Below are 49,231 nucleotides of genomic sequence, written 5' to 3' on the forward strand. Positions count from 1 at the left end.
AGGGAGGCCATCCATAGCAAACTGGCTTCATCTGTACCAACCAAATATTCCTTATGCTCGCCCTCCCCGTTGGTGTAAGGGAAAGTTTTGGCCCAATCGGGGGCTTTATCTTTTACATCTTTTTGATAAAAACTGGGTCCATGAATGCCCCCGGGAAAACGGTTGAGCGACATCGGCCTGTCTTTCAAATAAGGCAAAATATATTCAGCAACCTGGTAATAATAATTAAACATATCGCGCTTGGTTACCTTATCCTCGGGCCAGTAAATTTTACTCAGGTTGGTAAACTTCAAATCGTGACCACAGATCTTGCGTACCTGCGTTTCGTCGGTAGGGTTTAGCAAAGTTTTTCTTTCTTTCACTTTTGGAGGTTTTATGGCCGACGCATGCGTATCTTCCTGCTTTTCTTCTGCTGCCTCAACTGCAGTTTCCGTATGTTCGGCTATTTCGCGTACTACATCTTTTGCTTTTTTATCCTCACGCATACCCTGGAATGATGGGTGGCGAAAAACACCGTCGCTGGTCACTTCGCTAAAAGCTACCTCGCAAACCAGATCCGGCTTCAACCATGTTGCCTTTGCTTTAGGTGGGTTTGGCCTGAAACGTGATGGTTTGTTTACATCCGGTATAGTATTAAACGGACTTTTATCGGTGATGAGCGGCTTAAACTGCGCCATCATTTCCTTTTGTACCTTATCCGAAAAGCCGGTACCCACTTTACCCACATACTGCAGACTTTCACCCTCATAAACCCCCAACAGCAAAGAGCTGAAATGTTTTGAGGTATCCTCGTTTTTGGTAAAGCCGGCAATTACCACTTCCTGCCGTTTGCTAACCTTGATCTTAAGCCATTCTTTCGACCGTAGATCTGCCGAGTAGGTACTGCTTGCTTTTTTGGCGATAATCCCCTCCAGGCCCATCCTTTCGGCTGCTTTAAAAAAGTCGGTACCACTGGCATTAAATACTTTGCTTACGCGGATGCGGTCATCATCGGCAGGTAAAACGGCCATTAATATTGCCTGGCGCCGGGTAAGGGGTAGGTCCATAAGGTTTTTACCATCGTACCAAAGAATATCGAACACGTAGTAAACCAATTCGCCATCGGCCTCGCTGCGCCAGTTTTGCAGGTTGCCGAAATTGGAGATTCCCTTATCATTCAAAACCAATATTTCTCCATCAAGCACCACATTAATCTCCCAGCCCTGCAACAGTTTACGGATGGGGTAAAATTTTTCGTTAAAGGTTTTGTTATTACGCGATAGCAATTCCACCTCGCCTTTATTGATAAAAGCAAGGGCGCGGTAGCCGTCCCATTTTACCTCGTAAACCCAATCAGGATCATCAAAAGGCTCATCAACCAAAGTTGCCAGCATGGGTTTTATTCCCGTTGGGGTTTTGGCTTTGGGCGCTTTTTTTAATATAGCAGTGGTATCAATATGCTCCGGCCCGGCCACACTTTCTTTAGGCTCGGTTGCTTCAATCAATTTTTTTACTGATGCCGGCTTCTTTGGCTTTTCTATATCCTCTGCATGACCATGCTGCCAAACCTTGTCGCCGGTTTTCTCCATGGCCGCAATGGTTTTACCAGAGAGCACCGATTTATCTTCTTTAGTAATATCCTTGTTTGAGGCAAAATCATCATCGTGTTTAATCAGCAGCCAGGCATTATCGCCCATGCCATGGGTTTTAACCAGGGCAAATTCGCCTTCCAGTTTTTTGCCGTGCAGCTTTATTTTGAGCGAACCGGATTTTAGTTGTTTAAGCAGTGCCTTTTCCTGTTGCTTTTTATCTTTTATATCTTCAATGGGCTCGTAGGTCCCCTCGTCCCATACAATCACTGTACCGCCGCCATATTCGCCCTGCGGAATGATGCCCTCAAAATTTCGGTAATCATAGGGATGATCCTCCACCATCATAGCCAGCCGCTTGGTTTTAGGGTCGGTGGATGGACCTTTGGGTACAGCCCAGCTTTTGAGCACACCATCCATCTCCAGCCTGAAATCATAGTGCAGGCGCGAAGCATCGTGTTTTTGAATAACAAAGGTCAGGCTATCCTTATCCCGGCTTTTTCCGGCTTTGGGCTCGGCGGTTTTGGTAAAATCCCGCTTTTCGGCATATTTTTCCAGGCTCATGGTAAAAGATGTTTTTTAGGATAACATCATACGGCGAGAGAAAGTTTGGGCGTAATTAAATCCCGAAGTTTACATCAGCGTTAAAGCCCTCTCCCGAGAAGAGGGCAAAGTAAGATCGTTATTTTTTATTAGCTATTTTACGATCATTATCCCGATTAGAGGTTTGGTCGCTGCGCTGGCCACCGCCATTAGTGATACCAGTTTGTTTTTTTGCCGCTTTTTGATCTGTAAAAGCCCTGTCGGATGTTGAATTACCCTGCATATTTCCACTGCGATTTAAATCCTGTTGATTTTTCATGATCTGATAATTTAAGTAAACAATAGCGAATTGACACAAGAAGTGTGCCGGGAGGGAAACATACTTGTTTCAAAATATTTTTTAAAACCCCTTGTCCAATATTTGTTGTTTCATTTGATATAGGTGTATAGGTCAAATTTTAAAACATCTAAAAATCAAACCTCATGAGAAAGTTAACAGCATTTAATTTTGTAACCTTAAATGGTTTTTATAAGGATGCCAGTGGCACAACCGCCTGGCATGAACATGACGACGAAGGCAGCAGGTTTGCCGGGGATAATATGCAGGCCGGCAACATATTGCTTTTTGGGCGCTTAACCTATGAAATGATGGCCGGTTTCTGGCCTTCGCCTATGGCCCTGGAAAGCATGCCCGAAGTTGCCAAAGGCATGAACAACGCCCAAAAGATTGTTTTCTCAAAAACATTAAAAAAGGCAGACTGGCAAAATACCACAATCGTGAGCGACATGATAGCCGAAGTTAAAAAGCTAAAGCAAACACCCGGCCATGACCTTACGATATTGGGCAGCGGCAATATCATTAGCCAACTGGCCGACGAGGGCTTGTTAGATAGCATTGAGCTTATGATTGACCCGATAGCCTTAGGCAATGGTACACCGATATTCAGCGGCATAAACAAACAAGTTAACCTGGAATTAACGGATACCAAAATATTTAAAAGCGGGGCTGTGTTGCTTTCCTATCAATTATTATAAATTGTAAATTGGCAGGAGTTAAACCAATACCAAAAAAACCAGTCGTACCACCACAAAAAACATAAACTATGAAAAAGTTATTATTGATGATAGCGCTTATAGCCGGTATAGGCCTGTTTGCTAGTGCACAAGACAAAGCCCCTGTAACACCGGCATTAAAAGCAGCCAAACAAACCAAGGCATTAACCCAACAGTTAAACCTTAACAATAGCCAGATCAGTAAGGTGAACACCGTGTTGCTGGAGCAGGCTAAAAGCCTGGATAGCTTAAAAGCGCTTAAAACAACCAATGACAAAAAAGAGCAGAAATATGCGCATAAACTGATCCGTGACCAGGCTGATGCGAAATTAAAGGCGATACTTACTACTGAGCAAAAAACTAAATATGTTGCTTTATTAGCGGCGAAAAAAGAAAAAAAGGAAGCTAAGAAAAAAGCTGATACCGCACCCGCCGCACAGAATTAATGCTGCAATATTATTTTATCGATTTAACCCTTAAAAGCCGCCATAGGTACCGCGGCTTTTAAATTTATTACTTATTGTTTTACTACTTATTGTTGGCTAACCCTATTACTACAAAAAGAAAATAATTACTGTAAATCATACAATAATTCATAAAAAATAACGTATTTATTTTCAATACGCGAAATCGAATTCTGTAAACTTTGTTATATTTTTTATAAAGTTTGCTACTTTTTAAAATTCGAGGTCATATTGATATCATTGATGGTTAAAATAAACATATTGATATACAGGCGATAACGTGTTAAAACAACAGTTATTTTATTATCAATATTGCACAGTAAATGGTTAATTTTTATCAAATTGTTAATAATTAATATTTTTACTTAAAACATTTGCAAAATAAAAGATGTGTTGTATATTTGCAGTGTAACAAATGTAAGGCGCTGAACGGCAGCAACAGATGGTTCGAGACCTCCCTTACAGCTCTTCTCATAATTTAGGTTTATAATTGGTTAGAACGCGCCCCTGCCCATCAGAGGGCGCTTCTTGTTTCTATATATTTTTATAATTAAATGGATCAAGTGTAATTCTTGCGGCGAATAAATAACCAAAAACAAAGTTCCATTCCGCATTGTATTATATTGTATCATCTATAAAAATCATACAGCTATGAAAAATCCGGTTTATGTAGATTTAAAGCACGCTGATGGCAGTTCGAGAAGCATCATCATTGAACCGGTATTGAAGCACAACCTGGCAAATACCGGGGTATACAACATATACAAAACATCGGTTGACAATGAATCGCGGCTATTTACCGAAGAAATGGAGATAGATGAGGCCAGCCCTTCTTTAGCTAATAAAGACAACCCGGACTATTTAGGGACAATTACTTTCCCCCAAACAGGCCCCTGGCATTATGATGGCGACCTGCTAAGCAATCGCGAGCAACAACAAATTATTTCCATATTGCAGCAAAAAGCTTAATCCACTCCTTTTACCTTCATTTTAAAGGTATATACCGCTTTGGATGCGGTTATAAATAGCATGTCCTTATTTTTACCGCCAAAGCAGATATTGGCAGTCCAGGGTTCATCTATATCTATATGTGCTATCTTTTCGCCTTTGGGGTTAAAAATGGTAACACCTTTGCCGGTAAGGTAGATGTCTCCATTTTCATCAATCGTCATCCCATCGGATCCCTGTGCGGTAAAAAGGGTCCGGTTGCTTAATGAGCCATCTTTATTGATTTCGTAACGATAGGTTTTACTATCGCCAATATCGGCCACGTACAAATATTTACCATCTGGCGTACCTATAATGCCGTTGGGCCTTACAAATTTATCGTCGACTATTATAGCTTCATGCCCGCCTTTTGGCAGGTAATAGAGCTTTTGTCCGTCAAGGTCGGTTTTTTTCCGGGTCCAGTAATTGCGTTGGTAGTATGGGTCGGTTATGTACAAGCCACCATCCGGGCGTACCCAAACATCATTGGGGCCGTTAAATAATAGCCCCTTATAATTGGCAAGCAGCACCTTAACCTTACCTTTAGGGCTGATAGACCATAACTGATTTTTTTCATCGGCGCAACTGATAAGGTTTCCTTTTTTATCAAAATACATCCCGTTACTACGGCCCGCGCTATCCAAAAAGATGGATAGCTTGCCATCGGTATCATACTTCCAGATCTTATCATTAGGCTGATCGGTAAAAAATACATTACCTTTTTTATCAACAGCCGGCCCTTCGGTGAATGAAAATTGTTTAGCAACCAACACAGCTTTGGTACCGGCATCATATAAACTTGTACTATCCTGGCTAAATACTTTGCAGGTGACAGCTATAAGGCATAATAATATCAGAGGTAGTTTTTTCATTTACGGATGGTAATTGGTTAGCTAATATAGGTTGTTTAAAGGAAAAAAAAAGAAGCCCCTCTAAATCTCTGCCAAAAAGCCCCACCTAAATCCTCCCGGTAGGGAGGACTTAAAAATAAAAGTCTCCCCTACCGGGGGAGATTTAGAGGAGGCTTCTTCAATCTCATTAAAAACGCTATTTTTGCACCTTTATTAAAATACCGTTCAAAACATGAGTATTGCACTATCCGAACAGGAAATTATTCGCCGCGAATCTTTACAACAATTAAGGGCACTGGGCATTAACCCATACCCTGCCGAAGCTTTTGATGTTAACGCCTGGGCACAGGATATTACCGATAATTTTGCAAATAAACCCGAAGCCTACCAAAATGTAGTTATCGCGGGCCGTATCATGACCCGCCGCATCATGGGCAGTGCATCTTTTGCCGAGATCCAGGATTCAACCGGGCGGATCCAGATCTACCTGAAACGTGACGATATTTGCCCTGATGAGGATAAAACATTATACAATACCGTATTTAAAAAACTACTGGACCTTGGCGATTACGTAGGTGTAAAAGGCTATGTATTTTTAACCCAAACCGGCGAAATTTCTGTTCACGTACGTGAGCTGATTGTACTTTCCAAGTCGTTAAAACCACTGCCGGTAGTAAGGCGGGATGACGAGGGCAATATATACGATGCATTTACCGATCCGGAGCTGCGTTACCGCCAGCGTTATGTGGATTTAACTGTAAACCCGGCTTATAAACAAATTTTTGTTAACCGCTCCAAAGTTATCAGCAGCATGCGCAACTATTTTAACGCGCAGGGCTGGATGGAAGTGGAAACCCCAATATTGCAGCCGGTACACGGTGGTGCAGCGGCGCGTCCGTTTACTACACACCACAACACGCTGGATATGCCCCTGTTTTTACGCATAGCCAATGAGCTTTATCTGAAACGCCTAATTGTTGCCGGTTTTGATGGTGTTTATGAGTTTGGCAAAATGTTCCGTAACGAGGGTATGGACCGCACCCACAACCCGGAATTTACCGCCATGGAAATTTATGTGGCCTATAAAGACTATATCTGGATGATGGCCATGGTTGAGGAATGTCTTGAAACCGTTGCCAAAGCCGTTCATGGCATCCCCGTGGTACATGTGGGCAGTAACGAGATCAACTTTGCCGGTCCGTATGAAAAATTGTCGATGTATGATTCTATCCTGAAATATACAGGCATTGATGTATCCGCTATGGACGAGGCTGCCTTACGCGAGACCTGTGCCGAGCTTAAGATAGAGGTTAACCCAACCATGGGTAAAGGCAAACTGATTGATGAGATTTTTAGCGCCAAAGTGGAGCATAACCTTATTCAGCCTACCTACATCACCGATTACCCTATCGAGATGACCCCGCTTGCCAAAAAACACCGCACAAAAGAGGGCCTGGTAGAGCGCTTTGAGCTGTTTGTGAATGGCAAGGAGATAGCAAATGCTTACTCCGAGTTAAATGATCCTATAGATCAGCGTGAGCGTTTAGAGGAGCAGCTGATTTTGGCGGGCCGCGGCGATGATGAAGCCATGGCGATGGACGATGACTTTTTACGGGCTCTGGAATATGGTATGCCGCCAACATCGGGCCTGGGTATTGGTATCGATCGTTTGGTGATGCTGATGACTAACCAGAGTACCATACAGGAAGTATTGTTTTTCCCGCAGATGCGCCCCGAGAAAAAAGCTAAGGTTGCTACCGCAGATGATTTCATAAACGTGGGCGTACCCGCCGAGTGGGTACCTGTATTAAATAAGATGGGCTTTAATACCGTTGAAGAACTAAAAGCCGGCAACCCCAATAAAGTGTTTAACGACCTGGGCGGGATGCGTAAAAAACTAAAACTTGAAATTACCATGCCTGCAAAGGAAGTGGTGATGAGTTGGTTTGAGTAAGATTTATTCGATTTTCAATAATTTAAGAGACGCACCAAATGCGTCTTTTTTATTTTATATCAAAATTTTAATATCGCACTATATAATTTTTAATTAAAATAGTATAAAAATCTATTTTTCTTTAATATATTTACGCTAACACATATATTTGTGTTACAAGTAATACCTTATCACAATATTATATATGCGTTTAAATAGTTGCACCGTTAATAGTACCGGGCATATTACAAAGCTAAAGCGCGATTATAGCGGCAGCCAATATTATGCTATATCCTGCTCAGAAAACATAGGCGATAATAATGATATCTCTATTATTAATATTATGGAAAATCTTTCTTCTGAGTCGGGTTGCACTTTTTGTAAAAATGATTATGGTTATTCGCTAACTGTAAAGCAAATACGCTATATATCAACCGTAACAATTTGTTAATGAAAGCTTAAAGCAAATACGACTTTTGGTTTAATAATGATGATTATACTTGCAATAAACAATAAATACAAATATCATGACTAATTCAATTCTGGAAATTACCGAAAATGAATACCTGATAAAACTGAACCGAAGCAATTTCAACCTGTCGTTCATCAGGAGTTTATTAAAAATGGTTGAAGTGTCGAACCCAACCGAAGAAAGCGATTACACCTATAGCGACCATGTTGTGGTACATCCCTACCAAAATCATTCGGCCACAGCCGATTATTTTAGCGCTATTGACGAAAAATAAAAGGGACCCATTTTGGGGTCCCCTTTATTTTTTTATTCTTTTTTTGCTTGCTGTTTGATTTGCCTATCCTTTATCCTGATTAAAACTGACGATATCCCCCTCTTACTACCTGCTTATCCATTTGGGCCAATTGGCCTTTCATCATCTTTATCTGGTCGGTAAGTAATTTATTCTTATCATCTTTTGATGCTTCAGACAGGTACATTTGCGCTTCGCGCTTATTACGTTTTGCCATAGAAATACCCGCCAGGCTCAATTTAGCCAAAGCTATATTGTGCGACATTTTCATGCCCAGCTGTAAAGATTTTTTGAAGTATTTCTCAGATTTCATCGGCGCTTTGCGCGATTCGATCAAACCGATCAACAGGTTATAGTAACCATGCTGATTTTTGTGTAATTGCTTTTCATAATCGGTTATCTTCATTAACCATTCCTCGGCTTTGGCCGAATTCTCTTTACGCAGGAAATATTGCGAGATGATCATGTTCTCGTTAAAAAAGAAACTGAGCAACACGATACCACCAAAAAACAATACTAAAATACCCCAGCCCCAAAAGCCAAAAGCACAAAGCGCAACAGCTGCGCCAAAGAATACACACGCTACAATTAAACGAACTATATTTGACATGATTTGTGATACTTATATTAACTGCAAATATCCGTTTATTTGTACGCTAAACCAACATCTATATAAATATTTTATGTCGAATGCATTACACCCATCATGGCTTGCAGTATTAGAAGACGAATTTGGCAAGGCATACATGGTAAAACTGAAACAATTTTTATTAAAAGAGAAAGAAACCGGACAGATAGTATACCCCAAAAACACCGAAATTTTCAATGCTTTTAACACCACGCATTTTGACGATGTTAAAGTGGTGATATTGGGGCAGGATCCTTACCCGGGCGCTCACCAGGCACACGGACTCTCATTTTCGGTACAAAAGGGTATTGCAATACCACGGTCGCTTAAAAACATTTACAAGGAGCTGGAAGCCGATATCCTGGGCTTTAAAACCCCAACACATGGCAACCTGGAAGAATGGGCCAAACAAGGCGTATTGCTTCTAAACGCTACCCTCACCGTAAGGGCCGGAGATTCGGCCTCCCATCAAAAAAAAGGCTGGGAAGAATTTACCGACGAGGTGATCAAAACCATATCTGATAAAAAAGAAGGCATCATATTCATCCTTTGGGGAGCATTCGCACAATCAAAAGCAGCATTGATTGACGAAAAAAAGCATTTCATCATCCGGTCGGCCCACCCCTCACCCTTCTCGGCAGAGCGTGGCTTTTTCGGCAGTAAACCTTTTTCAAAAACTAATGAAATTTTAAAAAGAGAAGGGAAAGCGGAGATAGATTGGCAAATTCATTGAGGATGATTTGAAGATGTGTTGATTTGAAAATTTGAAAATTACATAAGTCGAAGACTACTTTCAAATTATCACATTTTCAAATTTTTCAAATAACTTCTAATATTCCAACGGCACAATCGGCTCCTTTTTACTTGTCGACATGATCATCATGGTTTGGAAGGTTTTTACTACCGTGATGCGGCTTATCTTTTCCATGATCAGTTGCTCGTAAGATTTAATATCGCGCACATAAACCTTTAATAAAAAATCGCACTGGCCGGTTACGTGATGGCACTCGGTAACTTCTTTGATAGTTTTTATCTCATCCAAAAAAGTTTGAATGGTATTCTTCTGATGAAAATCAAGCGAGATCTGGATAAAAGTTTTGATGCCCAGGCCAAGTTTTTCTTCATCTACCAGCGCATGATAGCTTTTTATATATGCAGCGTTCTCCAGTTTACGCACGCGCTCAAGCGTTGGAGCCGGCGAAAGCCCTATTTCGTTTGATAACTGGAGGTTGGTTATCCTTCCATTTTCCTGTAAAATCTTGAGTATCTGTAGGTCTATTTTGTCTAATTCAGCAGCCATAGTACTTGCAAATATAATATTTTCCGCATTTCACAAAATTAAATTTCACTTAAAACGAGTAAAACAAAAATATATTTCCTAAGTCTTCATATTTTAGATTAGTCTAAATTTTTTATTAGTTTTGTATAAATGAACACATTAGCCGAGGAGAACTATTTAAAGTGCATTTATCACCTGGCAATAGATGCCGGCATAGTGAGCACAAATCAAATTGCGGCATCCTTAAATACCAAAGCATCATCGGTTACAGATATGCTGAAAAAGCTGGCTGATAAGGCCTTAATCAATTATACCCGTTATCAGGGGGTGAGCCTCACGGATGCAGGAGAGAAGATAGCCATAGGCATTGTACGTAAACACCGCCTTTGGGAATATTTTTTAGTAGAAAAGCTCAATTTTAAATGGGACCAGGTTCACGACATGGCCGAAGAAATGGAACACATATCGTCTGAAGAATTGATAGACAGGCTTGACGAATTTATGGGCCACCCCAAACACGACCCACATGGCGACCCGATACCTGATTGCAACGGCAAATTTAAGTCAATGGAGTTAAAACCCGTTTCGACATTAACAGTTAACCAGTGCGGGATAATTTCGGGCGTGCGCGATCATACATCATCGTTTTTACAATATCTCGAAAAACAGCAGCTTACCATTGGTAAAAAAGTAACTATAACCGATATTATTGAATACGATCATTCTGTGGCTTTAAAAACCGAAACAGACAAAGAAATATACATCAGCCGCGAGGTTGCCAACAATTTACTGATATCCTTATGAATAAACACGAACATAACCCCTCATTAGGTAACGTACACAGCTCAGTTCACCCCGAAAATAAAATCGGCTGGCGCCGGATCATGGCCTTTTTGGGTCCGGCATACCTGGTTAGTGTAGGCTACATGGATCCCGGTAACTGGGCTACAGATATTGCCGGCGGCAGCGCTTTTGGTTACAAGCTTATCTGGGTGCTGTTTATATCAAACCTTATTGCCCTGTTACTGCAGTCATTAGCTGCAAGACTGGGCATTGTACGCGGGCTCGATCTGGCACAGGCTTCCAAACGCGCTTACCCGCGTTTTGCAAACTTTTGCCTGTATGTATTGGCCCAGATAGCCATCATAGCCTGTGATCTTGCCGAGATCATCGGTATGGCCATCGGCTTAAAACTGCTTTTCAACCTGCCGCTCATATGGGGCGTATCGCTTACCATAACCGATACTGTGCTGATGCTTTACCTGATGAACAAGGGTATGCGCAAGCTTGAGGGTTTTATAATATCCATGATATTCATCATAGGTATGTCCTTTTTGATAGAGATGTTTATTGTATCGCCCGATGTAGTGGACATTGCGAAAGGTTTTATTCCGGCCAACCTGTTTAAAAACGATGCAGTTAGCCGGCAAATGCTATACATAGCGATTGGTATAATTGGAGCTACTGTAATGCCGCATAACCTTTACCTGCATTCGTCGCTGGTACAAACCCGAAAGATCACCCGTACAGATGAGGGGATGAAAGGGGCCATCCGGTTTAACCTTTTTGATACTGTGATTGCGCTTAACCTTGCTTTTTTTGTAAACGCGGCCATACTCATCCTCGCCGCGACCGCCTTTTTCAAAAATGGCTATTTCCAGGTCGCCGAAATACAGGATGCTTATAAGCTACTGGAACACATCTTTGGGAGAATAGCTCCTGTATTGTTCGCCATAGCGCTGATAGCATCGGGGCAAAGCTCCACTATAACAGGCACGCTCGCCGGGCAGATCATTATGGAAGGCCACATTAACCTGCGCATTGAGCCATGGCTACGGCGTTTGCTTACCCGCGTGCTGGCCATTGTACCGGCGGTGTTTACTATACTTTATTTTGGCGAGCAGGCATTAGGCAACTTGATCATACTAAGCCAGGTGGTGTTAAGCCTTCAATTGGGTTTCGCTGTAATTCCCCTTATTCACTTTACCTCAGATAAGAAAAGAATGGGGAATTTTGCCATCAGCCTTAAAGTAAAAATACTGGCCTGGGCAAGTGCTATACTGATAGTTGGACTTAATGCGAAATTAGTGGTTGATCAAATTGGCGATTGGTTAAAGGAGAACCCGCAATCGGATATGTACATCTATATTTTTGTTGTGCCCTTAGTAATTGGGGTTTTTTTATTACTTATATACGTTTTTCTAAGACCATTGCTTTATAAACATACCACCCAGGTTGCGTATGTTGTTCCACATGGCATTGCAACCGCTATTAATGAGCTTGACGCCATTACTTATAAGCACTTAGCCATTACCATTGATTTTTCAAAGAACGACAAAGATTGCCTTCGCCATGCCATTATGCAGGGCGGCAAACATGCCCACTACACACTAATCCACATTGTGGAAACCGCCGGCGCGCGCTATTACGGCGGCCAGGTAATGGATAACGAAACAAAAAGCGACGTTGATAATTTAGATAAATACGTTGAGGTAATGAAAAGGCTTGGTTACAAAGCCAAGGCCGAGATTGGTTATGGTAACCCCGCCAGGGCCATTGCCGACATTGTAAATACAAACGGGATAGACTTTATAGTAATGGGATCGCACGGGCACAAAGCTTTAAAAGACCTTATTTTTGGCACAACGGTTAATTCGGTAAGGCACAAGGTAAATGTACCTGTGTTGATTGTAAAACCGCAATAGGGTACCACAACAAAGAGCAAATAAAATTTTATGTAAGTTTGCAGCTTTAGCAGCAGGATATAATGGCCGAGGATAAAATATATATAAAGAACAAAAAAGCTTATTTTGAATACCACGTACTAGATAAATACGTAGCCGGCATTAAATTGCTGGGCACCGAAATTAAATCTATCCGCGAGGGCAAAGCAAATATTAATGATGCTTTTTGCACTTTTATTAATAACCAGCTATTTGTACGAAACCTGCACATATCAGAGTATTCTTACGGATCGTTTTACAACCATGAAGCCAAACGCGACCGTGTACTGCTCCTCAACAAAAAAGAGCTCAAAAAACTGCTAACCCGGGGCGAAGAAAAAGGATTGACCATTATCCCGCTTGCCCTTTTCATCAGCGAACGCGGTTTTGCCAAACTGGAGATAGGCCTTGCCCAGGGTAAAAAAACCTTTGATAAACGCGATACCATGAAAGAGCGCGATACCAAAATAGAGATGGACAGGGCGATGAAACGTTGATTTGGGATTTCGGATGTTCGATTTCGGATTTATTTAGATGGACATTTGGAATGTCTTATCTCAGTTATCATTAGAAAAAATAACTTATCAATTCGAAAATCAAAATTACGAAATCGAACATCCGAAATCCAAAATCCGCCTCTACCACGCTTTATCCCCTACCAAAGGCACAAACCTAAAGGTATCTAATGCTATCTTTTCGTAATCATGCTCGCCTACTTTGAGAACGGTAACCATTTTCTGGGTTTCTTCATCACCAACAGGTATTACTAATATACCGCCTATTTTCAATTGTTTTAGTAATACATCTGGTACTGTGGGAGCACCTGCAGTTACAATTATTTTATCGTAAGGCGCATATTTCGCTATGCCAATAGAGCCGTCGCCGCAAAAGAAGTGGGGTTTGTAGCCCATTTTTTCGGGCAGTACGTATTTAGTTCGTTCATAAAGCTTTTCCTGGCGCTCAATGGTATAAACATCAGCGCCAAGTTCCATCAAAATACAGGTTTGATAACCCGAACCTGTGCCAATCTCCAGCACCTTATCGCCTTTGCGAATGTGCAGCAGTTGGGTTTGATAGGCAACCGTATACGGTTGCGAAATGGTTTGCCCCTCACCTATCGGGAAAGCAATATCCCTGTAAGCCTGGTTCCAGAAAGTTTCGGCAAAAAAGTAATGGCGCGGTACTTTCCCTATAGCTTTTAGCACTTCCCCATCCTGAATACCTTTTTTTTCCAGGATATCCACCAATCGCTTACGGGCACCTTTTTCGCGATAATTATCAATATATTTCTGAGCCATTACACAGTAAAGTTAACATGATTTTGGGGATTTCGGGAGACATATTTTGCCTCGAACGGATAATCCATTAACTGTTAGCACAAAAAAAGTTTAGCCATTATAATCTCTAATTAATAAAGGCCCCGTCATTGTGAGACACGAAGATAACCGACCGTAGGGAGCTCATTAATACCTATAAAAATCAAATCAAAATATTAATAATCCCCGACTTACGAGCCGATAAAAAAGTGTAACCTTGCATAAAGAACCTCCCTATTGGAGATCGCTGTGTACCTCATTGACCGTTCTGAGGCCAATATCAATAGGGGTCCACATCGGGCTGTACAATGCTCCCTTTGCTAAGCTTAGTAGTTTGAAACTGTACAATAACATCTTTCAAAATAGCTTTGGCTTTCACTATCGAGATCCCATCCTTTTCAAATTTAAGCATGATAGATTTGATGTAGAAGTTACGGATCCTGCTGATCAACGGTGCTTCCGGGCCAATCACGCGTTCGCCGAAATGTTTGCGGAGCTCATTGGCCAGGTATATGGCCTGGTTATACAACACCTCGGGGTTCTTGTGCTTGATATCAAGGTTGATGATTCGGTAAAAAGGCGGGTATTTGAAGCTTTTACGCTCGGCCATTTCAGTAAAATACAGATCGTTATAATCATTGGTTATCACCTGTTTTATCACGCGGTGAAATGGATCATAGGTTTGAATCACTACCTTGCCCTGCTTACCCCTGCGGCCGGCCCGGCCGCTTACCTGGGCCAGCATTTGGAAACTGCGTTCGTTGGCCCTATAATCCGGGAATTTAAGCAGGCTATCAGCATTGATGATCCCGATGAGGGTAACATCGCTAAAATCCAAACCTTTGGCTACCATTTGGGTACCCACCAATATATCTATCTTTTTTTCTTCCAGGTTATTCAATATGGTTTGCAATGAATTACGCGAGCGGGTGGTATCCAGATCCATACGGGCGATACGGGCCTCGGGAAGCAGTAGGCTTAGTTCATCCTCTATTTTTTCGGTGCCAAAGCCCTTATATTCCAAATGAGTTGAGCCACACGCCGGGCAAATGGAAGGCGAATCTTCCTTATAACCACAATAGTGGCAATGCAGCTTACCACTGCTTTTATGATAAGTAAGGCTTACGTCACAATTAATACATTTAGGAGTATAAGCACAGATCTTGCACATCAGCACAGGCGCGTACCCACGACGATTCTGGAACAGGATCACCTGTTCCTTGTTTGCAAGCGCTTCGTTTATACCAGTCATCAGTACACTGGTAAAATGCGATTGTATGGTTTTCTGCTTTGTTTCTGTTGCTATGCTCACTACCTCAACATCGGGTAGCTGTACCCCGCCGAATCGCTCAGTTAGTTCGGCAAAGCCGTATTTATCGGTTTTGGCATTATGATAGCTTTCAAATGATGGTGTGGCCGAACCTAATAACACCTTCCCCTGGTGTGAGCTGGCCAAAAAGACAGCAGCATCGCGGGCGTTGTAGCGCGGTGCCGGATCAAATTGTTTGTAGGAAGTTTCATGTTCTTCATCCACTATGACCAACCCCAGATCATTAAATGGCAGGAACAGCGAAGAACGGGCACCCAGGATAACTTTATAATCGTTATTTAATACCTTTTGCCAAACCTCAACCCTTTCATTATCATTAAAACGGGAATGATAAACACCGATATCGGCACCAAAATAAATCCGCAGCCTTTCTATAATATGAGTAGTTAACGCTATCTCTGGCAGCAGGTAAAGTACCTGGCGGCCGTCACGCATCATTTCTTCAATAAGCCTTATATAGATCAGGGTTTTCCCGGATGAGGTTACACCATGCAGCAATGTTACGTCCTTCTCAGCAAACTGCGTACGGATGCTTTGCAGCGCCTCTGTTTGCTGTTCGCTCAGCTCAAAATTGGTAATAGCATCCGCATCCTGCTCAAAATGCAGCCTGCTAACATTCTTCTCCTCAGCAAACAGGATATCTTTCTCAATCAGCGCTTTAATGCTCGATTCCCCTGCCCCGCTTTCCTCAATCAGTTCGTTTTTTGTAATCGCCTTTTGATGACGGGATAGCTTAATATAGGCCAATAGTGCATCAGCCTGTTTAGGAGCCCGCTTTTCCAATATCGGAAAAAGTTCGCGCAGGTTTTCGGAATTATTATAAACAGGGTTAAGCGTAACAAAAGTGCGCTTACGGGGTTTGTAACGTTCGCTCACTTCCTCGCTGATATGGATAATATTTTTCTCAAACATCAGCTTCAAAATAGGCATTACTATTTTTTGGCCCAGCAGTTTGGCAATATCACTTATAGTAAGTTCGGATTGAATATCCAGTGCCTCAACAATCAAAAACTCCTTATCATGAAGAGACGACCGATCTATATCAAATTCTTTATTAAGTTCAATGCGGGTTTCACTGGCCAGTTTAAGAGCAGCGGGGAGGGCAGCATTCATTACCTCGCCAATGTTGCACATATAATAGTCGGCAATCCATTGCCAAAAATAAAGTTGATGGGGAGTAACCACTGGTTGATCATCCAGCACCTCAATAATATATTTGGCCTCATATTTTTCTGGGGCCAGTGTTGTTATCTCCTTCACTATTGCCGTGTACAGTTTACTTTTACCAAACTGTACTACCACCCTTTTGCCTATGGCCACAACATCGTTCTGCTCAAAAGGTACGCGGTAAGTATAATTTTTTGAAATAGCCAGGGGCAAAATCACTTCAACAAAGAGTGTTTTACGATCGGTATATTCAATTTCGGCAAACTCTAACATGAAATGTTTTTAAAGTAATGGACTGTATTAGTCCTTTGTCTGATGGTCCTTTATCTTTTGTCCAAAACCCGAAAAGCGGCAACAGCCAACAACAGCCAGCCTAAAATAAACAACACGCCGCCCATCGGGGTTATTGGCCCCATATAAATAAGCCAGTGCCAGCCAATAATACTCCGGCAACTTAACAGGTAAAGTGATCCCGAGAAAAATACGATCCCAAAGGTGAACATGTAATAACAGGCTCTGATCAGCTTATTTTTTGCATCATCCTTAAAAGTTGAAAGGAACAATAAAGCAAATACATGATAAAAGTTATACTGTACAGCCGTATGCCATACTTCAAGTTGACTGGCCGGCAAAACCGCTTTTAAACCATGTGCGCCAAATGCACCGGTTACAACCGCCAGCATACCAAAAACAGAAGCAGTAATGATAATTTGTTTGTTCATGCAGATATAAAAAGCTAAGTTAACCAATTGAAAGTATTACTTTAATGCCGCAGGGTAAAATTCTATCTTTGCAAAGCAAACTGCGATGAAACAACTGATAGTTACCACCATAATTTTACTGGCTGCTGCTGTATCCATTACGGTTATCTATTTTAAAAATTTAAGTCCACCGGGGGCACGCAACACCCAGGTAATGCAAACCATCCCCGATAACGCCGTTGCGGTATTTGAGTTCAATAACGAGAAGGGATTTTACGATATTTTTAATGGCAATCAGCTATTAAGCGCTGTTGTTGGCAAATCAAAACTAACCGACCTGGATACACTGCGCAAATTATTATTATCATCTCCGCTGGCTAACGGGTTCTTCTCGGGGCAAAATGTTTTTATATCAATCCACCCTACCGATGCGGATGATGTTGGCCTCCTGGTAACTACCACAGCAGCTTCAGGTTTTGAACCCGATGCCTTTGCCAAAATAAGTACAAAATCAAAAGGTGGCTTAACTTTAACCTCACATCATAACGCAATAGGTTTGGAGTATGATGTATTTATAAAAGCTATCAACAAACATTTTTACATCATCAAAAAAGAGGATAATATTTTCATCGGCAGTTTTTCAAAAGCCCTTATCGATCAAAGTATATTGTATCGCAGCGATAAAGGCAAAAACATATTTGTGCCTCTCCCAGATCAGCAGAACTCCAATTCGCTGGCAAATTTGTACATTAATTACAGGCAGTTATCGCCCATATTCGATCAGTTTTTCAGGAATAATAACACCGACATTTTCAAAAGTTTCCGGCTGTTGCCGGCCGTTGCTGCACTTAGCTTAAACTACAAAAGCGATGCGCTGATGTTTAATGGCATTACCAGTTTCAATAGCCATACTTTTAGTTATTTAAACCTGTTTGCCAACCAGCAGCCGGTTATCAATCGTTTAAAAGATATTTTCCCGGCTACTACTGCTTACAGTATTAATTTCGCGGTCTCTGATCCGCAAAAGTTTGCCACCGATCTTTCTCAATGGCACGTTAAGGCCGGCGTGAACGCCGAAAAGGATAAACTATTTGGCAAAATAAGGCAAGAAACAGGCATGTTTTTAAAACCCGAATTTGAACATTTGCTAAGCAATGAGTTTGCTGTGGTAACTACACGCTACCAGGAAAAGTATGCTATAGTTTCTGTTAAAGATGGTTCAAAACTATTGCCGTTAATGACCAACATCAGTACCATGGCCACTGATAATGTTGGGCAATTTAATTATGAAAAGCTGCCGTTTTTTTTATTGGGCGATGCCTTCAGCATTTTCAGGAAACCCTACTTTATGATCATAGATAACTACCTGGTACTGGCAACTACTCCGTCGGAGTTGCTAAGCTATACCGATACTTATATCAACCGTAAATTCATCAGCAAAAACGAACAATATAACCAGTTTGATAACCTGCAGGCCGAAAGAAGCAATGTAGCATACTTTGTCAACTTTAAAAACGCCCAACCCATATTAAAACGCGACCTTAAAGAATCGCTTTACAACAACTTTGAAAACAACCAACCCGGCTGGAAGAGTTTTTATGGGGCAGCCTATCAGTTTACATCATCAGACAATAACTTTTATACTAATTTCTGTATGCAGTTAAACAATATTGATACCGCAATGTTAAAGAAGTAATTATTTAGTCAATTACACAACCCCCTTACACTTAAATACGTTAAAATACTGATTAATTTATTCTTTTTTATTGATATTCAATTTTGAATTTTATCTTTAAAAAATCATAGAAGACTAAGGCAAGGTGAGATATTATATATGAATAAGATTTTAATTATTTTTTTCTTTACACTCTTTTCCTTCTCGGTTTCTGCCCAGCAATTTTCACAGTACAATACAGGCACCCTTTATGATTCTTTTGAAAACCCCTCTGTAAGGTCATTCATACCAGATTCAAGCAGGCAATATGCATTCAATTTTTTTATACCAAACTTTGATGCTAACGCCTATGTAACCGGCAATATACAGCAAAGTGTAAAAAGCAGGCTATTTTCTGCTTACCCTTCGTATGGTTCGGGCAGGTTAACCGTGGGTGAGAGTAAAACAAACCATTTCAACGTTAATGTAAATGCGTACGCCATAATGCTTAAAGCATTTACCAGTCTTAACGGGGATGTTGAGATGGGTTTTTCATACCAGACAAAATTAGAATCCCGGGGGACTGTCAGTGATGAAACCATTGCCTTGCTTGACGGCGGTTCAAAATTTGTAAATGGTGCCGTATACAATAATATTTTCAACGATCATTTTTTGATGCAGTCCTACAACCAGTTAGGGTTTTCGTACCGGGAACGCATCAATAAACAGTTGGCGTTGGGTTTTAAAATAAGTGGCTTATTGGGTATTAAGTATTCAAAGTTTGATATTGATGGTTCGCGGGCTCAATTTAATCAGCTTACCAGCCAAGCAATTGTTACTATGCGTGGCCGTTATTATTCAAGCTATATACCAGGAGCCCCCTCTGCGCGTGATTATTTACCTACGTTTCGCAGCCCGGGAGCTGCCATATCATTAGGAGCATCGTATCTCACAGAGGATAAAATAACCATACAGGCTAATATTAAAGACCTCGGCTTTATTCACTGGAGCAGCCGGTCCGAAATATCTGATTTTAATAATACCGAAACTTATGGAGGCCTTACATCAGATCATCGTGAGGATAGTATTTATAATCATACTATGAATATATTAAATAGCTCCCCAATTAAAAAGTCGTTCACTACAAAAATAAATGCCAAAGCCGAGTTGAGTGCATCAAAAACTTATTGGATAGATTACGATAATAACTTTAAATACACACCAACACTTGTGGGCTCAAAGGAAGTATGGTTTACTGGTTTTACGGGGGCCCTTGTTAATCACCTGCAGTATCATAATTATACCGGCACGCTTACAGCCAGTTATGATGATATGAAGCTATTTAATATTGGGCTACAGTTTATGTATAAAAACCCTAATAGTGAATTTTACATAGGCAGCGAAAGACTGTTGAATACCGCCAGCTTTGCAATGGCAGCTTTAGGTAGCCAGACGCAAATAAGCCATAACGGCCCCTATTCGGGCATGGATCTGTATATAGGATTCTCGATGAAATTTGGGGCGGTAATTGAGCATCCCATGAATGCAAGCTATATCCCGATGGGCGAAAAGGGTTTTTTGGGCAGATTATGGGGCCGGATATTCAAAACGAATAAATAGCGTTTTATAGATGTGAGATATGAGATTTTAGACAAGTACTTTTCTCATATCTCACATCTATAAAACTTTCTTGCCGGCAATAAAATCTTTCAGATAATAGGGTTCAAAATACGCCACATCTTCAAAATCATTATTGCGGAACTTTTCGGCGGCCTTTTGGGTAAGGTAAGTTGCCGAATTTTCAAAACTACTTATAAACAGCGCATTAGGATTTGATCCTAAAACACGCTCACATTTATCGGCCCCATCACCAAAAAACAAAATCTGATGCCCCCTCAGCAGTTCGCTGAAACTATTTTCGTCAATAATATCAGCAGCAGTTGCTTTTAGCTTTTCACCGTAAGCGTTAAACACGGCACAATAAACTTCCATGCGGCGGGCATCTATCATGGGGCACAAAAGGGTGCCTTCGCTAATTACAATACCAGGATAATTATTAATAATACCGTAAGCCATAGCCTCTAGCGTTTCAATGGCTATAAGGGGTTTATCCAATGCAAAACAAAGTCCTTTGGCTGTTGATACCCCTATGCGCAAGCCTGTGTATGAACCGGGGCCGCAGCTTACCGCAATGGCATCCAAATCACGATAGCTATAACCGTTACCGGTTATCAGTTCTTCAGTAAATAAAGTAATTACTTCGGCGTGTTTGTTGCGCTCATTTACCTGCTTAAAAGCTAACACCTTTCCACCGGCAGCCAGGGCTACCGAGCAGGATGTTGTTGCAGTTTCAATTTGTAAAATGAGGCCCATGAGTTAAGTTTTGAATTCGGGATCTTGAGTTCTGAGATTTGAGTAACCACAAAATTAATTATCGCTTAAAATCTTGAACTGAATTATGGTACAGGGTCATGACCATGCCCACCCCAGGGGTTGCAGCTGGCAATCCTTTTTATGGTTAGCCATCCGCCTTTAAAGGCACCATATTTTTTTATAGCTTCTACACCATACTGCGAGCAGGTTGGTGTATACCTGCATGATGCACCTGTTAATGGCGAGATAAAATACTGGTATATTTTTATCAGCAGTATAAAAACACCTCCTATCAGCATTTTAATCAACCTCACCAGCGCCATCATACTATTGCATTGTTGGTAGCCACTAATTGTTCTGCAAGCTGGATTAACAGCTTTTGCATTTTTTTTTCGATCACGCTGTACGGGGCAATTTCTTTACCGATATAACCTACCGATAGCACTATAGTTTTATCGGCCGATTGCAACAAATTGTAAAGGCTTTGTTGCTTGTGCAGCCTGTACGATTCGCGCATACAGCGTTTTATTAAGTTACGGTCAACCGCACGCTTATAACGCCTTTTGGGTACCGAAAATAATACCTGTACGGGATATTGCTGTGGTTCGGTATGATACAACCACGAGGCTTTAAATGGGTAACACAAAAAAGAAGAGCCGCTATGAAAAAGCTTATCGATAAGCCTTTTATTACATAACCGTTCTTCTTTTTTAAAAGTATACATAGTTGCCTTATTGGAACCGGGATTTAAGCAGTTAATCGGTATCCATTGGTTTGCCTACCGGCAAACCAGCGCAACCGGTTTATGCTTTGTGACTACCCTCGTCAGAAACAGATAATCTTTTTCTGCCTTTAGCTCTTCTGGCTGCTAATATTCTCCTGCCGTTAGCAGTCGACATGCGTTCACGGAATCCGTGTTTATTTCTTCTTTTTCTTTGAGAAGGCTGAAACGTTCTTTTCATGGCTATTTTATTCTATTCGTCGTTTTAAAAACAAGAGCGCAAATGTAGTAATATTTTGAAACTTTTCAAACACTATTTTTCTTATTTGTCATTCCGTTTTAGTTAGTGTAAATTAAAGGTTTTAAAACCATAATATGAAATCAGCCGGCATCCTGTTACTAATGTATTTACCTTTTATAACCCTGGGCCAGGAAATAGCCGTTTCTCACTATAAAATATACAATACAGCTACCCAAAAAACGGCAACAATTGCCGATATTATCAGCAGTATGAACAAAGCCGATGTACTATTTTTTGGCGAAGAGCATAATGATTCTACCGGACATATACTGGAGTTTGAACTATTTAAAGAACTGGAACAACACTATCCGCATAAAACCGCCTTATCTATGGAAATGTTTAGCACCGATTGCCAACTGGTGCTCAACGAATACCTTGGCGGTCTCATTCGCGAGAAAAACTTAATCAGCGATGCCCGCACCTGGCCCAATTATAAAGATTACAGGCCACTGGTTGAACTTGCCAAACAAAGTCAGGTGCCTGTAATTGCTGCCAACGCGCCATCCCGGTACACCAATATGGTTACACGCGGTGGTTTGGGCAGTTTACAACAACTGGATGCACAGGCAAAAACTTACCTTGCTCCCCTGCCTATTGATACAGCTACCGGCGTGTACTATGATAAATTTGTAAAAATCATGGGCGGGCATAGTGCAATGGCCGGTATGCAAATCTATCAATCGCAAAACCTTTGGGATGCTACCATGGGATGGTCAATAGCTAAATTTTATAAAAGCCACTCCGGTTTTAAAATATTGCAGCTTAACGGAGGTTTCCACAGCGAAGAAAAATTAGGCGCAGCAGCCCAACTTAAAAAATATGCCCCCAATGTAAGGTTACTCACCGTGGCAGCCTATACCGATGACAATTTCGACAATCCTGATTGGACCAAATTTAAACAACTGGCAGACTACATTATTTTAACCGACCCAAAGCTCCCGCGAAGCTTTTAGGTAAAGTTTCGGGAAGTGGATTGCGCGGTACGGTTGCCTTAAATAAGCACATTTAAAATCTCGTCTCATGCAACACGAACCCCGCAACTGTTTATTTCTTCGCCGCTAACAAATCACGGATCTCGGTAAGTAAAATTTCTTCTTTTGTGGGTACCGGTGGTTCTTCCGGAGCGGCTTCCTCTTTCTTTTTAAGGGTGTTTATCCCCTTTACGATAAGAAATATACAGAAAGCTACGATCATAAAATCGATCACGTTGTTGATAAACAAACCGTAATTGATAGCTGTTTCAGGCACTTTATCTACTGCTGGTTTAAGCACATACTTAAGATTTTTAAAATCAATACCACCGGTAGCCAAACCAATTGGCGGCATAATGATATCAGCTACTAATGATGTAACAATTTTACCAAAAGCAACGCCAATGATAACACCCACTGCAAGGTCAACAACGTTGCCGCGCATGGCGAATTCTTTAAATTCTTTTACGATAGCCATAAGATTTATATTTAGTTATCTAAAGTAACGAATAAATTTTTATCGTATCCAAACAAATTATTTCATTTTGCATTTATCGTCATTACTCCAATTACTTATAAGTTATTTTAAAGTTAATGGTAATTGATGTATTTTTGAACACTACGTTAATTATGCTTAAACAGAATCTTCAACAAAAACTTTTACAAAAGCTCTCGCCGCAACAAATACAATTTATAAAATTGCTGCAGGTGCCTACCGTTTCGCTTGATACCCGCATCAAAGAGGAACTGGAAGAAAATCCTGCGCTTGAAGATCTGAGTTTAACTAATCTAAACGAGCCAGTTGAGGAATACCCCGACCGCGACCCTGATGAAGACACCTTTAACGGCGATGAAGAAAAGGGGGAAATGGATGAGTTCAACATTGATGACTACCTGCAGGATGATAGCGTGAATGATTACGGATCGCGCTATGACCAAAATGGCGATGATGAAGATGAGCGTAAAGAAATCCCTATCGCGGTTCAGAGCTCGTTTTTTGAGAGCCTGCAGTTACAGCTCGATTTGCTTCCCTTAAGTGATAAAGACTTCAGGATAGGCAAACAGATTATAGGAAGCCTGGATGACGATGGTTACCTGCGCAGGCCCATCATGTCGCTTACTGATGACCTCGCCTTCTCGCAAAATATAATGGCTGAGGACGAAGAGGTTGAGGACATGCTGAAGGTGATACAGGGCTTTGACCCGGCTGGTGTAGGCGCACGAAGCCTGCAGGAATGCCTGCTGATCCAACTCCGCAAAAAGGATCCTAACGACCCCATCATCAAAAAAGCCATTATTGTTGTTGAACAGTATCTTGATGAATTTACCCGCAAGCATTATGATAAGCTGGAAAAATCGCTAAACATGGACTCTGACGAGTTACGCGGTGTTATCAACGAAATTTTAAAGCTAAACCCAAAACCAGGCGATTCAAACGAGGTGAACACCAAGCAAATGCAGGTGATACCCGATTTTCATATCATCAATAATGATAGTGTATTAATACTTACACTAAACTCCAAAAATGCTCCCGAACTGCGCGTAAGCAGATCATACCAGGAGATGTTTCAGCATTATGATAAAGCTGCACAAAAGGATAAAAAACTAAAGGAGGCAGTGCAGTTTGTAAAGCAAAAGCTCGATTCGGCAAAATGGTTTATTGATGCCATTAAACAGCGTCAGCAAACTTTACTAAAAACAATGAACGCCATTATGCAGTACCAGTACGAATTTTTCCTGACAGGCGACGATAAAAATTTAAAACCCATGATCCTGAAGGATATTGCCGACAGGATAAATATGGATATCTCTACCGTATCGCGGGTGGCCAACTCAAAATACGTACAAACCGAGTTTGGTACTTTCCTGCTAAAATCCTTCTTCTCGGAAGCAATTCAAACCGAAAGCGGCGAGGAAGTTTCAAACAAAGAAGTTAAAAAGATACTGGAAGAACACATTGGCAACGAGGACAAACGCCACCCGCTGGCTGATGAAAAACTTACCGATATACTAAAAGATGCAGGTTACAACATAGCCCGCCGTACAGTAGCCAAATACCGCGAACAAATGAACATCCCGGTTGCAAGATTAAGAAGAGAGCTGTAGATGTGCAGATTTCAAATTACAGATGTGCAGATTTGAAAATAACAAATAGACACAGATGGAAATAATGTGATTTACCATTTTAAATTATATGCACATTTAAAATCTGCATATCTGCACATCCGAAGCTCAATCATCTGCACATTTGAAATCTGCATATCTGCACATCCGAAGCTCAATCATCTCCATATTTGATCTCTGCATATCTGCGCATCAAGAGCCCCTTCAGGGGGTTGGGGGACTAAAACGTATGTTGTGGGCAGGTAACTTTATACCGGTTATTCAGCAGTATCCCTATTACAATTTCATGTGAGCCGTTACTTACTGTATTAAGCGCCGACGTGGTAAAATCATAGGAGTAACCCACATTTACAAATGAGCTGAGGTTGAAGCCTACCAAGGCCGCAAACGAATCGTTACGACGGTAAGAGCCTCCTATCCAGAATTTATCCTGGAAAGACATTTTCAGATTCAAATCAAACGTTGTAGGTACCGGCTGAATCACCTTTACCAGTACCGACGGGATAAGTGTTACATCATCTGATAAAAAGAGCTTGGTGCCTGCCGTGAAGAAGTAATGGGGTACAGTTTTATTTTTTGTTGCACTGGTTGAAGTAGTTACATATAAGTTTTGAGGTAATACCTGTTGTACCGATACACCAAAAAAGTAATCAGATGCATAAGCCCATACCCCTATTCCCAAATCAGGTTTCCATTGATTATTATTGATGTTGTTCAATATGGGGTCCGTTTCGTCGGCAAAGTGAACCTGCGAAAGGTTTAGCACATTGTGGCTCACGCCAGCAGATACACCAACTGCCAGGTTGAGCCTATCGGTAATACCAAGATGATAAGCGTAGGTAGCATTAATATTGGTTTGTGTGATAGGACCCGTTTTGTCTGATACCAGAGTAAGCCCGATACCATGGTGCGGCTCGGCAGCCTGGTATTGCTGTGTGTACGATCTGCTCGACGGATTAAGCCCTCCGCCTGCCGGGAAAGCCGTTGCGTCTCCCTGTAAAAACTTATTCCCAATGGGTGCATTTACAGTTAAATAGCCTGTTACCGGGGCGCCTTCAAGCCCTGTCCACTGGCTCCGGTAACCAGCTTTCACATCAGTATAATTTTCAATACCGGTTAAAGCTGGGTTCAAAAGGTAGTTGTTAAAAATATATTGGGTGTACTGCGGTTTTTGCTGTGCATCAACAAATTGTATACCGGCTACAAAAAAAACAATTGTGTATAAAATTCTTTTCATTATTTGTCTAATGATGGTTACATATCCCGGAACAACCTTACGTCCGTTTTTAGTGTTTATTATATAATATCCGGTTCCGGATGGAAAATTATTTCCATTATTTCTACTATTACGGGGTATGCTGTAACCAATTGACGAATATAAACCTTTCTCCGTATCTGTTGTATACATCTACCGTATAAATCAAACAATTTTCTAAATTTTCGCTCTTCCCGTAATCATTTTACCGTACCTACAGAAAGGAAAGAGTGCTATCGAAAAAAACTATTAAATCTGCGCTTTCGTTAAGGTTGGTTACCTGATGATAGTTATGCTGCCAGAAACAGCCTTACGCCCGTTTTTTGGGTTAATGATATAATAATACGTTCCGGTTGAAAGATAACTGCCCTTGTACCTGCCATCCCATGGAATTGTATAACCCATTGAAGAATATATTTTTTCGCCATACCTGTTAAACACATCAACGGTATTATTAGGGTAGTCACCCAGGTATTTAATTTCCCACAGGTCATTTTTGCCATCGCCATTAGGTGTAAAAGCATTGGGTATAACAAGGTACTTTAATACTTTAACCGTAACACTGGCCGTACTTGAGCAACCTTCCTCCGAGGTTACCATCAGGCTGTAGTCTGTAGTTTCGGTTAAGGTTACCGTTGGGTTTAATACGTCATCATGATTTAAACCTGTTGATGGATACCATTTATAGCTTAAATTATGACCGCTTGCCTGAGCCTTCAAAATAACCTGGCTTCCTTCAAGCACGATAACAGGCCCATCTGCCGATACCGTTGGTGAAGGATAAACCAATATCTGCTGTTTCACTGTATCGGGGCAGCTGTTTTGGGTTGAATAAATATAACTTATCTCGGCCGTACCCGTACCGGCTATCGAAGGATCAAACAAACCACCGGGATTTATTCCTTTACCCGAAAACACGCCTTTGCCCATTGGTCCTACGATATTTAAAGGTGCAAGCTGCACAGGCTTATCCTCGGGGCAAACAGCGGGCGCCTGGGCAAATGTTATTATATGTGCCGCTTTTACAACAACGTTAAAATCCTGGATACTGGTACACACCCCGCCAGAATAGGCAGCCACGTGCACACTGAAGGTGTGGTCGCCATCGGTAAACATGGGGTAAGTATAACGTAGTTGCTGGCGATAAACCGGGTGTTCATAAACCCTCAATGATGTGGCATCAGCTGTGTTAAAAGTAACCTCAAGCCGGGTAATACTGCCGAAATTTACAGTTGACCTATTTTCAAAAAACACCTCTTTGTTGCTACACAAAGCAGCAGGATCAGGCACAACAACATTCGCCTTAGGAATATCGCCGTTAACAACAAATGTTTGTGTTTTGGTATACGTACACCCGTATTTTGTGGTAACCTTTAAGGTTACCTGGTAATCATTTCGTGCTTCGGTATAATGATGCCTTGGATTTTTTTCTGTCGATGTATTATCTGCGGCACTGGCATGCATGTCTCCAAAATTCCATTGGTAAGTAAAACCGGATTCGGTATGATCGCCAATCATACTGTTATCTTTAAACTCAACCAGATCGGCAACACAAGCATCGGGTAAAATAAAATCAACCACTGCAATATCACTTATTTCTATTGCTTTTACTTTTGGCAAGCCCATACAACCGCCTGCGTTAACCACCGTTAATTTCACGGTATAAGTTCCGGCTGCTTTGTAAACGTGGGTAAATGGGGTATTATCAGCTTTTTCGACTACCGCGGTACTATCGCCAAAATCCCATAACCATTTTGAAATAGTACCATCACTGCTTGTGGAATGATCTGTAAAGGTTATATCCCGGGCGGGGCAATACGGAGCCAAAAAGTCAAAATTGGCAACGGGTAAATTAGTAATGTTAACCAGTGTTTGATCTGATACATCGCCACAGCCATTTTCGTTGATAACAGTTAGCCTTACATTGTAAGTACCGGTATGCTCATAAACATGCGACGGATTTTGTACAACATCGGTATGTCCATCGCCAAAATCCCATAACCGTGTTTTGGTTTCGCGGCCATAGGTTTGTGATGTATCCCTAAAAAAAGTAGTATCGCCTAAACATGAACCTGCAAAACTAAGCCTTGCCACCGGTGGAAGAGCCATATTAAAATCAAGTTCAACGTCTTCGGCCGAGCCACATTCATCGGCTATGGGGTTAAATACGGTTGCCACCACGCTGTAATTTCCGGTTGTGTATATTTTATCATCCCGGTATTCATACAAATAGAGTGTTTGATCGCCCCTAACGGTAGTTGATTTAACAAGTGGATTACTATCAAGGTAGGTAGTACCGTTTTTAAAATCCCATTTAATGCTGGTTGTTTTAAAAGGCAGGGTTAACTGGAGCCTGTAGGTTGCACCTGTACACCCATTTAGTTGCGAGGTACTGCTTTGCGGATCTTTCAGGGCTATAAACTCGGTAAGGTTTTTAAGGTTGGCGCCGGCCGCGTACCCATATGATTCGGCGTTGCCAAAACCATAGGCTATGGCGTTAAAACCATCAGAGGCGCTAATGTGGTGCACGCCATTATTAACTGCAATTTGTGCATATGAATAAACGGGGTTGCCGGCAACAGGTACAAATTTTGTATACGGACTGCCATCAAGTGCAAAAGTGGGTACTGCGCTTGTTTTAATAACTATATTAATAAAATTATTAATGATTCTGAAATTACCGGTCGAATTTAAGGTTACATGATCAAGCGTTTGCTCAAACGGATTAAGATATATCATTTCAGGATCCCCGGTATCCTGATTTGCATCAACACAGTTAATAGTTTTAAATTGTGTTACAGCATATTGAACAACCTGTACCTGTTTATTGGCACTAATAATGTTGGGGGCGTCTGAATTAAATTCGTAATAAAGCCCCCCAGTAAAATCCGATGGCAGAAGGTTACGTCCATTTAAATTTACAATAGTATTAGGATCGCTCAATATGATCCTGAAAACATCGTAATTCCGGCTTTTTAAAGGCGCTGTGATATAGTTTTTTCCCCAGGAGGCAGTTGGATATACCTGCTGAAAAAGATTATCAGATGTGTTATTTACCGTATTGCAACCTATAAGTATTTTTGAACTGCCAGAAAACACAGCTACTTTTTTACAAGAACCAGCCTGTGTACTTATTGTACGGATGCGTGTGCCGGTAAGGTCATTATCTGCAAGGCCCTGGTATACCTGGCCTTTGTTTAAAATTATAGTAAACGGTTTTCCCGGGGGCTCGCCGTTAAGCAAATATGTTTTGGGTGTTATTTCAACGGTGGTATTATCTTCGGTGCCAATAACCGCAAATGTTGAATAGGACGCTTTTTTTTCGGTTATGAGCGAATTGGATAATTGGGTGTAATTAATAGATACATAATCCTTACCAAGCACATTTACCGGCAGTAAAAGGGTTGCCCCCGAAACGCTTTGCGCAAAAATGTGGGCGTAAACGGCTATAGGCTTTTGTGAAGTGATATGAATCCCTTTAGTAGAAAAACCTTGCTGATTTAAAAAAGCGCTTGCCGGTATTGAAACTGTCAGAATGCCCCTGGCAACTACATCATAGCTTTCAGAAAATGAACCATCGGCAATAACCACGTTTACCGTCGTATTAACATCGGCTGTAATATAAAGGTTCATCTTGCTCACATTACCCCTGGGATCTGTGGTTGTTGGGGAAGTAATATGATCCATGTACACCGTCCAAAATTCGGTTCCCTGGTTTGAAAAACCACCCTGTGCATGGGCACCTAAACTACAGCACAGTAAAATAAAGACCGAAACTATCGCCCGTAAAAATTTCACCCTGGTATAAATGTTTAATTGGCCTTTATTTATCTAAATGGTTAAATATAAAACTACTTTTTTAAAAAACGTAATGTTATAGCTGTTATACCAGGGATATAAGGTGAGAGATGTAGAACGTGGGATTTTAAATTGCAGTCATAGCTATCATTCCGGCAAATCCCTGCCAGTACCTCACGACTTGCCAGCCTTAATAAGTGCTTCAAGTTCAAAGTTGGCTATTTTCAGTTTATTGATAAGCTCTTTATTTTCTTTCCGTAATTCATATATTTCAATGGCATTTTGAATGTAAATTTTAAGCTCGTTGTTCTGCCATGGTTTTACAAGATATTTGTATACCTGCCCCCTGTTAATAGCATCCATTACGGCATTAACATCCGAAAAACCTGTTAAAAGTATCCGGATAGTATCGGGGTATATAGGTAAAATTGATTCTAAAAATTCAATACCTGTGGTATCAGGCATACGCTGATCAGTAATTATCACGCCAATTTCCTGGGCGAGCAGCACCTGGCGACCTTCGGCAGCCGACTGGGCTGTGTAAATATTAAAATTTCTCCTGAATGCCGCCTTAAAACTATTCAGATTATTTATCTCATCGTCAACATACAACACTCCTACGGACATAGTAATAATTTAGGTTAAATAGGCTTTTAATAATTGGTTATAAAGTCAAATGTATTGAAAGTTTTATTTTCTTCGCATTTTTATTATAATTATGCTTGATTATGTGCAAAACCCCGATAGTAAATATGAAGAAAATATTAATAGCCGCGTATTTACTATTATTAAATACTATAACTTTTGCCTATAATACAGATACGTTGGTTGTTTATGAAAACACATCGCAACTGCTAAACAACCATTATTTTTATGAACTTGATGATCCAGGTGCACACCTATCAATAAACCAGGTTTTAAAAAGCCCTGGTTTTCATCCAAGCAGCAACTCCCTGCCTATTTTAAAACATTACAAATCAGCAACGTGGATAAAGTTCAATCTTAAAAACAACGACACAAAACCTTTTATAATCATTAGTATCGATCCAAGTATTATTGATGAATTTGATCTTTATTATTCTGACAAGAAAGACTTTAAAACACATCACTTTGCAGCAGAAGACCAGCAGAATGAGCTTGAATCCCGAAATATTAACTATATAAGATGTCCTATAGCACAGGGAGCGTCAAATACTATTTATTTACGTATTAAAAGTAATCTCCCCGCGGTAATACCTGTAAAAGTTTACAGCGAAGTAACCTTTATTAAAAGCAGGAATATTGAAAACATAATATATGGTGCATTTATAGGCATATTGCTTCTCAGTGCATTCTACAACTTACTGCTGCTTTTCATAGTTGGCGACATGAGCTACCTATATTATATATTTTACATTATTTTTCTTGGCGCTTCGCAAACACTGCTGCGTGGTTATGGAAATTATTTTACCGATAATAAAATTTTTATAAACAATTATATCACACCATTGGTAAGAATGTGCTTTGGTTTATCGGTATTACTTTTTACCGGGGAATTTTTACAGCTAAAACAAAATTTAAATAAGGGCTACAAAATTCATTTACTGTTATATGCATTGTTCGCCATAGTTTTTGTTGTCATTTTAGGTGGCTTTGTAGCTTTTGCCTATAGTTTAGTTAACTGGGGTTTGGTACTTACTGCAATGTACCTGCTTTTTATTGGTTCACAACTTTACTTAAAGGGATTTAAACCGGCAAAACTGTTTATGCTGGCCTGGAGTTTATTTTTAATAAGCCTGCTACTTTCCTTTGCACGCAATAAAGATCTTATACCTTACAATGCATTTACTGCCAATATTATACCCCTGGGTTTGGTAATTGAACTCATTTTATTTTCGGCGGCATTGGCCGATAAAATCAATTTTTACAGAAATGAAAAAATTGACATTCAAAATTTTGCAATAGCAGTAGCCAAGGAAAATGAACGTTTAACAATACAGCAGAATATCCTGTTGGAAAATAAAGTAAAAGAACGTACGAATGAGCTCATCAGCGCCAATAAAGATCTTTCCAGCACCATTGATAATCTTAAAAACACACGACATCATTTGGTTGATACCGAAAAAATGGCATCATTAGGCAGACTTACCGCTGGCGTTGCCCATGAAATTAATAACCCCATAAATTTTGTAAGTTCAAATGTAAAACCCCTCAGGCTCGATTTTGATGAACTGTTTTTATTATTGAATAAATATGAAGAGCTTCTAAAAAAAACAGGTGATAAAGAACTTGTTCAGATAGCCAATACCCACAGGCAAAGCATTAATCCTGATTTCATAAAAAACGAAATAGCCATTTTACTTAACGGTATTGAAGAAGGGGCAAAACGCACTGCCGAAATTGTAAAAAGCCTATTCACTTTTAGCAATACAGATGGGCAGGTGTTAAAAAGACTCGATATAAATAAAGCCATACACGCCAACCTGCTTATTTTAAAGAGTACCATCCCATATTATATCGAAATTAAAACAGTTTTAAATACCCTGGAGCCCTTAAACTGCTACCCCGGCAACATCAACCAAATATTTATTAACCTGATAACCAACAGCGTTTATTCTATAACAGCAAAAGAACAACACCAAGACGATAAAATAACAATAATTACCCGGGACGTTATCGGCTATATTTCTATTGAAATAAAAGATACAGGTATTGGCATGAGCGATGAAACAAAAGAACGCATATTTGAGCCTTTTTTTACTACTAAGAACATTGGCGAGGGTATCGGCCTGGGTTTATTTATAGTATTTGGTATTATTGAAAAGCACCACGGCAGTATTGATGTAATATCATCGCCCGGCGAAGGCACAACATTTATTATAAAGATCCCTAAAAATTTAACCTGATATTTTTCTTCCTAAAAAAACTTCTCGGGATTTGGCACCAGGTTCAGGAACGATTCAAAGTTTTGGGCGTAGTTTGATTGATCAAGCTTATAATAAAATGCCCCTTTTTTTGATGATAGCTTATCTTTTTCGGGCTGTTTCACCAGCAAGCCTGTTGACAATAACTTGCGGCTGAAGTTCCTGTCGTCAAATTTGGTTTGATACACCCCTTCATACAATGCCTGTAATTGCGGAATGGTAAATTTTTCGGGCAGCAACTGGAACAATATAGGGTGAAGTGCAGCTTTGTAACGCAATTGTCTTAACGCCAGTCTTACCATTTCGGCATGGTCGAATATCAGGTCGGGCATTTCATCCAGTAAAAACCATTCGGGATGAAACTCTTCACTTAGCTGTTTTTCGTATTTATGAATATCAATAAGTGCGAAATACGCGATAGACAAGGTACGTTCAACCGGGTCACGCTCCGGGCGGCCAAATACCTGGAACTGCTCCATATAAACATTTTTAAGCCCGGTACGTAATTCCAGTACGCGGTTGGCAGCGTCACCCGGCGACTCCGAAGGCTGTATAAATCCCCCCATCAGGCTCCATTTGTGTTTTTCAGGTTCAAGGCCACGCTGTACAACTAATAGCTTAATGTTCCAACCATCAAACCCAAATATGATACAATCGGTTGCCACCAACATGCGTTTCTGGCCGCTATACTTCTGCATAATTTAGTTTAGTTTAGAGTTTATTTACAAGTGTAAAAATAATTATGCAATTTTTTATTGTAAAACGGACAACTATTTTTTGAGAAAAGAAAAACCGTATTACCCATGCCGGCGACACCTTGCTTAAAACCTGGCAGCGCTGAAAAAACTCCCGAAAAACTGCGTTTTTTTATCGTTTAAAATGACACTTTTTGTATACCTTTCATACACCTGCCAATCACTTACCAGAATCGGCCAAACCTCTTTTGATTACCCTTATAACCCGCGGTCACAATCATGTTTCTCAGAAGCTGTCTAAAAATAAAAAAACAGACCGTCATTGCGAGGTACGAAGCAATCCCCGACTACGCAGATCGGAATTGCAGAGCTACCCTGTATGGCGGGGATTGCTTCGTACCTCGCAATGACGCGTGAATATACGCTTCATTAGAAGTATAAAAACATTAATAAAATCAAATTTAGACAGCTTCTTAGCTTTAATCTACTTGTCACTATCCGCTAACTCACTCTTTTCCCCTTCAGCAGCATAGCCATAGCATCATCCAGCGATCCCGCGCGAATCACCTCGCCCGAGTTAACAAAATATATCTCATCGGCATTTTCAATAGTGTTAAGGCGATGGGCAATAATTACCCGTGTTGTGGTTTCGGGCAGTTTATCAAGAATGTCACTCAACAATTTTTCGGTAATGGTATCAATATTGGCGGTGGCCTCATCTAATATCAGGATCTGCGGATTACGCAGTACAGCCCGCATAAAGGCTATCAGCTGCTTTTGACCAAGGCTGATACTGTCTCCGCTTGATAATACCGGGGTTTCCAGTCCGTTCTCAAAAATAGCCAGCAGGCTGCCCAGGCTGGCGTCTTTTATAACCTGCTCCAGTTGTTGGTTAGTATAGTCCTTGTACAGCTCATTACTGTATAAAATATTGTCTTTAACGGTACCGCTAAACAGGAAAGGCTCCTGCAAAATAAAGCCTATCCTAAGGCTGCGCTCTTCGGCAGTATAGGTCCTGATATCTTTTCCATCAAGCAGGATCAATCCTTTCGATGGATCATATAAACGGGCTATCAATGATGCTGTAGTGGTTTTACCGCCGCCTGTAGGCCCAACCAGGGCATATGTTTTACCCTGCTCCAGTTTAAAGCTTACATGGTGCAATATCTCCTTGCTTTCGTCATAGCTAAAATACACATCTCTAAATTCCAGTAAAGCGGCGTTTGAGTCTGTTAGGCCTGCTTCCATCCGGGGCAGGTCGCTTTCGAGCGCCAAAATCTGCGATATCCTGTCCCAACCTGCCATTGCCAGTTGAAAGTTTGACCATAAGGCCGCCAGTTGCCTTAACGGGTTATAAAAAAGCGTGGTGTACGATAAATAACTTACCAGCAGACCAATAGAAAACTGCCCGTGGCTAATAAGATAAATACCAAAAGTAAGTACTATCAATTGTGCTATGCTGGCAAATAAGCCATAAACAGGCACAAAAACGTTATTAGCCAAACCAGCGCTAATGGCTGTTTTATAATTTTGCTTATTAACCATATCAAAGCGTTTCCTGAAATAATCGCGCCGGTTAAAAGCAATGATCACCTTAAAATTACTAAGGCTTTCCTGGATCTCGCCGCTTAAGCCCCCGGTACTTTTAAGGTTAGCCGCGTTTTTACTTTTTATCCATGGCGATAGTATCAGCGTTAAAAAAAGGATAATCAATACCGGCGATAAAGCCGCTGCGCCAAGCTCGGGATGTATCAGCAGTAAAAATATACCCGCACCTATCATGGTAGATATATTGCCAATAAACTGCATCAGCGATTGCGAGAAAAACTGGTTTAGCTTATCGGTATCATTATTTACCCTCGATATCAGGTCGCCCGCTTTGTTCTGGTTAAAAAAGCCAACCGGCAATTGCTGTAGTTTGTTAAATATAGAGTTACGCAGCGTAAACAACATCCGCTGCCCTACCCCACCCATCAGCGTAGTTTGTTTGTAACTGGTAAACAGGGCGACAGTGTACATGCACAGCAACAAAATAGCATTATGAATAACACCGTTAAAATTTTTATGCAGCACATAACTATCAAGGGTATGCCCAATAATAAGCGGCCCCAACAGGTTTAGCGTCGAATTGATAAGTATGGCAATAACCGCTATAATAAGCGTTCGCTTTTCGTGCGATATAAGTTGAATCAGCTTTTTAAGCCCGGCAAAGGTTGATGTTTTTTGCGCTGTTTTACTAAGCTGGTTAAGATCGTAGTTCATTGTATTTTAATATTTTTCAGGTAGTAACTTTGGTAGTTAATGAGCAACGCCAGTTTCGTAATTGCTGGTACTTTGCTGCGAGTTGAAGATCTGCACATAATCGGGACTGGTTTTCATCAGATCCCTGTGCACGCCGCGGGCCACAATTTCGCCTTCTGTAAGCAGGATGATCTGGTCGTAATGCTCAACAGAGGCTATTTTTTGTGTTACAGATATCAGCGTTAAACCCGGATAGTTTTTTTGAATATTGGCCAGTATCTTCTTCTCGGTATTGCCATCCACCCGCGCTGTAAAATCATCAAGCAATAAAACCCTGGGATTTACAGCCAGCGCACGGGCCAGCATGATCCGCTGTTTTTGACCGCCCGATAAACTCGATCCACGTTCGGATACTATGGTATTTAAGTGTTCGGGTAAACTGCCAATAAAGTCTTCCAATTCTGCGGTATTAATAGCTTTCTGTAACGATTCATCGGTTACCGTATCGCTAAATGCAATATTCTCGCGAATGCTCATATTAAATATGATACTATCCTGGAAAACAAAACCCACCTGGCTATGAAATGATTCACTATTGTATACAGCAATGCTTTTGCCATCAAACAATACTTCGCCCTCGCTGGCATTTATAAGCCCGGTGAGTAAATAAAGTAATTGCGATTTGCCGGCTGAGGTTGGGCCAATGATAGCAATTTTTGAACCTGCCGCTACTTTTAATGATATGTTTTTTAACGCGAACTTTTGCCCGTAAAGTACCGATACATTTTTGAGCTCCACATCTCCCTTAAGCGTTTCTTTCAGCGAGCCGCCTTCAGCAACATCGGGCGCATCCAAAACAACGCTGATACGTGTAAACGATGCGGTGGCCTGTGCTATCAGGTTGCTCATAAAACCTAAAATAAATATCGGGAATATAAACAGCGATAAATAACTGTTAAAAGCGGCAAAATTACCAAGGCTCATACTGCCGGCTATTACAAAATGCCCGCCCATTACCAAAATGGTTAAGGCCGCCAAATTGGCTGTAAAGGTTACTATAGGTATTAACCCTGCAAAAAAACCTAATATTCTTAAACCATAATCTTTAGCTTCGGTATTGGCACTCAAAAACTTATTATATTCCAGTTGCTGCGAGTTAATAACCCTGATGAGCGCTGCCCCCAGGATACTTTCGTTTATCACCTTATTAAGCTGATCAATAACGCCGCGGCTTTTTATGAACAGCGCCCTTACCTTTTTTAAAACATACGCAAATGTGCCGCCAATAATGGGGATAATAGCAATAACCGCCAGCGCCAGTTTCCAGTTAATGGTAAGCAGCATTACGCTGCAGCCAATGATGATAAACAGCGATGATACAATAGAAACCAGTGCCTGCGAAACAAACAATTTTATAGATTCAACATCGGCAGTAAGGTTGGTTAATAGCTTGGATGGATTGGCCTGCTCAATAAAGGCATAGCTTTGGCGCGAAATTTTATCCGAAAGCCTTTGTCGCAGGTCTCTGGCCACACGCTCCGAGGCATAAGTTTGGATAATGGTTTGCAGATAGCCAAAAACAAAGATAAACAGCGTGGCTATGGTGAATTTTTTAACAATATCATCCAACACAAACTGCTTATGGGTATAGGCATCAATACCGTTGGCAATTATCCTGGGTAGCCAAAGATTGATACCATTGGCCAATAACGCGAACAATAACAGCAGCGATACCAGGCCCATATAGGGCTTAAGCAGACTAAAAACACCGGGAGGTTTACTATTTGGCTGTGGTTTGGTTTCTGGTTGCATATTTTGTTTGATAATTAGCTGCCTGTAATATTTAAAATACAGGCAACACTGGTATTATTTCGGTAAAAGTAAAAATTAAAGGAACTCCTTGGTATTAAATTATTCCCTTATTTGTTATGACGATTGAAAGCCTAATACATTTTACCAGGATTTTGAGATTTTTCAGGATTAACAGGATTCTATCCAGAGAAATCGCTTTTCGGCTTTATCCTCAAAAAGATTGCCCATTACTTTGTCTTAAAATGAATTTACACCGCTCCAGAGGAGCAGAAGCTTTGTAGAATCTGACAAGTTGTTATTTTTGAGCTCCAGAGGAGCTCTACCTATTGAACATCATCTGTAAAAAAGTTTTAAAAGCTATAAAAACATTATCAATGATCTCACTTTTTGACCCGGAAGCTACCTACATTTTAGAAGATGAAAGGGTATTGCTGCGCCCGTTAGCGGCCGATGACCTGGAATACCTGCTGCCCTTCGCTATTAACGAACCGGATACATGGAAATACTCCAACGTAAGCGCAAAGTACGAGGAAGGCATGACGCGCTATATAACGGCAGCCTTAAAAGCGCGTGCAGAAGGCCGTGAATATGCTTTTGTTGTTATTGATAAAACTACTGGTGAATATGCAGGCAGTACCCGCTATTACGATATTCAGCCAGGCTTAAATAGCCTGCAGCTGGGTTACACCTGGTACGCCGAAAAGTTCAGGGGATCGGGCTTAAATAAACACTGTAAATTCCTTTTGCTGCAATTTGCTTTTGAAGAATTGAATATGGTCCGCGTAGAATTCAGGGCCGATGCACGTAATGAACGCAGCATAGCCGCCATGAAAAGCATCGGCTGCCAGGTAGAAGGCATTTTACGCAGCAACATGCCGCTGGAAGACGGCGGCAGGCGCGATTCCATTGTGCTTAGCATCTTAAAAGATGAATGGGAAAATGGTGTTAAGGTGAATTTAAAGGCAAAGTTGTTGAGGTAATGCTATTAAGTTAAGGGATTTTTCACGCAAAGACGCAGAGACGCAAAGAATAGCAGGAAATCGCTTAATGAGTAGTTAACAATCTTCAAGGCTTTGCGTCTTCGCGTCTTTGCGTGACTTAAGTTTTAGATATTTCTCCCGGGATCTTAAAAAAACACGGCCATGTCATTAAATTAAAAAACTTACCTGTTTACAGCTATAAATGGCTCAATTCCCGGATATTTATGCAAATCGATATAGTAACAAATTGGTTTGTAAATTATCCTAACATAAAAATTATCCTTTGGAAACTATTCTTAATATTTTAAACCTCAGTAAAACTTACCACAGCGCCGGGCGTACGCTTACGGTACTTAATGATATCAACTTCGCTATAACCGAAGGTTCAACCAACGCCATTGTTGGCCCATCGGGCAGCGGCAAAACTACCCTGCTGGGCTTATGTGCCGGGCTCGATCGTTCAAGCGCCGGCTCTGTAGAACTAAACGGCATTAACCTTGGCAATTTAACCGAGGACCAGCGGGCGCAGGTACGTAACCAGCATGTGGGTTTTATATTCCAGAATTTTCAATTGTTGCCTACACTTACCGCATTGGAGAATGTGATGGTGCCTTTAGAGCTCCGGAACGAAAAAAACATTAAAGCCAGGGCGCTGGACCTGCTGGATAAAGTTGGCCTGGCCGACCGTGGTCACCACTACCCTGCTCAATTATCGGGCGGCGAGCAGCAAAGGGTATCGCTTGCACGTGCCTTCTCCAACTCGCCCAGGATTCTTTTTGCCGATGAACCAACCGGTAACCTGGACGCTGAAACCAGCGAAAAGGTGGTAAAACTAATCTTCGACCTGAATAAAGAGGCCGGCACCACACTGGTTTTGGTAACGCACGATCTTGACCTTGCAGCCAGAACACAACGCATCATCAGGATACGCGGCGGCAAACTGGTATCTAACGAAAAAACAATTAACGGGTAAGCTATGGGTATCGATCCGGTTAATTATAAAAGAAAAGTAAACATAAGCTGGCTGTTCAATATGGCCTGGCGCGATAGCAGGAAAAACCGTTCAAGATTATTTCTCTTTATATCGGCCATTGTGTTTGGGATAGCCGCGCTGGTGGCCATCTACTCGTTCAGGTATAATGTGCAAAGCGATGTAAACGGGCAGGCTGCTACGCTCATAGGTGCCGATCTATCGGTATCGGGCAATAAACCTGTGGATCCAAAACTAAAACACATCCTTGATTCTTTGGGAGACGAAAGATCAACCGAACGCAGCTTTGCCTCCATGGCCTACTTCCCCAAAACCAAAGGCACAAGACTGGTACAAATAAGGGCTTTACAGGGCGATTACCCCTACTACGGCGTCATTGAAACTACACCAGAGGCAGCTGGAAAGGCTTTCAAAAAAGCGAAAGCCGCCCTGGTTGATAAAACGCTGATGCTGCAATTTGGCGTAAATGTTGGCGATTCGGTACGGGTTGGGAAAGAGATGTTCCTGATTGCGGGCACACTGAACAAAGCGCCGGGGCAAAGCGGGGCCATGGCGGGGATTGCTCCTGTGGTTTACATCCCTATGCAGTACCTGGAGCAAACCGGGCTCATGAAAACCGGCAGCCGGGTTAACTATATTTTTTATTATAAATACAACCATAAGGTTGATATGGGCAAGCTTACCAAAAAGCTCGGCCCTATAGTAGACAAAGCCGGCATGGGCTATGAAACCATTGAAATGCGCAAGGAAAATACCGGTCGCGCCTTTGGCGATTTAGGCAGATTCCTGTCGCTGGTTGGGTTTATTGCCTTACTGTTGGGTTGTGTTGGCGTTGCCAGTGCTATCCATATTTATGTGCGCGAAAAAATTGCTTCCATTGCCATTATGCGCTGTTTGGGCGTTAAAGCATCCGAAGCATTTTTAATTTACCTGGTACAGATAGCTGGCATTGGGCTTATCGGTTCCGTAGTGGGCGCAGCATTGGGTACAGCTATTCAGCATTTACTGCCAATAGTTTTTAAAGACTTCTTGCCGTTCACCATTTCTGTAGAAATTTCATGGCTGGCTATTTGGCAGGGTATTTTGTTAGGGGTTATCATCTCTATCCTGTTTGCCCTACTGCCGCTAATATCCGTACGTAATATATCGCCATTGAATACCTTGCGCATGTCTTTTGATGAAACGGGCAGCAAGCGCGATCCTTTGCGCTGGTTGGTTTACCTGTTGATTGTAGGATTTGTTGCAGGTTTTACTTACCTGCAATTAGATAGCTGGCTGGGGAGTTTATTCTTCACACTTGGCATCCTGGTGGCTTTTATGATACTGGCGGTTGTAGCCTGGTTACTTATGCGGGTAATGAAACTGCTTATCAACAGCAGGTGGAACTATTTATGGCGACAAGGCTTTGCCAATTTATACAGGCCAAATAACCAAACGCTTATCCTGATGGTTTCCATCGGACTAAGCACAGCTTTTATTTGCACCCTGTTTTTTATCCAGAGCATCCTTATTAGCCAGGTAAATTTGTCAAACAGTGCTAATCAATCCAACATGATATTGTTTGATATCCAAAAAAGCCAAAAGAATGCCGTTGCCGATTCAACGCGCAAACAAGGTTTGCCGGTATTGCAGCAGGTGCCAATTGTTACTGTACGATTAGAACAGGTCAACGGAAAAACCGCTGCCGATGTAATGCGGGATACTACCATCCAGATTCCTCATAGTGTTTTTACCTGGGAGTACCGGGTAACCTTCCGCGATACACTTTCGGCCTCCGAGAAGCTTTTAGATGGCACCTGGATAGGTAAAGCAGAGGCGGGCAAGGATATACCGGTATCGGTAGAAGAAAACCTGCAGAAACGCGCTCACCTCAAAGTGGGCGATAAACTGGTATTTAACGTGCAGGGCGTATCGATGCCTGCTTATGTAGCCAGCATCCGTAAGGTAAACTGGGGCAAGGTACAAACCAATTTCCAGGTGGTGTTCCCTACCGGAGTTTTGGAAGATGCACCACAGTTCCAGGTACTGCTTACGCATGTACCATCAAATAAAGTATCGGCTAAATTTCAGCAGGCAATAGTAAAACAGTTTCCCAATATTTCTATTATCGACCTGGGCCTGGTATTAAGTATCCTGGATGAATTATTAGGTAAGATCAGTTATGTTATCCGTTTCATGAGTGCGTTTAGTATTATTACCGGCATTGTAGTTTTGATAGCTTCGGTACGCATCAGTAAATACCAGCGGATACAGGAAAGCGTTTTGCTGCGAACCCTGGGCGCAAGCCGAAAACAGATTTTTGCTATAACCGCTTTGGAATATTTGTTTTTAGGCAGCTTATCGGCCTTAACGGGAATCCTGATAGCAGTTGCAGGAACCTGGTTCCTTGCAAAATACAGCTTCGAAATCCCTTATGCTGTAAGCTTTATACCGGCTTTTGTATTATTTTTAGTCATCGCTATACTAACCGTTGTAATCGGCTTGTTAAATAGTCGTGGCGTATTAAACAAACCACCGTTAGAAATATTGAGGGCAAACGCTTAATTATTATGCACAAACTAAAATTAACATACCTGCTGCTTTTTGTAAGCATTGTATTATCTGCCTGCGGCGAAAAAAACAAACCGGCTTCCCCTACTTCGGGCCAGGCCGATACTACTACCAGGGCCGATGCAACGGCAGTAAAAACTGTTTTGTTTTTTGGCGATAGCCTTACAGCCGGTTACGGTTTGGATGATCCTTCGGATGCTTTCCCCGGTGAGATCGCCAAAAAGATCGATTCGCTGAAAATGCCTTACAAAGTGATTAATGCCGGCGTAAGCGGCGAAACATCTGCAGGCGGCAATAGCCGGATAGATTGGACATTAAAGCAAAAGGTTGATGTTTTTATACTGGAATTGGGCGCAAACGATGGTTTACGCGGTATCCCGCCTAACGAAACTACCAAAAACCTGCAATCCATCGTAGATAAGGTAAAGGCCAAATATCCTGAAGCGAAACTGGTAATGCTGGGCATGCAGGTACCCCCTAATATGGGTGCCGATTATGTGAATAAATTTAAAGCCGTATTCCCGGCAATTGCCGCAAAAAACAAAATGACGCTGGTACCCTTCCTGTTGCAGGGAGTAGGCGGTCACCCGGATCTGAACCAGCCGGACGGCATCCATCCGACAGAAAAAGGCGCCAAAATAGTAGCTAATAATGTTTGGAATGTTTTAAAGGGGCTTTTATAAGAATAAACAGATGGTCGTGACGTTTTGAAATTTGTCAAATGACGTTTAAAAGGTTTGTCATCCTGAACAGAGTGAAGGATCTATTTACAGACTGTGCAGGGCGAAGAGGCATGCGAATAATAGATGCTTCACTGCGTTCAGCATGACAAATGCTTGTTTTCCAAGTTTGTCATCCTGGGGAACGAAGGATCTATTCGCAGACTATACAGGGCGAAGAAGCAAGGCGAATAATAGATGCTTCACTGCGTTCAGCATGACAAAAAGTTTTTATTGAAAAAACATCATAAGTGACGTAGTGAAGCTTGACAAAAGGCTCGTTTAAACCGCCTTCCGCACTTTTTGAGATTTAGATAGATAATCCTCCAACCCTAATGATGAATAATTTATAGCATTGCCAAATAAGTTAACATAACTTGATTTTGGTTTTTCATCTTTTAAAACCACATCAACCTCTAATTTATTTTTCTTTTGCCGCCCGTTAAGGCCACGCATAATTATGGATTTAATGGCAAGATCTTCGGATGGTAAAGAATAACCTATAAAAATAAGTTTATCTGCATTCCGGATGGCTTCCATAGCCGATTTCCAGATCTGTAACAGGTTTGAATCCCTGATATCTCTTACAAAAGAAGGGGTAACCATGACGCTTTTTAAGGTAAGCGAGTTATTGCAAACGCATGTATTATCCATCTTTTTTTTGGTTAGGTGTGCCTGGTGCAAAATGCTTCCATAAGGATTTATATAGTATTGCCCGCAATAATCGCACTTTACCCAGTTAAGCGAACCATGAAGCTTAAAGTATTTAAAAAGCGGCCGGCTTTGCTGAAACTCTATTTCATCAGTATGTACGCTTCTATAATTAATGCCGTAATCAATCCTGTTATTTTCGGCTGCATTAACAAATTGCTCATCAATAATTAAATCATAATTAGTAGTAATTATACTTACCGTGCCATTTTTCTTTTCCAGCTTTATGGGGTCAAAAAACAATGGAAGCAATTTCTCCTCGCTTTTTGAATAATCTGTTAAATGATAAGCTATCAGTAATTCATCAACAGCCCTTTTCAACAAAGCCTGAAAATCCCTGAGATTTCTTTCGTTAAGTTTGGGGTGCGGTGGCATGCCGTGTAAGCAGCAATGATCAACAAATGATAAAACCTCGGTTATATTGGGGATATCCTGGTTTTGATTTAAATTATTTTTTTTGAAGTTCTTTAACCCGGGATAAATCAGGTACAGGTATTGCAAAAGTTTTTCTTCCTGCTCCCATTCTTCATCTGTTTTGGTTTCTCCTAATTCAAACAGGTCGTGTTTCAAAAGCTTTGACAATATCTCGGGCATAATCTCGCCGGTAAGTGGATATCCAAAGCTTTTACTGAAACCAGCACCCAAAAAATAAACTACGTCTTTCATCACGCAACTTTTATATCCTCTTTAAATAGTTAATGGCTTTATCAGCAACAATTAATAACCGGAATGTTTTGAAACCTGCCTGATAAGCTGGAACCATGTAAGCAAAATGGATAAGCTTACCTGAGTATACAATACCTGCATCAGGCAGGGTTCCGGTTAATGTTATTCCACCCGGTGGAATTTGGTTCTGAGAAGAGGAATATTGTCGCGGTTGATCTCCTTGCAGAGAGATTGAATTTTCCATAAATATTAAAAATAACGTTTCGGCTAAAAAGTATTTCTTTGCTTTGATATTTTGCTCTCACAGTCTCTCAAAAGAAGACCTTGAGGTACCATGCAGGTTGAATTTGCATAGTTTTATACCTGGCAAGCGGCCCGGAATCTTCCTTTTTCAAAAAGATCCAACCGGGCTCATTAAATTATTAATCACAAACTTAAAATCAGTTACTTATATCGATATAAATATACCTCAAAGGATATAAACCACAATAGGTGTTTTCACCGTAATTCTAACCGTAGTTTTACGGAACTACAAAATAGGAGCAGGTACTATGCAGGTGAAATTTGCAAGGTTTTATACATGAAAGTGTCTTAGGGTATCCCTCAGTCTACAACTTAATCAACCAAAGCCTGGTACACCATAACCCGAAACTTATCCTGTATGGCATTATGAGGCAACGGCCAGTTCTGTAAAAACAGCAGGCATACCAGGTGCTCTTTGGGGTCGACCCAGTAAAGGGTTCCATAAAACCCACCCCAGGCAAAAGAACCTTCACTTACGCCCAGCTTTTTTGAACCTGTTTCTGAAGTAATGCCAAAACCCAACCCAAACTTATCTTTTTCTGCATTGAGGTACAGATCGCCGATTTGGTTGGTGGTCATGAGCTGAACCGAATGGCGGGACAGTAAACGCTGCCCATTGTAAACTCCTCCATTCAGCAACATTTGTAAAAAAACGGCATAATCCTTAATAGTTGAACTTAAACCCGCCCCTCCGGCATAATAAGTACCGTTAACGGTTGGATAATTGACATTTAATCCCGGGAAAAATGAATCATTCAATTTAATAAGGCGGCCCTGATTATCAGGCGTATAAACGGCTACCAATCTGCTTTGCTTTGCTGCCGGGATATAAAAATAAGTATCCTTCATACCCAGCGGTTCAAAAATCCGCTCTTTAAAAAACTGGTCTAAACTTTTGCCCGATATTCGCTCTACCAGGTAACCCAGCACATCTACGTTTAAGCCATAGGTCCAGCGTTCGCCTGGTTGGTGCACCAATGGTAAAGTTCCCAGTTTGTTAATAGAGTTAGCCAGCAATATCTTATCGGTAACAAAACCGGCCTGAATACCTGCTTTGGCATAAATGGCGTTTACCCGGGGCGAACCAATCTGGGCATATCCTATGCCTGATGTATGTGTAAGCAGATCGCGGATGGTTATTTCTCTTTTGGCCGGAATAGTGGTGTAAGTTGTATCCTTTGAATTATAAGTATCTATCACCTTTGGATGGGCAAACGTCGGGATATACCTGGAGATGGGATCATCCAGTAAAAATTTGCCTTCTTCAAAAAGCATCATCACTGCTACACTGGTAATGGCTTTGGTTTGTGATGCAATGCGAAATATAGCATCATTGTTCATCAGCTTTTTTTGTTCCAGATCTGCAGCGCCGAATGATTTATTATAAACTATCTTACCATTACGGGCTATCAATGCCACCGCTCCGTTTACATAACCCGAATCGATGTTTTGTTCAATCATGTTGTCAATCCGCTGCAGCCTTTCAGCAGAAATTTTTTCACTTGCCGGCGTCCCCGCCTGCAATGCACCCTGTGCAAAAACATCACCTGCAAGGGCTATGAATAATATAAAAGTGAAGATCTTTTTCATTCCGGGAATGAGGTTTATAATTGAATACAAAATAAGATTTTTTTAGGATAAATCCGAGGGAAAACTTACTAAAACAGAGAATATTTATGATTTTTTTTACACAAAAAAAGATCGCCCATAACAGGCGATCTTATCATTTATATATATTGGAGTATTAATAGTTATTACATAATTACCAGTAATTATTACTTAGTGGCGTACACCAAAACCTCCGCGGTTATCGGCAAAACGTTGTCCATCGCCACGGTTGCCGTGGTCCCGGCCACCCCAGTTGCCCTGGTTATGTCCGTTGCCTTGGTTTGGCCTGCCACCCCAGTTTCCACGATCACGCCCATCATTTGGCCTGCCGCCCCAATTGCCACGGTCATTATTCCTGTTGCCTCTGTCCCATCCACGGTTATCGCGGTTTTGGTGGGCATATCCTCCATCATATCTTCTTTCAAAACGGTGCCCCCAGTTACCGCGGTCGCCATTATAACCACCCCATCTTCCCCTGTAAACATCATGGCGTAAATATGGGCGATAGCCGCGTACTTCGTACCTTACTGAGGTACGCCAGTTATAGTTACGGTATGCGCCGGGTAGGTAAGCACGGGTTACCCAGTTGTTACCATCGTTATAGTAGTAGCAGTGTGCTGCAGGGGCGTAATAAGCTTCTACTTCGGGCAGGTAATAATAATCATCACCATCGTAGTTATAATTTACCTGTGCATCGTCATCATAAACCGGTTGTTCCTCTACTACCACGGGGCGTGGAGCCGGAACGTAAACGCGGCGGGCAGGGATATTAAAACCTACATGTACAGATACTTGTGCGTCGGCTTTACCGGCCATTAAACCGCTTATTGCTATTGCTGATAATATGGCTATCTTTTTCATTTTGTTAAATTTTATACAGTTAGGACGGCTATACCCTGCAATGGTTTAATCCCTTATTGCTATCTATGTCTAAACAGCTATATATCAATATTTAATTTTTCCGTTCAGTTTAAAAATGAAATTTAATTCCGACCGGTTAATGGGCCAGATGAATTACCTGTTTAAAAAACTACAAATGCATCTGTGTCATACAATTACTACAAAACAGATTTCGGGATTCACTGTATATTTATTTAATTTGATAACCAACAATCTTTACCATGAAAAACAGGAATTTATTTTCGGCATTGCTACCTACTGTGGCAATAACCGGCTGTATGTTATTTTTTACCGCTTGTAAAAGCGGCGGACCTGCTGATAAAAAAAGCGGCGACTCCACCGGTACAGCTACTACCAACAATGCAGGACTTAAATTACCCGCCGGATTTGCTGCTGCTGCCATTGCCGATAATTTGGGCGGTACAAGAGAGATAGCAGTTACTCCGCAAGGCGATATCTATGTAAAACTAACGGGCGCAAAAAGTGGCAAAGGCATTTTATTTTTACACCAGGATGGCGATAAAGCTACGGTAAAAACAAGCTTCGGCGATTTTAGCGGCACCGGTGTTTATGTAAAGAATGGCTACCTGTATGCATCATCCGACGTGGAAGTTTTCCGTTATAAACTGAATGATAAAAACGAGGTGATTAACCCCGGTCAGCCCGAAAAAATTGTTACGGGCCTAATAAGCCGTAACGAGCATGAGGCAAAAGCTATTACTTTAGATAATGATGGCAACCTGTATGTTAATATTGGCGCTTACTCAAACGCATGCCAGGTAGAGGACCGTAAAAAAGGTTCGCCGGGCCAAAAGGGCTGTCCTATTTTAGATTCGGCAGGCGGGATCTGGCAGTTTAAGGCCGATAAGCCTAACCAGCATTATGGCGACGGCGTGCGTTACGCAACCGGCCTGCGTAATGTGGTTGGTATGGACTGGAACCAGCAAAACAACCAACTTTTTGTAATGCAGCATGGCCGCGATCAGTTACACGACTTGTTCCCTGAGTATTTTACCACCAAACAATCTGCTGAATTACCTGCCGAGTGTATGTACGCCATTAAAAAAGGCGATAACGCCGGCTGGCCTTATATGTATTACGACCAGCAGCAACATAAAAAAATATTAATGCCGGAATATGGCGGCGATGGCAAAAAAGAAGGCGGAGAAACTGCTATTGATCCTGCGGCTGCGTTCCCCGGGCACCTTGCCCCTAACGGGTTGTTGTTTTATACTGGCAGCCAGTTCCCAGAGAAATATAAAAATGGCGCTTTCATTGCTTTCCATGGGTCATGGAACCGCGCACCCGAACCACAAGCCGGTTATTTTGTAGTTTTTCAACCGTTTAAAGATGGCAAAGCAAGCGGCCAGTGGGAAATATTTGCTGATGACTTTGCAGGCAGCGCGGAAAAAGCAGCATCCGGCCGGGCCGAGCACCGCCCCTGCGGACTTGCCCAGGGCCCCGATGGCTCCCTATATGTAACCGACGACAGTAAGGGAACTATTTATAAGATAAACTATAAAAAAGGCTAAAGGCTAAAGGCTAAAGGCTAAAGGCTAAAGGCTAAAGGCTAAAGGCTAAAGGCTAAAGGCTAAAGGCTAAAGGCTAAAGGCTAAAGGCTAAAGGCTAAAGGCTAAAGGCTAAAGGC

At 41.4% G+C, this 49,231-nt stretch carries 43 protein-coding genes (1 of these 43 running past the window's edge); 20 read left to right on the top strand and 23 right to left on the bottom strand.

The genetic code is table 11. The annotated features are described in order from the left end of the window. Together ligD and AC1DQW_RS13080 are read right to left on the bottom strand one after the other, a co-directional pair. Positions 1–2,132 carry the 5' portion of a DNA ligase D gene (ligD, locus tag AC1DQW_RS13075; RefSeq protein ID WP_477454487.1) on the bottom strand. The gene continues 583 nt to the left of window position 1, outside the view, so the window shows 2,132 of its 2,715 coding nt (coding positions 1–2,132); the start codon lies at positions 2,130–2,132; its stop codon lies beyond the left edge, outside the window. A gap of 118 nt (positions 2,133–2,250) precedes the next feature. After that, on the bottom strand, positions 2,251–2,430 hold the full coding sequence (locus AC1DQW_RS13080; protein ID WP_477454488.1) for a hypothetical protein: 180 nt from the start codon (positions 2,428–2,430) through the stop codon (positions 2,251–2,253). 164 nt (positions 2,431–2,594) lie between these two features. Between AC1DQW_RS13080 and AC1DQW_RS13085 the strand changes: the two genes are divergently transcribed. The 3 genes from AC1DQW_RS13085 to AC1DQW_RS13095 all read left to right on the top strand — a co-directional run bounded on the left by AC1DQW_RS13085 (position 2,595) and on the right by AC1DQW_RS13095 (position 4,597). Next, positions 2,595–3,146: a dihydrofolate reductase family protein gene (locus AC1DQW_RS13085; RefSeq protein ID WP_477454489.1), complete on the top strand. Its 552-nt coding sequence runs from the start codon at positions 2,595–2,597 to the stop codon at positions 3,144–3,146. Between the two features lie 68 nt (positions 3,147–3,214). Further along, complete coding sequence (locus AC1DQW_RS13090; RefSeq protein WP_477454490.1) at positions 3,215–3,610, top strand: hypothetical protein; 396 nt, start codon at positions 3,215–3,217, stop codon at positions 3,608–3,610. A gap of 669 nt (positions 3,611–4,279) precedes the next feature. Then, positions 4,280–4,597, top strand: coding sequence for a hypothetical protein (locus AC1DQW_RS13095; protein WP_477419717.1), 318 nt, complete (start codon positions 4,280–4,282; stop codon positions 4,595–4,597). Here AC1DQW_RS13095 and AC1DQW_RS13100 read toward each other — a convergent pair. Further along, positions 4,594–5,487, bottom strand: coding sequence for an SMP-30/gluconolactonase/LRE family protein (locus tag AC1DQW_RS13100; protein WP_477454491.1), 894 nt, complete (start codon positions 5,485–5,487; stop codon positions 4,594–4,596). The two genes, AC1DQW_RS13095 and AC1DQW_RS13100, sit on opposite strands and share 4 nt — an antisense overlap. Positions 5,488–5,698: 211 nt before the next feature. Between AC1DQW_RS13100 and lysS the strand changes: the two genes are divergently transcribed. From lysS to AC1DQW_RS13115, 3 genes are all read left to right on the top strand, one after another. Next, positions 5,699–7,420, top strand: coding sequence for a lysine--tRNA ligase (gene lysS, locus AC1DQW_RS13105; RefSeq protein WP_477454492.1), 1,722 nt, complete (start codon positions 5,699–5,701; stop codon positions 7,418–7,420). 184 nt (positions 7,421–7,604) lie between these two features. Then, positions 7,605–7,850: a hypothetical protein gene (locus tag AC1DQW_RS13110; RefSeq protein WP_477454493.1), complete on the top strand. Its 246-nt coding sequence runs from the start codon at positions 7,605–7,607 to the stop codon at positions 7,848–7,850. A 76-nt stretch (positions 7,851–7,926) separates the two neighbouring features. Then, positions 7,927–8,145, top strand: coding sequence for a hypothetical protein (locus AC1DQW_RS13115; protein ID WP_477408342.1), 219 nt, complete (start codon positions 7,927–7,929; stop codon positions 8,143–8,145). Between the two features lie 79 nt (positions 8,146–8,224). Here the strand turns inward: AC1DQW_RS13115 and AC1DQW_RS13120 are convergent, their stop codons facing one another. Next, positions 8,225–8,773, bottom strand: coding sequence for a DUF2892 domain-containing protein (locus AC1DQW_RS13120; RefSeq protein WP_477408343.1), 549 nt, complete (start codon positions 8,771–8,773; stop codon positions 8,225–8,227). A 73-nt stretch (positions 8,774–8,846) separates the two neighbouring features. Here AC1DQW_RS13120 and ung point away from each other — a divergent pair, with 73 nt between their 5' ends. Further along, on the top strand, positions 8,847–9,524 hold the full coding sequence (ung, locus tag AC1DQW_RS13125; protein WP_477454494.1) for a uracil-DNA glycosylase: 678 nt from the start codon (positions 8,847–8,849) through the stop codon (positions 9,522–9,524). A gap of 96 nt (positions 9,525–9,620) precedes the next feature. Here the strand turns inward: ung and AC1DQW_RS13130 are convergent, their stop codons facing one another. Next, positions 9,621–10,091: an Lrp/AsnC family transcriptional regulator gene (locus AC1DQW_RS13130; protein ID WP_295719405.1), complete on the bottom strand. Its 471-nt coding sequence runs from the start codon at positions 10,089–10,091 to the stop codon at positions 9,621–9,623. A gap of 129 nt (positions 10,092–10,220) precedes the next feature. Here AC1DQW_RS13130 and AC1DQW_RS13135 point away from each other — a divergent pair, with 129 nt between their 5' ends. The 3 genes from AC1DQW_RS13135 (at position 10,221) to smpB (ending at position 13,290) form a co-directional block, all read left to right on the top strand. Next, positions 10,221–10,874: a metal-dependent transcriptional regulator gene (locus AC1DQW_RS13135; protein WP_477454495.1), complete on the top strand. Its 654-nt coding sequence runs from the start codon at positions 10,221–10,223 to the stop codon at positions 10,872–10,874. Continuing rightward, positions 10,871–12,775, top strand: a complete 1,905-nt coding sequence (locus tag AC1DQW_RS13140; RefSeq protein ID WP_477454496.1) for an Nramp family divalent metal transporter — start codon at positions 10,871–10,873, stop codon at positions 12,773–12,775. Before AC1DQW_RS13135 ends, AC1DQW_RS13140 begins: the two co-directional genes overlap by 4 nt. Positions 12,776–12,837: 62 nt before the next feature. Next, entirely contained in the window at positions 12,838–13,290 is a 453-nt protein-coding gene (smpB, locus tag AC1DQW_RS13145; protein WP_477408441.1) for an SsrA-binding protein SmpB, read from the top strand. A gap of 141 nt (positions 13,291–13,431) precedes the next feature. Here smpB and AC1DQW_RS13150 read toward each other — a convergent pair whose 3' ends face one another. From AC1DQW_RS13150 to AC1DQW_RS13160, 3 genes are all read right to left on the bottom strand, one after another. Next, entirely contained in the window at positions 13,432–14,091 is a 660-nt protein-coding gene (locus AC1DQW_RS13150; protein ID WP_477454497.1) for a protein-L-isoaspartate(D-aspartate) O-methyltransferase, read from the bottom strand. A gap of 298 nt (positions 14,092–14,389) precedes the next feature. Continuing rightward, entirely contained in the window at positions 14,390–16,879 is a 2,490-nt protein-coding gene (priA, locus tag AC1DQW_RS13155) for a replication restart helicase PriA (protein WP_477454498.1), read from the bottom strand. Positions 16,880–16,929: 50 nt separating this feature from the next. Then, positions 16,930–17,328, bottom strand: coding sequence for a DUF423 domain-containing protein (locus tag AC1DQW_RS13160; RefSeq protein ID WP_477454499.1), 399 nt, complete (start codon positions 17,326–17,328; stop codon positions 16,930–16,932). An 85-nt stretch (positions 17,329–17,413) separates the two neighbouring features. On the opposite strand from AC1DQW_RS13160, the gene AC1DQW_RS13165 reads away from it, so the two are divergent. Beyond that, on the top strand, positions 17,414–19,003 hold the full coding sequence (locus AC1DQW_RS13165; RefSeq protein WP_477454500.1) for a hypothetical protein: 1,590 nt from the start codon (positions 17,414–17,416) through the stop codon (positions 19,001–19,003). Between the two features lie 138 nt (positions 19,004–19,141). Beyond that, a complete protein-coding gene (locus tag AC1DQW_RS13170) occupies positions 19,142–20,581 on the top strand; it encodes a DUF5723 family protein (protein ID WP_477454501.1) in 1,440 nt (479 codons plus the stop codon). A 57-nt stretch (positions 20,582–20,638) separates the two neighbouring features. Here the strand turns inward: AC1DQW_RS13170 and tsaB are convergent, their stop codons facing one another. From tsaB to rpmH, 4 genes are all read right to left on the bottom strand, one after another. After that, on the bottom strand, positions 20,639–21,334 hold the full coding sequence (gene tsaB, locus AC1DQW_RS13175; RefSeq protein WP_477454502.1) for a tRNA (adenosine(37)-N6)-threonylcarbamoyltransferase complex dimerization subunit type 1 TsaB: 696 nt from the start codon (positions 21,332–21,334) through the stop codon (positions 20,639–20,641). Between the two features lie 83 nt (positions 21,335–21,417). Further along, on the bottom strand, positions 21,418–21,660 hold the full coding sequence (yidD, locus tag AC1DQW_RS13180; protein WP_477406619.1) for a membrane protein insertion efficiency factor YidD: 243 nt from the start codon (positions 21,658–21,660) through the stop codon (positions 21,418–21,420). Further along, positions 21,657–22,058: a ribonuclease P protein component gene (gene rnpA, locus AC1DQW_RS13185; protein ID WP_477454503.1), complete on the bottom strand. Its 402-nt coding sequence runs from the start codon at positions 22,056–22,058 to the stop codon at positions 21,657–21,659. The genes yidD and rnpA overlap by 4 nt, the downstream gene beginning before the upstream one ends. A 79-nt stretch (positions 22,059–22,137) precedes the next feature. Further along, positions 22,138–22,296, bottom strand: coding sequence for a 50S ribosomal protein L34 (gene rpmH / locus AC1DQW_RS13190; protein WP_184542896.1), 159 nt, complete (start codon positions 22,294–22,296; stop codon positions 22,138–22,140). Positions 22,297–22,430: 134 nt separating this feature from the next. On the opposite strand from rpmH, the gene AC1DQW_RS13195 reads away from it, so the two are divergent. Next, positions 22,431–23,309 carry a ChaN family lipoprotein gene (locus tag AC1DQW_RS13195; protein WP_477454504.1) on the top strand — a complete coding sequence of 293 codons (879 nt, stop codon included), beginning with the start codon at positions 22,431–22,433 and terminating at the stop codon, positions 23,307–23,309. A 91-nt stretch (positions 23,310–23,400) separates the two neighbouring features. Here the strand turns inward: AC1DQW_RS13195 and mscL are convergent, their stop codons facing one another. Then, entirely contained in the window at positions 23,401–23,805 is a 405-nt protein-coding gene (mscL, locus tag AC1DQW_RS13200) for a large-conductance mechanosensitive channel protein MscL (protein ID WP_477419733.1), read from the bottom strand. A 152-nt stretch (positions 23,806–23,957) separates the two neighbouring features. On the opposite strand from mscL, the gene rpoN reads away from it, so the two are divergent. Beyond that, on the top strand, positions 23,958–25,433 hold the full coding sequence (rpoN, locus tag AC1DQW_RS13205) for an RNA polymerase factor sigma-54 (RefSeq protein ID WP_477454505.1): 1,476 nt from the start codon (positions 23,958–23,960) through the stop codon (positions 25,431–25,433). Positions 25,434–25,671: 238 nt separating this feature from the next. Here rpoN and AC1DQW_RS13210 read toward each other — a convergent pair whose 3' ends face one another. The 3 genes from AC1DQW_RS13210 to AC1DQW_RS13220 all read right to left on the bottom strand — a co-directional run bounded on the left by AC1DQW_RS13210 (position 25,672) and on the right by AC1DQW_RS13220 (position 31,131). Beyond that, positions 25,672–26,688 carry a PorP/SprF family type IX secretion system membrane protein gene (locus AC1DQW_RS13210; protein ID WP_477454506.1) on the bottom strand — a complete coding sequence of 339 codons (1,017 nt, stop codon included), beginning with the start codon at positions 26,686–26,688 and terminating at the stop codon, positions 25,672–25,674. 294 nt (positions 26,689–26,982) lie between these two features. Beyond that, positions 26,983–30,504, bottom strand: coding sequence for a PKD domain-containing protein (locus AC1DQW_RS13215; RefSeq protein WP_477454507.1), 3,522 nt, complete (start codon positions 30,502–30,504; stop codon positions 26,983–26,985). Positions 30,505–30,678: 174 nt separating this feature from the next. Beyond that, complete coding sequence (locus tag AC1DQW_RS13220; RefSeq protein ID WP_477454508.1) at positions 30,679–31,131, bottom strand: response regulator; 453 nt, start codon at positions 31,129–31,131, stop codon at positions 30,679–30,681. 125 nt (positions 31,132–31,256) lie between these two features. On the opposite strand from AC1DQW_RS13220, the gene AC1DQW_RS13225 reads away from it, so the two are divergent. Beyond that, a complete protein-coding gene (locus AC1DQW_RS13225; RefSeq protein WP_477454509.1) occupies positions 31,257–33,389 on the top strand; it encodes a sensor histidine kinase in 2,133 nt (710 codons plus the stop codon). Positions 33,390–33,400: 11 nt separating this feature from the next. On the opposite strand, the gene AC1DQW_RS13230 is transcribed toward AC1DQW_RS13225, so the two are convergent. The 3 genes from AC1DQW_RS13230 to AC1DQW_RS13240 form a co-directional block, all read right to left on the bottom strand. Further along, positions 33,401–34,105, bottom strand: a complete 705-nt coding sequence (locus tag AC1DQW_RS13230) for an NUDIX hydrolase (protein ID WP_477419739.1) — start codon at positions 34,103–34,105, stop codon at positions 33,401–33,403. 498 nt (positions 34,106–34,603) lie between these two features. Then, positions 34,604–36,364: an ABC transporter ATP-binding protein gene (locus AC1DQW_RS13235; protein ID WP_477454510.1), complete on the bottom strand. Its 1,761-nt coding sequence runs from the start codon at positions 36,362–36,364 to the stop codon at positions 34,604–34,606. Between the two features lie 36 nt (positions 36,365–36,400). After that, on the bottom strand, positions 36,401–38,155 hold the full coding sequence (locus AC1DQW_RS13240) for an ABC transporter ATP-binding protein (protein ID WP_477454511.1): 1,755 nt from the start codon (positions 38,153–38,155) through the stop codon (positions 36,401–36,403). A gap of 374 nt (positions 38,156–38,529) precedes the next feature. On the opposite strand from AC1DQW_RS13240, the gene AC1DQW_RS13245 reads away from it, so the two are divergent. From AC1DQW_RS13245 to AC1DQW_RS13260, 4 genes are all read left to right on the top strand, one after another. Continuing rightward, entirely contained in the window at positions 38,530–39,135 is a 606-nt protein-coding gene (locus AC1DQW_RS13245; protein ID WP_477454512.1) for a GNAT family N-acetyltransferase, read from the top strand. A gap of 283 nt (positions 39,136–39,418) precedes the next feature. After that, positions 39,419–40,108 carry an ABC transporter ATP-binding protein gene (locus AC1DQW_RS13250; RefSeq protein ID WP_477454513.1) on the top strand — a complete coding sequence of 230 codons (690 nt, stop codon included), beginning with the start codon at positions 39,419–39,421 and terminating at the stop codon, positions 40,106–40,108. Between the two features lie 3 nt (positions 40,109–40,111). After that, positions 40,112–42,670, top strand: coding sequence for an ABC transporter permease (locus AC1DQW_RS13255; RefSeq protein ID WP_477454514.1), 2,559 nt, complete (start codon positions 40,112–40,114; stop codon positions 42,668–42,670). 5 nt (positions 42,671–42,675) lie between these two features. Further along, positions 42,676–43,359: an arylesterase gene (locus AC1DQW_RS13260; RefSeq protein WP_477454515.1), complete on the top strand. Its 684-nt coding sequence runs from the start codon at positions 42,676–42,678 to the stop codon at positions 43,357–43,359. 318 nt (positions 43,360–43,677) lie between these two features. Here AC1DQW_RS13260 and AC1DQW_RS13265 read toward each other — a convergent pair whose 3' ends face one another. From AC1DQW_RS13265 to AC1DQW_RS13280, 4 genes are all read right to left on the bottom strand, one after another. Beyond that, positions 43,678–44,772 carry an SIR2 family protein gene (locus AC1DQW_RS13265; protein ID WP_477454516.1) on the bottom strand — a complete coding sequence of 365 codons (1,095 nt, stop codon included), beginning with the start codon at positions 44,770–44,772 and terminating at the stop codon, positions 43,678–43,680. Between the two features lie 10 nt (positions 44,773–44,782). Further along, positions 44,783–45,016 carry a hypothetical protein gene (locus tag AC1DQW_RS13270; RefSeq protein WP_477454517.1) on the bottom strand — a complete coding sequence of 78 codons (234 nt, stop codon included), beginning with the start codon at positions 45,014–45,016 and terminating at the stop codon, positions 44,783–44,785. Positions 45,017–45,387: 371 nt separating this feature from the next. Then, a complete protein-coding gene (locus tag AC1DQW_RS13275; RefSeq protein ID WP_477454518.1) occupies positions 45,388–46,665 on the bottom strand; it encodes a serine hydrolase domain-containing protein in 1,278 nt (425 codons plus the stop codon). A 189-nt stretch (positions 46,666–46,854) separates the two neighbouring features. Next, positions 46,855–47,544: a hypothetical protein gene (locus tag AC1DQW_RS13280; RefSeq protein ID WP_477454519.1), complete on the bottom strand. Its 690-nt coding sequence runs from the start codon at positions 47,542–47,544 to the stop codon at positions 46,855–46,857. A gap of 260 nt (positions 47,545–47,804) precedes the next feature. On the opposite strand from AC1DQW_RS13280, the gene AC1DQW_RS13285 reads away from it, so the two are divergent. Next, positions 47,805–49,115, top strand: a complete 1,311-nt coding sequence (locus tag AC1DQW_RS13285; RefSeq protein ID WP_477454520.1) for a PQQ-dependent sugar dehydrogenase — start codon at positions 47,805–47,807, stop codon at positions 49,113–49,115. Positions 49,116–49,231 lie beyond the last annotated feature (116 nt).

The organism is Mucilaginibacter sp. P5_A4, assembly GCF_056400605.1.

Excerpts from the sequence above, each read along its gene's own strand:
- tsaB (WP_477454502.1), bottom strand. The coding sequence starts at position 21,334 with ATGGGCCTCATTTTACAAATTGAAACTGCAACAACATCCTGCTCGGTA.
- AC1DQW_RS13095 (WP_477419717.1), top strand. The coding sequence starts at position 4,280 with ATGAAAAATCCGGTTTATGTAGATTTAAAGCACGCTGATGGCAGTTCG.
- AC1DQW_RS13265 (WP_477454516.1), bottom strand. The coding sequence starts at position 44,772 with ATGAAAGACGTAGTTTATTTTTTGGGTGCTGGTTTCAGTAAAAGCTTT.
- AC1DQW_RS13235 (WP_477454510.1), bottom strand. The coding sequence starts at position 36,364 with ATGAACTACGATCTTAACCAGCTTAGTAAAACAGCGCAAAAAACATCA.
- AC1DQW_RS13115 (WP_477408342.1), top strand. The coding sequence starts at position 7,927 with ATGACTAATTCAATTCTGGAAATTACCGAAAATGAATACCTGATAAAA.
- AC1DQW_RS13225 (WP_477454509.1), top strand. The coding sequence starts at position 31,257 with ATGAAGAAAATATTAATAGCCGCGTATTTACTATTATTAAATACTATA.
- rnpA (WP_477454503.1), bottom strand. The coding sequence starts at position 22,058 with ATGTATACTTTTAAAAAAGAAGAACGGTTATGTAATAAAAGGCTTATC.
- AC1DQW_RS13220 (WP_477454508.1), bottom strand. The coding sequence starts at position 31,131 with ATGTCCGTAGGAGTGTTGTATGTTGACGATGAGATAAATAATCTGAAT.
- smpB (WP_477408441.1), top strand. The coding sequence starts at position 12,838 with ATGGCCGAGGATAAAATATATATAAAGAACAAAAAAGCTTATTTTGAA.
- AC1DQW_RS13260 (WP_477454515.1), top strand. The coding sequence starts at position 42,676 with ATGCACAAACTAAAATTAACATACCTGCTGCTTTTTGTAAGCATTGTA.
- mscL (WP_477419733.1), bottom strand. The coding sequence starts at position 23,805 with ATGGCTATCGTAAAAGAATTTAAAGAATTCGCCATGCGCGGCAACGTT.
- AC1DQW_RS13130 (WP_295719405.1), bottom strand. The coding sequence starts at position 10,091 with ATGGCTGCTGAATTAGACAAAATAGACCTACAGATACTCAAGATTTTA.
- AC1DQW_RS13275 (WP_477454518.1), bottom strand. The coding sequence starts at position 46,665 with ATGAAAAAGATCTTCACTTTTATATTATTCATAGCCCTTGCAGGTGAT.
- AC1DQW_RS13090 (WP_477454490.1), top strand. The coding sequence starts at position 3,215 with ATGAAAAAGTTATTATTGATGATAGCGCTTATAGCCGGTATAGGCCTG.
- AC1DQW_RS13170 (WP_477454501.1), top strand. The coding sequence starts at position 19,142 with ATGAATAAGATTTTAATTATTTTTTTCTTTACACTCTTTTCCTTCTCG.
- rpoN (WP_477454505.1), top strand. The coding sequence starts at position 23,958 with ATGCTTAAACAGAATCTTCAACAAAAACTTTTACAAAAGCTCTCGCCG.
- AC1DQW_RS13080 (WP_477454488.1), bottom strand. The coding sequence starts at position 2,430 with ATGAAAAATCAACAGGATTTAAATCGCAGTGGAAATATGCAGGGTAAT.
- AC1DQW_RS13285 (WP_477454520.1), top strand. The coding sequence starts at position 47,805 with ATGAAAAACAGGAATTTATTTTCGGCATTGCTACCTACTGTGGCAATA.
- AC1DQW_RS13270 (WP_477454517.1), bottom strand. The coding sequence starts at position 45,016 with ATGGAAAATTCAATCTCTCTGCAAGGAGATCAACCGCGACAATATTCC.
- AC1DQW_RS13120 (WP_477408343.1), bottom strand. The coding sequence starts at position 8,773 with ATGTCAAATATAGTTCGTTTAATTGTAGCGTGTGTATTCTTTGGCGCA.
- AC1DQW_RS13150 (WP_477454497.1), bottom strand. The coding sequence starts at position 14,091 with ATGGCTCAGAAATATATTGATAATTATCGCGAAAAAGGTGCCCGTAAG.
- AC1DQW_RS13255 (WP_477454514.1), top strand. The coding sequence starts at position 40,112 with ATGGGTATCGATCCGGTTAATTATAAAAGAAAAGTAAACATAAGCTGG.
- AC1DQW_RS13165 (WP_477454500.1), top strand. The coding sequence starts at position 17,414 with ATGAAACAACTGATAGTTACCACCATAATTTTACTGGCTGCTGCTGTA.
- AC1DQW_RS13195 (WP_477454504.1), top strand. The coding sequence starts at position 22,431 with ATGAAATCAGCCGGCATCCTGTTACTAATGTATTTACCTTTTATAACC.
- AC1DQW_RS13230 (WP_477419739.1), bottom strand. The coding sequence starts at position 34,105 with ATGCAGAAGTATAGCGGCCAGAAACGCATGTTGGTGGCAACCGATTGT.
- AC1DQW_RS13140 (WP_477454496.1), top strand. The coding sequence starts at position 10,871 with ATGAATAAACACGAACATAACCCCTCATTAGGTAACGTACACAGCTCA.
- AC1DQW_RS13280 (WP_477454519.1), bottom strand. The coding sequence starts at position 47,544 with ATGAAAAAGATAGCCATATTATCAGCAATAGCAATAAGCGGTTTAATG.
- rpmH (WP_184542896.1), bottom strand. The coding sequence starts at position 22,296 with ATGAAAAGAACGTTTCAGCCTTCTCAAAGAAAAAGAAGAAATAAACAC.
- AC1DQW_RS13135 (WP_477454495.1), top strand. The coding sequence starts at position 10,221 with ATGAACACATTAGCCGAGGAGAACTATTTAAAGTGCATTTATCACCTG.
- AC1DQW_RS13210 (WP_477454506.1), bottom strand. The coding sequence starts at position 26,688 with ATGAAAAGAATTTTATACACAATTGTTTTTTTTGTAGCCGGTATACAA.
- yidD (WP_477406619.1), bottom strand. The coding sequence starts at position 21,660 with ATGATGGCGCTGGTGAGGTTGATTAAAATGCTGATAGGAGGTGTTTTT.
- priA (WP_477454498.1), bottom strand. The coding sequence starts at position 16,879 with ATGTTAGAGTTTGCCGAAATTGAATATACCGATCGTAAAACACTCTTT.
- AC1DQW_RS13085 (WP_477454489.1), top strand. The coding sequence starts at position 2,595 with ATGAGAAAGTTAACAGCATTTAATTTTGTAACCTTAAATGGTTTTTAT.
- ung (WP_477454494.1), top strand. The coding sequence starts at position 8,847 with ATGTCGAATGCATTACACCCATCATGGCTTGCAGTATTAGAAGACGAA.
- AC1DQW_RS13100 (WP_477454491.1), bottom strand. The coding sequence starts at position 5,487 with ATGAAAAAACTACCTCTGATATTATTATGCCTTATAGCTGTCACCTGC.
- lysS (WP_477454492.1), top strand. The coding sequence starts at position 5,699 with ATGAGTATTGCACTATCCGAACAGGAAATTATTCGCCGCGAATCTTTA.
- AC1DQW_RS13160 (WP_477454499.1), bottom strand. The coding sequence starts at position 17,328 with ATGAACAAACAAATTATCATTACTGCTTCTGTTTTTGGTATGCTGGCG.
- AC1DQW_RS13110 (WP_477454493.1), top strand. The coding sequence starts at position 7,605 with ATGCGTTTAAATAGTTGCACCGTTAATAGTACCGGGCATATTACAAAG.
- AC1DQW_RS13240 (WP_477454511.1), bottom strand. The coding sequence starts at position 38,155 with ATGCAACCAGAAACCAAACCACAGCCAAATAGTAAACCTCCCGGTGTT.
- AC1DQW_RS13245 (WP_477454512.1), top strand. The coding sequence starts at position 38,530 with ATGATCTCACTTTTTGACCCGGAAGCTACCTACATTTTAGAAGATGAA.